We start from the raw sequence: 44060 nt of genomic DNA on the forward strand, positions 1-44060 counted from the left end.
TCCTTGAAGACCTTCGCCAGGGCCTCGTGAGGTGTCTCTGCCTGAATAACTACGCAGGGTAACTTACGGTTCGCTCTTCGCTTTGCTTCTTCGTATGCCTGAAGCCTGTGGTGCCCATCAACGACGAAGTACTTATCATTGAGCGGGTCTTTCCATACTTTGATTGGCTCAAGTTCGTGCTTAGTGTCTGCTTTCAGGTACTCAGTAAGCTCCTCCAGTTGCTGCTCGATCTGCTTCTTCCTTCTGTGCACTTTTCGCAGCTCATTAGCGTAAGGGTTCCTTGCCTGGAATCGGTACTCATCAATGTGTATGTCCTTACGGAGTAAACCAAACCTTCTAGCCACACCATCTCCACTTAGTTCTCGGGTTGTGTCGCTGTTTGTTATGGCGTCTCAGTTGCTTCATTAGACGTTTGAACTGCTGTTTAGCTCTAGCTAGTTCATCTGCCGTTTTTGACATGCATCCTCCTGGAGGAGGTACGCACTCGGCGTACCCCTCGATTGTTGGTCTATTGGTTACGCCAGTCCGTTTGGCTGGTATCGATATCTAGAAACGCGAGAGGCATCTTTTCCATGTAATAATCGAAGAACTTTGGGTTCTCCTTGTCTGCTATGAGCTGGCCGTTCTCGTCAACGACCACGCCAAACACCTCCCTGATGCCATGCTCTAGGCTCTCCCTGAAAAAATCGATGGGGAGTCGATTGGTGACTCCCTCATCTTGTGCCCGGTGGGTCATATAAGCGTAGAGGCGGACAGTGGCTAGCTCGATATTCATGGTCTGTACTTCGCTAGCTGGCGCCTGTTCCAATCGGCGTAATTGCGCAGGATGTCATGCCAGACACTGAGGTCACGAGTGGTGACATACTCCATGATGGTCGATTGGTACTGGGTTTTGCCTTGCCCGTTTACGAATTCCGCAAAGCCCGGGTGATGCTCTTCTGTAAGACCAACTTCGGTCAGATAGTCATAGACTTGGCTTTCCATCGCAGCAATAGACGCTGATGCTGCCTCATAGACCTGCTCAGTGGAAACGCCACTAGATGGGTCGACATACTTCCCAATGTCTTCTAATTGAAGCCCACCCTTGGCGGCATACTCAGCGACTGCAGAAAGCACAGCAGACGATCCCAGGGTCTCATTCAGGCCCTGTATGGTCGACTCTACCTCTTCACCCATGCTCACCACGACACCGCTCTCAGAGCTTTCCTGAGGCTGCCGTTCATTGCTTGCTGGTTGGTTCTGAGGCAATTCAAAATAGGCACCGTTTCCATCCTTGCCGACATACCCCATCTGATGGGCTGCTTGTAGTGTGGTCTGAAAGCCGTCCACCGTAACAAGCGTTTTATCATTCAGCTCCTGCGCACGGCTTCCCCATGATGTCTGAGCTGTGGCAAGAACACCTTTACTTTCATCTTTGGGATTGAATGAGTCGGCCGTGTTATGTGACTGAATGCCCAGTGACTCGCTTTGCCCTGAAGTAACTCGTTGGGTCTCGGGATTTACCTTAACTGCCTCGCTGGGCTGCGGGCTTTCTTCTGCTGATGCTGAACCGAATTGAACACTCGTTGTTTTCCCGGTTGAGTTGATTTGTGGTTCGTCTGACATGATTATTCCTCTTTGTAAATTTTGAATGATTCGCACCGGACGCTTCTAGCTAGTTGGCGCTGGCGCTCTTCTTCCTGTTTAAAGGTGATGATTGCCTTGGCTGTGAAGTCGCCAAGTAGCTCGGATAGATGTGCTCCGATTTCTCTGATGAGTGACGGGGTGGGGGAGTCGTAACGCCCGTTTGCTTTCCGTCTTCTGGGAGCTAGTGACAAAACGGTATTACCGATAGCCATCTCCAGGCCCCTCGGTGAACCTAGTTGTGGATACCTGCCGTTGTCTCTGATGAGGGAAATAGCTAAGACGTTGGAAAGCACCTGGCGCGGCTTAACCTGCTGTACGAAGAGATTCGCCACTAGCTTGTTACCTGGAACGTCGTATCCTTCGCCAGCTTTCATGAGCCACATTTCAATGGATTCTTCCAGCAGTGTTACTGCGGGGTGCTTCCAGTTGCAGCTCAAGAAGTGCTCGGCCTGGTTGAATGCTTCACGGTTGTCTGTGCGTTTGATTGGATGCCCGGTCGGGTCACCATGACGGCTTTGTCTTTTGGTATGACTTGAACAGAACCTGGAGACTCCTCGTCTATATGACGGGCACCCGTTGATGTTGCAAGGTAACCTCTGGTTCTCATCTGCTTTTTGGAGGTGACTAGTCATCCGTCTCATCCTCCTTGGCAGGGCCGAGACTGAACTCTTCGAAGTCTTCAAGTTCGACTTCCTGAAGGGGCTGGAGGCCTCTAATCAGGCCATCTTTACCTCCTGAGGTGTAGATGCCGTTATCCATAAGAAACATCCTGGCTACAGCCATCGTCGCAGCACTTACGGGTTCATTCGTTTTCTGTAGTTCGCTCAAAAGGCGCGCTGTGAGTGTTCTGTGTAGCGCCCACAGCTTCTCCCGAGGTGTTTCGGGTGGTGGGCTTAAAGGTTCTGTGTCTTGTTGCATGTTGAATCCTGTATATGTTGAGAAACACCCCACCTCGCAGACACACGCGAAGAATTCACGCCACGCAGCCGTAAGCCAGCCTGAGATACTGCTGTGGCTAACATTCAGCGGTTTCAGTCAGTTCGGCGCGTAGACAAAAAGAAGTGGCTCCGGCGGTGACCTGGAGGCGGGGCGTCGGACAGTTTGGTTTTTGTCCTAAAGTGAGGGAGCCTTTCTACGAGGTCTCCATAGCAATGAGGGAGCCTCAAGATGTTGAGGGCGTGGGAATGCCCCAGATATGGGAAGAAAGGCATTAAAAACAGATGCCTAACGATATATCCAGCTGTATAAAGCGGTCAACCGTAAGCTAGCATCTCATCTCCACAACAAGGAGATAAATATGCTGATTAAGATTTGGAAGTTTGAAGTTGAGCTAACAAGGACACACTTATATCTTGCTGTGCCGTTTTTGGGCCAGGCCTGCCTGACTACAGATGGAGACCTGACCCTGAACCGGGCTTAGGCTTCGGCTTTGATCCTTTGGACTGTCGAGGGGCTTATCCCAAGCTTCTCGGCAGTCTTGCGGATTGACACTTTCTGAGCCAGTAACTCCATCACTGCATCCCTACTCACGGAGTTTGGTCGTCCTTTGTATTTGCCAGCGACTTTGGCTTTTTGGATACCTTCTCGTTGACGCTCCAGCATCATTGAACGCTCGAACTGATAAACAGCCCCCAAGAGATCCAACATAAGTTTTTGCATTGGGTCGTTCTTGCCAGTGAATGTGAGGTTCTCTTTCATGAATTGGACGCTAACGCCTTTCTGATTGATCTGCTTGATTAGCCCATTGAGGTCGTCCAGGTTCCTGGCCATGCGTGAGATGTCGTGGACATATACTTCATCTCCCTCTCTTACGTAATCCAAAAGCGCAATAAGTTGTGGTCTGTTTGTATTACTACCGGAGCATTTGTCTTCAAATACCTTATCCAGCTCAACACCATCTAGCTGTCTCTCGGTGTTTTGATCTATGGTTGATACCCGTTTGTATCCAACACGTTTCATGAATACCTCCTGTACCGATTTAAGTCTATGATGTTTAGAATGTAACGTAACGATAAATATAAATCAACTTAAATGCATACGATTTGTGTATTCATCTCGCTGTGTGCTTTGAGCATACATCTAGTCACGCTGCGAATATACGCGCGCGTATACCTTTAAGGTACAGATAAACCGCTGATATCAGGGGTTTAGAAAGATTTTAAGGCTTGGTAGAGAGCTAGCTTCAAAAGCCTATAATTTGATTTGACATTGCTGTGATGCAGTCATGGCAACGGGTGCAGAGTCGTAAAGAGAATAAAGTGAGAAGTTATCCACAAAATGTGCACAATTTATGTGCAAGGATTCACTTGCCATCGCTTCAAAAGCACATTATCTTGTGGTTAGATGTTTTCAAGGCCACAACTAGTAGTGGTTTAGTTTTTTTTGATCTTGCGGCCGGTTCTGGAGGTTTGGTGACTGCAAGCAGCGAATCAAGTTGGCAGATACAAAAGAAAAGCCACGAGTGCGCGAACACCCGTGGCCTGTTGGTTAACAAGGCTACACGACGATCCTTGTTACCATCTTGTACTATTAGTTTCACAGCAATAATAGTATCGCTAATAGTACACCCTAAAAAGCAGTCGTCAACTATAATTGACGGAGGTGGCCTATGGCGGGTTTATGTAATTGCCCTGTGCCTGTCCGTGAATATACTCGAGAACGCTTCGGCAGGACTGAGTATGTTTGCGCGCACTGCCGCAGTTTACCTAGCTAGGTAATGATGATGGGAGGCTGCTCTGTTGGCCTCCCATCTTTTCAAGGATGGTCGACGGGGGAACTTAAGGCCTTCCTATATGCAAATGACCTCTCGAAAATCTCTAACCAAAAATCCGTCAGTATCTCTCCAAGTAATACTTGATGAGCTGTTCAACAGCTTGGTCGACCTGCACTCCTTGCTCCATCTTTAAAAGCCACTCTTCTTGTTTACGCAGAGAGACACCTTGTCCGTACATCGGGGCTTTGTGACCGAGGAGTTTGTCGGTAATAAAGCCAGGCATCTCGGATTCTCTAGCGATGTCCTCAAAGCGATGTCGGAAAGAGTGATAGGTGTATTGCTTCAAGTGATCCCCAAACAACTCTCGTTTGAACTTTGAGAACAGCCAAGAGCCTCTTATACCTCGCCCCCTGGCACCATCTGTATTAGGAATTAGCATCCCATCGTTACTGTTCTCTATTAATCTGGCGAGGAGTGGCTTCAGCCGGGGGTGAAGAGCAATCTCTCTAACCGTTGCTTGGTTTTTGCCTCTGGTTATGTTGATTTTGATGATGTTGTCTAGCTCAATGTCATCAAGTGTTAGTTCAGCAATCTCGGAAATCCGTATGCCAGAGAACAGGCCAACTAATGTGTAGGGGATTAATGTCTCCTTAAACTCGTTGTCATCCCTAATTAATGCTTCACAAAGCTCTACCACCTGTGAGTTCTTCCAAGGGTATCTTGTCTTTTCCTTACCTGTGTTACTCTCTGTGATGTCTTTCCTGCGACCAGTCCACGGGTTCGACCTCGTCATTAGATGTCGCTCTCCGTAACTCCATATAGCGTCTAGATCTGAGATGACATCCCTTTTGGATTTCACCTTTAATTTTTTGTCTAGGTTGAGGTCTTGAACGAATTCTGAAGCCTCCTTAGGAGAAACTTCTGTGACTACTTTGTCGGAGCCTAAAAACTTAATTAGCCGTCGAGAGTGTCGTGCCTTTTTCTCTTTTGTCTTAAGTGGAAATCCCTGGTTGGCTTCGATGTATTTGTCGGTTAACGTCCCTATAGTAATGAAGCCCCCGGCTGAGTATAGGGCTTTGCTATACGCTCTCTCTTCCTCATCAGTAAGTCTTGGCTTACCAGCTAGATGGTCTAAGAGGGTGTCATAACCCACATCAATATTTGCTCTGTAAGACTCTGCCTGCTCAAGGTCACCTCGTTTCATTGCTGCATCTGCAAGTTCTCCTTGGAGGGTGACCTCCGTGGCTATATTGGTGAAGAGGCTAGTGGGTGGTCGTTTGCCAGTAGCTTCTGATATGGCCTCTAGGACACCAGATGTATCCGCTAAAATCTCAGCTAAACTGAGTTTGCTACTTGGGGATAGTTCTACATTCGCATCAATGATAATTTTGAAAAGCTGACGACACTTAGCCACCGCTAGGTCTCGCTTCCCCATTGCTTCATCCAGATGGCGAGTTTGTAAAGAACCAGTAATAAACTCTTGTTCTTTTAGGTATAATTCACGAACTCTTTTTGGAACTGGAAGTTGCAGGTGAAAGACCTTACCTCTTTGTTTGAGGTATGCGTTATCTGTTTTTCTCATCTTCCTCATGTCACGGCTCACAAAAGTTAGTACAGTAAAGTTAGTACAAAACAAGCTGTAATCGCAACAATGTAACAGTTTCAGTTAGTTAAGTTCAGTCGAAAACCCGCTGATGCGGGGTTTTTTGTTTCTGTCATATTGAAATGATCAGTAAAAGCGCTGTATCCGCTTAGCCGGAAAATAAAGACGGGTTGAAACAATGAAATTTGTAGACGAGGCGAAAATCAAGGTTCTGGCTGGTGCCGGTGGCAATGGCGCCTTAAGTTTTCGTCGCGAAAAATATATTCCTTTTGGCGGCCCCGATGGCGGGGACGGTGGTGATGGCGGCGACGTCTATCTGGTGGCCGACACCCAGGTCAACACCCTCATCGACTTCCGCTATCAGCGCCAGTTCAAGGCTGAGCGCGGTGAAAACGGTCGAGGCAGTCTTTGCAGCGGCGCGCGTGGTGACGATCTGATTATCAAGGTGCCGGTGGGCACTGAAGCCTGGGATGATGATACCGATGAACTGATCGGTGATCTGACCGAAGCAGGTCGTAAACTGCTGGTGGCCAAGGGCGGCTGGCATGGGCTGGGTAACGCCCGCTACAAATCCAGCGTTAACCGTGCGCCGCGCCAGACTACCAATGGCACGCCCGGTGAAGAACGAAGCCTGCGGCTGGAAATGAAACTGCTGGCCGATGTCGGCTTGCTGGGTCTGCCCAATGCCGGTAAATCCACTTTTATCAGTCAGGTGTCAGCAGCGCAGCCCAAAGTCGCCAATTATCCCTTTACCACGCTCTATCCCAACCTGGGCGTCGTCACACTGAAAGATGTGCGCAGCTTTGTCATTGCCGATGTGCCCGGCCTGGTAGAGGGCGCAGCCGAAGGCGCCGGTCTGGGGATTCAGTTCCTGCGCCATCTGACCCGCACTCGTCTGTTACTGCATTTAGTGGATATGGCACCGCTGGACGTGGATCAGGATCCGGTGGAAAGTGTTGAGACCATTAACCGCGAGCTGGAACAGTACAGTGAAGCCCTGGGTAGTCAGGAGCAATGGCTGGTCCTGAACAAGATGGATCTGGTGCCGGAAGATATCCGCGATGAGCTATGCCAGGAAGTCATTGACAGACTGGGGTGGCAGGGTAAGGTATATCGCATCAGTGGCCAGAGCGGTGAGGGCTGTGATGCATTGTGTGATGATGTCATGACCTACCTGGAACAGCGTATGGAACAAGAACAGGCTGCGAGCGATAACAAGGAATAAAACACGTGATCGAACCTCACCAGCAGCTTATTGATACCAAACGCTGGGTCATCAAGATTGGCAGCGCACTGCTGACCCGTCCGGGTGAAGGGCTGGATATCGAGCGTATTCGCTGGCTCAGTGGTGAAATTGCCGAGCTGCGCCGCCAGGGTAAGGAAGTGGTGCTGGTTACCTCCGGTTCGGTGGCTGCCGGCATGCAACAACTCGGCTGGCAGCGCCGACCCCACGAAATTCATCACTTGCAGGCGGCAGCCAGTGTCGGCCAGATGGGCTTGGTGAATGCCTATGCCACCGAGTGTGGCAAGCATGGTATCCAGACTGCCCAGATCCTGCTGACCCATTCCGACCTCTCCGATCGTGGACGTCACCTTAATGCCCGCAGTGCCCTGCACACGTTGCTGGATCTGGATATCCTGCCGGTGGTCAATGAGAACGACACCATTGCCACCGAAGAGATCCGCTTCGGTGATAACGATACCCTGGCAGCGATGACGGCCAATCTGGTGGAAGCCGATGTGCTGGTGATCCTGACCGATCAGGATGGCTTGTTCGACTCCGATCCCCGCACCAACCCCGATGCCAGAATGATTGCCGCTTCTGCGGCCAGTAATGAAGCACTGGATCAAATGGCCGGTGACAGTAAGGGCGAATTGGGCCGAGGTGGTATGACCACCAAATTACAGGCTGCCCGGCGCGCAGCCCGCTCCGGTGCCTATACCGTGATTTTGTCCGGTAAATACGCGGATAACCTGCGTCATCTGGCGGCCGGCAACGGGGTTGGCACATTGCTCTGGCCTGATAATAAACCGATTACCGCGCGCCAGCAGTGGCTGGTGGGGCATTTGGTGCCCAAAGGTCAACTGGTGCTGGATGAAGGCGCGGTGGCCGTGATCCGTGAGCAGGGCCGTAGTGTGTTACCGGTAGGGGTGAAACATGTGGAAGGCAAGTTTACCCGGGGAGAACTGGTGATTTGCCGTGATCCCAGTGGCAGGGAAGTCGCACGGGGACTGGCGAATTACAATGCGGATGAAGCACAGCGCATCAAAGGTCACGCCAGTAGTGAAATAGAATCTTTGTTGGGCTATGTCGATGAACCGGAATTAATTCACCGCGATAATCTGGTGGTAACGGGCTAAGCCCCAGACGACAGGCATAAAAAAACCGGCAAGCAGCCGGTTTTTTTGTGAGCAATAAATGCTCTGTATTACATTGCGCGAACAGCGTTGTTCAGACGACTTTTGCCGCGGGCAGCAGTATTCTTGTGAATAATACCTTTGCGAGCCATGCGGTCCATCTGCGGAACAGCAGCTTGGAAAGCAGCAACAGCTTTTTCTTTATCACCAGCTGCAATTGCTTTTCTCAGTGCTTTGATGCTGGTACGCATCGCTGAACGTTGGCTGGCGTTGCGCTGACGATGAACTTCCGCTTGACGCGCGCGTTTTCTTGCTTGTGCCGAGTTTGCCAAAGTGCTTCTCCTAAAAAATTCTACTATCAATAATTGATGAACCGGCCATTATCCTGATTTTCATAGCCTTTGTAAATGGTATGATGTGAAAATTTTAAGCTCAGGGAAATTTATGCGCATCATCACCGTCAACGTCAATGGTATTCGCGCCGCAGCACGTAAAGGCTTCTTTGACTGGCTGCTCAAGCAGAATGCCGATGTGGTCTGTATTCAGGAAACCAAGGCCCAGGTCCATCAGCTGGAAGACGCCGTTTTCACGCCGCAAGGATATCACTGTTATTACCACGATGCTGAGAAAAAAGGTTATAGCGGGGTGGCCCTGTATTGCCGCACTGAACCAGACGAAGTGATTGTGGGCATGGACAATCCCGAATTTGACGTTGAGGGCCGTTATATTGAGGCACGTTTCGGCAAATTGAGCGTCATTTCGCTGTATATGCCGTCGGGCTCATCCAAGGAAGAGCGCCAGCAGGTCAAATATCGCTGCATGGATTTCTTCGAAGACAAAATGCAGGCAATGAAAGACTCCGGCCGCGATGTGGTGATCTGCGGTGACTGGAATATCGCCCACAAAAACGAAGATATCCGCAACTGGAAAGGCAACCAGAAAAACTCCGGTTTCCTGCCTGAAGAACGCGCCTGGCTGGATAAGCTGTTTGATGAGATGGGCTTTATCGACGCCTTCCGCGAACTGCCGCAGGAAGAGCATCAATATACCTGGTGGTCGAACCGGGGGCGGGCCTGGGATAACAACGTGGGATGGCGGATCGACTACCATATCCTGTCACCGTCAATGAAAGACACGGTCAAAGCCACCGAGATTTATCAGGCCGAGCGTTTTTCCGATCATGCACCGCTCACCATTGATTATGACTATGAGATTGAATCTCACGCTCAGCATAAGACCCACCTGTCATCCTGAGCAAGAGCCGAAGGATCTCGCTCCAAAGCCTGGGAAAGGTGCCTCCATTGCAGTCGGCATGACACCATTACTGGTCTACGACAAGTCGCTATACAGGGAGGCCCTACTGCAGTGAAGCTTGAACACAGCGGATAATGCCGTAGTAGTATGTTTCATCGAGGGCCTGATGCACCGCCTTCAGGCTCTCGGCTTTTTCTCCCAGAGACTCGATGGTGACGACGATTTCATTGAGTTGCTTGTCTTCCAGCCCCAGCACCTGTTTGACATCCAACAGGCCAGCACTGATGCCGTCTGATAAATGGCTGTAGACCGTGCTTGGTTTCAATTCTCTGTCGGCTGCAATCTGCGCCGGGTTCAGACCCTGCTCATGCATCATGAGCGTCTGATTGACGGTATCGCTCAAACCATTATTGAGCAGTTCAGACAAGGGATGCGCCTCAATCACCTTGAGAAAGGGCCGGCCGTAATGTTCCAGCTTTTGCTTGCCGATCCCGGAAATACGCTGCATGGCTTCCATATCGGCAGGCCGGTACTGGCACATTTCCAGCAGCGTCGAATCATGGAAAATCACATAGGGCGGTACGCCATTGTCCTTGGCGATATCTGAACGCAGCGTTCGCAACGCTTCCCACAGCGCTTCATCCTGAGGGCGCACCGTTGTTTTTTTCTTGCCGGTTTTGGCAGCCGCCTGTTTTTGCTGTTGCTTGCGTAAATGCAACGTCTGTTTGCCATGGAGCAAGGCCCGGCACTTTTCGGTTAAACGCAAAGCCCCGTATCGGTTGATATCAATATCCAGGTATCCGGTTGCCACCAGTTGCCGGAATATGCCCCGCCACTGCGTGGCATTCAGCTCGGTGCCAATAGCAAAGGTGCTGATTTGATCATGCTGATTGTGTTTGATGCGCTCATCCTCATTGCCCAGCAGCACATCAATCAGATAGTTGACGCCAAAACGCTGGCCGGTTCGAAACACACAGGACAAGGCTTTTTGGGCGATTTCGGTGGCATCAAACTGTTCCGGTGGATTGACGCAATTATCGCACTGACCGCATTTTTGCGGGGCATCCTCGTCAAAGTAAGCGAGCAGGGCATGGCGGCGGCAGGTAATCAGTTCGCATAAACCCAGCATCGCTTCCAACTTGTGATGCTCGACGCGTTTAACCATCTCCGGCGCATCGGAGTCCTGCATAAACTGGCGCAAAGTAATCACATCCTGCAGGCCGTAGGCCATCCAGGCGTTGGCGGGCAGACCGTCGCGACCGGCGCGGCCGGTTTCCTGGTAATAAGCCTCGATATTCTTGGGCAAATTCAGATGCGCCACAAAGCGTACATCAGGTTTATCAATGCCCATACCAAAGGCAATAGTGGCCACGATAATCACGCCTTCCTCGCGCAAAAAGCGTTGCTGGGTATGAGCCCGTAACTCTGCCGATAACCCGGCATGATAGGGCAGAGCGGTGCGGCCCTGCTGTTGCAGCCAGTCCGCCGTGGCTTCGACTTTTTTGCGCGACAGGCAATAAACAATACCGGCGTCATTAGCATGCTGGCTCTCGATAAACTGCCATAACTGTTGCCGGGCCTGACGTGCCTCGGCAATTGAGTAGAAAATATTGTCGCGGTCAAAGCTGTTGAGGTAGACCTCAGCCTGCTGCAGATTGAGTTGCTCGATAATCTCGCCGCGGGTGCGTTTATCAGCGGTGGCCGTCAGCGCAATGCGGGGAATAGTGGGGAAACGTTCATGCAGGATGCGCAGTTGCTGATATTCGGGGCGAAAATCATGGCCCCATTGAGATACGCAGTGCGCTTCATCAATGGCAAACAGTGAGATAGTCAGTCGATCCAACAAGCTCAGCATGCGCTGACTCAGCAGCCGCTCCGGTGCCACATACAAGAGATCAATCTTGCCTGCTTCAAGCCGAGCCTCGACCTCATTCATCTCGTTGATCGACAGGCTGGAATTCAGAAACGCCGCCTGAATGCCGAGTTCCTGCAAAGCCACTACCTGATCCTGCATCAGGGCAATCAGGGGAGAGACCACCACGGCGGCGCCGGGGCGAACCAAAGCGGGGATTTGATAGCAAAGCGACTTACCGCCACCGGTGGGCATCAATACCAGCGCATCGCCACCGTTGATCACCTGCTCGACAATGGCGGCCTGATTATGGCGGAATTGGTCGTAACCAAAGACGTTTTGCAGCACTTCCTGTGCAGTTTGTCCTTTAATATCCATAGCAATTCAAAAACTGGCAAAGCGCCATTATGGCAAATTCGAGTTTGTTTATCTTCGATGACCTAGCAGTTTCGCCTTGTGGGCGAGTCAGGGCTTTTGCGCCATGCCCCTAACAAGCAAAGGGCGTGCTACTTGTCAGCATAAACGGGGCATTTTGGCGAAGCGAAATTAAAGTTAGGGTGAAACGCTGCACCTTGATTCTTGCTCTCTTTAAGTCATTGCAAGCAGGCTATGCCTGCGTGGCAATCTAGGCCCAATATTGAGTTTGCTGCCCCCTGTATTGCGTGGATTAATTTCGCCTCGTGGGCGAGTCAGGGAAATGCTTGCCCATTTCCCTAACAACCCTAGGGCACCCGACTATGCTGGCCTATCGGCTTCACTGCGTTGCTCAGCCTGTCTGGCGGTCGACCAAAACTCGCTGTCGCTCAGACACTGCCCGACCTTCTCCCAGACAAGCTTACGCTACTCGTCAGCATAAACGGGGAATTTTGGCGATGTGAAATTAAAGTTAGGGAGAAACTCGATTCAGCCCTTTCTCACAGTTCACAATCGAATATTACGATTGACTCTTCTTCGCTGGAAATGACGGATTCTACCTGCCAGGAAATCAGTCAGGGGCTGCCAAAACCTTGCAAGTAGATATATACAGAGAGGCACTGAGTAGAAAAACCACAGTCCCTGAACAGACTTGACATTATAGATTACGAATTCTAGAGCATCAGCTTTTGTTAGTGGTGATGTTGGATCGGCACTTAAAATTCCAACCAGTCCACCCAGTACCGGAGCGACAGCTTGATAGTACCAACTGATGAGCAGGAAAAAAGGTAATAGTGACAGGTACGGTCTGCTGTATTGATTTGGTAACAAAAAGTGGAGAGTGCTGAATAAGAGCAGCACAGTCATGATCAGCATGCTGGGGGATATCATATACTCCAATGCCCGTCCGCTACTGGTTTCAAAAGTAACGTAAGGCATGACATCAAAGTATTCCATTGAAACCCCATGTAGTACCAGTAAACTCATGCACAAACAAAGTAGTGGTTTGTTGTCACGTTGCCACCAATAAGTCATTCCGAGAGGAATCAGGCTAATCAGAATCAAAAGCGTCGGGTAGTTAAAACGTGAGAGTTCATCTGCCAGTTCTAACATGGGGCCGAGTTCCAATGAGGTGTAGTACAGTGCTATCAAAAACATCAAAGTCACGGGTATTATCAAGTAGATAATGAACAGTCTTAGCAGCACCCCGCAAAGGCGAATGAAAAAAGTCTTATTGAAGCGAAAATCCATTTCCTTTTTATCCTGACTGATAGTTTTTATAAACATACCCTGACTTCTAACGTGAGGGTATAAGAGATTTTCCCTAAGCGTCGGACACTCATCAAAATGGGTCGCTGAAGGCTAAATCTAGCTGTGACTGCAGATCTTCTGATTTTCCTGCATCAAACCCACTCAAACTCAAGCCCACTAACCTGACCGGATTTTTGCCTGCTTCAGTCCGCGCCAACAGCATAGGAATCACTTCACGTAAATCACCGAGTGCGATGCTATGTTCCAGCGTATGCGCCCGGGTGATCTGCTGAAAGTCAGCATATTTCACTTTGACCGTCACGGTTCTTGCATTTAGCTTCTGTTTAGCAAGACTTTCCAACACGATCTCGGCAAGATCCAGTAATTTGGCCGTTAGTTCGGTAACAGAAGTAATATCCTGTGCAAAGGTGGTTTCCTTGCCCAAAGATTTACGGGTGCGGGTACTGCGTACCGGCCGTTCATCAATGGCGCGGGCGATATTGAAATAATACTGGCCGGCTTTGCCGAAACGGTCGGTGAGTTGTGCCAGTGTTTTATTGCGTAAATCCAGGCCGGTTTCTATGCCCAGTTGTTTCATCTTGGTTTCCGTAGCCGGACCGATACCGTGAAACTTGCCGACGGGTAGGGTTTCCACAAACTTTTCGCCCTGTTCAGGGCGAATCACATAGAGGCCGTTGGGTTTATCCATATCGGAAGCAATCTTGGCCAGAAACTTGTTATAGGAAACGCCGGCCGAGGCAGTGAGACGGGTTTCTTTCAGGATATCGCGCTTGATTGCCTTGGCGATGAGTGTTGCCGAACCATTGAAATCGGCGGTATAGCTGACATCGAGATAGGCTTCGTCCAGCGACAGCGGCTCGACTTCACTGGCATAGCGCCAGAAAATCTCGCGGATTTGGCCGGAGACTTCACGGTAGGCTTCAAAACGCGGTCGCACAAAAATGGCTTGCGGACATAAACGGTAGGCCCGGGCGCAGGGCATGGCCGAGTGAATGCCAAACTGTCTGGCTTCATAACTGCAGGCCGCGACCACACCACGGCTGTCGGGCTGACCTCCGACGATCAGCGGTTTGCCCTGATACTCGGGATGGTCGCGTTGTTCTACGGAAGCGAAAAAAGCATCCATATCAACGTGAATAATTTTCCGTTGTCGACTCATGTTGGTTGGCAGTGGGATTGGTATTCTCTATATTTTCTCATCATTTGACCGCGCTGACATCTGTTGTTGTGACAGCCAAAGTGGATTGCCTGATGCGTCAATGATACTTTAGCTGCTTAACCCGATCAGAGAGTCCGGCTTGATAGCACATCTACGTTCATGGCAGCAGAGTTTGCAGGCATTTTCCCATCCGCGGGTGGTGACGATGCTGTTCTACGGGATTGCTGCCGGACTGCCGCTACTACTGATTTTTTCCTCGCTCAGTCTATGGCTGCGTGAAGCCGGGGTGGAACGCGCCGCGGTGACTTATTTCAGCTGGGCTGCGCTGGGCTATTCCTTTAAATTTATCTGGGCGCCGCTGGTCGATGTGATTCCCATACCGCTGCTGACTAGGACGCTGGGGCGGCGTCGTGCCTGGTTATTGCTGTCACAACTGATGATTGTACTGGCGATTGTGTTGATGGCCATGATTGATCCGGCCAGTCAGGGGCTAACGCTGATGGCGTTGGCGGCCGTATTGCTGGGCTTTTCCGCGGCGACCCAGGATGTGGTGATCGATGCCTACCGGATTGAATCAGCCGGTCCGGATTTGCAGGCCATGATGTCAGCCAGTTATATCGCCGGATATCGTATCGGCATGCTGCTGGCAGGGGCCGGCGCGCTGTATCTGGCCAGTTTGTTCGGTTCAACAGCGGACGACTATAGTTATGACGCCTGGCAACTGACCTATATCGCCATGGCTGGGCTGATGCTGATTGGCATTATCACCACCCTGGTGATTAAAGAGCCTGAAGTGAACCGTGGCGAGACTTCACAAAGAGCCGCTGACTACCTGGGGCTGTTTTTTACTTTTGTGGTCGGCGTCAGTGGCTTTATCGGCTTTTTTGCGGCCAGTGGCGATTTGGTCATCCAGCTTAAAACGATATTGACCGGTTGGGTGTATAACCCAGCTTTGGCTTCGGTGCTGATTGAAATGCTGCGTTTTATCCTGGCAACACTGGTAGCAGTGTTGCTGGCCAAGTTATGCCTGGGCTTTGACTGGGTCAACCGGGATTTGCTGGCCCGAAGTTACGTCGAACCGGTACAGGATTTCTTCCGCCGTTATGGCTGGTCGCTGGCGTGGTTACTGCTGGCTTTGGTGGGCTTGTATCGCATTTCCGATATCGTGCTCGGTGTGATTGCCAATGTGTTTTATCAGGACATGGGCTTCACCAAGCCACAAATTGCCACGGTGGTGAAAACCTTTGGCTTGTTGATGACGCTGGTAGGGGGATTCCTGGGCGGCATCCTGTCGATGCGCTTTGGCGTGATGCGGATTTTGCTGCTGGGTGCGATCCTGTCCTCGGCTACCAACCTGTTGTTTATGATGCTGGCCGGCATGGGCAATGAAGTGTGGATGCTGTATGTGGTGATTTCAGCCGATAATCTGTCTGCCGGCCTCGCAACAGCGGCGTTTGTGGCTTTCCTGTCGAGTCTGACCAATATCTCGTTTACTGCCGTGCAGTATGCGATTTTCTCTTCGCTGATGACCCTGTTGCCTAAGGTGCTGGGCGGCTACTCGGGATCAATGGTGGAAAGCATTGGCTACCAGGGCTTCTTTTTATCCACTGCGCTGATGGGCTTGCCGGTATTGTTGCTGGTGATACTGGCAGCGAAACGCTTTAATCTGGAAAAGTCATGACTGGCCGCAATCTGTTATTCCTGATCCTGATTGCGGTGTTTGTCTGGCAGTGCCGGGCAGCCGAAACTGTCAGTCTGGGGCCGGGGGTGAAAGTGGAGCAACCACCCCGGCAAACGCCGATAGACAATGGCGAAGATTTTGCGCATTCGCAGTATCTGATTACCCCACTGGCCGATATTGAGATGAAAGCCAAGGTTTTGTCTCGTGAGGATTATATGCTGGATCGTGAGAGTGAATTGGCACCTACCGATCTGGCTTTAGGCTGGCAGCAGATGTCGGATGAGAGCGTGCTGGCCCAGATTGGTATCAGCCAGTCCGGCCGTTGGTATCGTTGGCGGGTTGATGAGTTTCCGATTCCTCGGCGGGCGATTGAAACCCAGAGCGCCAATATGCATATGGTGCCGGCCAATGAGCAAGTGGCAGCGATGCTGGATAACGTCCGCAGCGGGCAGATTATCAGTCTGCAGGGCCAGTTAATCCGGGCCCAGGCCAGCGATGGCTGGCGCTGGCAAAGTTCGCTGACACGCGAAGATACCGGTGACAATGCCTGCGAACTGGTCTATGTGACCGCGTTAGAGATTGTATCGCCCTAGGCTGATTTTTTCGCCAGTTGATAACAGGGCCGGTAGGCTTTCTTATCCTGTCCCAGTTTCATCCTTTGTTCGCTGACAAACACCTGCAGCAGATGATCGATAGCCTGCAAAATGGCCGGATCACCATCAATGATATATGGCCCGTGTTTGGCCACTTCTCGAATGCCGAAGGCTTTGACGTTGCCCGCCACAATGCCGGAAAAAGCAGAGCGGATCTGGCTGGCAAGCTCATGTTTTGGCAGGGCCGGGTCCAGTTTCAGATTGGCCATATTGGCATGGGTGGGCACAAACGGAAACTGCAGTTCGGGATCAATATTGAGCTGCCAGTTGAAATAAAAGGCATCCTGACTGGAATAACGATCGCGATGAACCTGTTCTACGGATTCGCGCACGATAGCGCCGACTTTATCGGGTTCACCAATGACGATCTGATACAGCTCACTGACCTCATCGCCCAGGCACTGACGTAAAAAATTATCCAGCGTTTCAAAATAATCACGACAGCATTCCGGCCCGGCAAACACCAGCGGAATCCCCTGCTGATTATCCGGGTGCAGCAAGATGCTGAGCAGATACATGATTTCTTCAACCGTGCCCACGCCACCCGGAAAGACCACGATGGTATGGCCCAGGCGGACAAAGGCTTCCAGCCGTTTTTCGATATCGGGCATGATCACCAGTTCATTGACGATAGCATTGGGTGACTCCGAGGCGATGATGCCCGGTTCACTGATACCGATGTAACGACCGTTTTTAATCTGCTGTTTGGCGTGGCCGACCGCCGCGCCTTTCATCGGTCCTTTCATGGCACCAATGCCGCAGCCGGTGATGATATCCAGACCGCGCAGCCCGAACTCATAGCCAACCTGCTTGGCATAATCGTATTCATCACGCGGAATGGAGTGGCCGCCCCAGCACACCACCAGGTTGGGTGAAACGGCTGGTTTCACCACGCCGGCATTACGCAGAATGCGGAATACCTTATCGGTGATCTTGGCCGGATCATTGGCTTCTTCGGCCAGGATCTTGAAGTCGGTATAAACAATATCGCGTAATACCGAAGACAGATGTTCCTGAATACCGCGGATGATTTTACCGTCAACAAAAGACTGGGCCGGTGCATTGAGAATTTCCAGCATTATGCCGCGTGGCTGCGGTTTCAGCCGGATATCAAAGTCAGCAAAGGTGTTGAAGATTTCCTCGGCGTCATCCTGTTCACTGTCGGTGTTGAGGATGGCCAGCGCACAGTCGCGAAACAGCTTGTGCAGAGAAGCGCTGGGATTACTCAGTTTGAAAATTTCATCCTGGGATAACAGGTTCAGGCTGCGAACCGGGCGGATGGTAGTGTGAGCCACTTTATTCATGCGTGTGCCTTTATCGTTGTTATAGCTTGATGCTCCCACTGTTCGGGGTGCTGATCAATCCCTGTCATTAAAATTTCATCAATTTGCCCGCATGTCATGGCGCAGGGCAAAAAAAAGCCCCTGAGGCAGGGGCTTTTTCATGCTTTGTTCTCGGTGATCGCTAGAACGGAATATCGTCATCGTAATAGTCAGAATCACCACCGTAATCCGGACCGGCAGAGCTGGAAGCCGGTTGCGGTGCATTGTAGCCGCCGGATTGTTGCTGTTGCTGCGGACGCTGGTCGAAGGAGGTGTCGCCACCACCGCCGCCACTGCCACCGCGGCTGTCGAGCATCGTCATTTCATTGCCGACGATCTCGGTGGTGTAGCGATCCTGGCCATCCTGACCCTGCCATTTACGGGTCTGAATGCGACCTTCAATGTAGACCTGCGAGCCCTTATGCAGATATTGCTGGGCGACTTCACCGAGGCGGTTGCGCAGTACTACGCGGTGCCACTCGGTGCGTTCCTGGCGCTCACCGGTCTGGCGGTCTTTCCAGGTTTCCGAGGTGGCAATACGCAGATTGCAGACTGAGCCACCGTTAGGAAAGGCGCGGCTTTCAGGCTCTGTGCCCAGGCGGCCGATGAGGATGACCTTGTTGACTGACATGGCTTATTCCTTGGTTAAAAATTAATTGGTCTATTCTACGATGCTATGACTGGAAAGCAAAAGACTCGAGTTCGGAAACATCGGTTTCTTCCGGCGAGAACTTCACATAAGCGACCTGCTCTTCAGGCACCACCACAGTTTCTTTCACACCTTTAATGGCATTGAGCCGGTTAATGAACTGCTCAATATCGGTCATCGCCAGCTCATTCAAATGAATAATGCGGCTGCTGTAATGTCGTGGCGCCTGCATGGGTAATACCAGCAGCAGCCAGACCACAATCAGCAGGCTGCTGGCCAAGAAAATACCCTGCAGCCCGAATTGCTGATATAACACCCCGCCCATGGCGCCGCCGATAAAGGCCCCGATAAACTGGGCGCTGGAGTAGATTCCCATTGCCGTGCCTTTATTCTCCAGCGGACTCAGCTTGGACATCATTGACGGCAGGCTGGCTTCAAGAATATTGAACGCGGTGAAAAACAGCCACAGACAAAACAGGATCAGGGCCAGCGATGTCGGGAATATGGCCCAACCCAACTGCGCGATGCCCAACACCGCGATGGCGCCCAGAAAGACCGGTTTCATTTTGCGCTTTTTTTCGGCAATGATGATAAACGGCACCATCGCCACAAAAGCCAGTAACAGGATCGGCAGATAGGCCATCACATGCTGGCTTTTGTCGAGACCGGCACTGTCTTGCAGCGCCAATGGCAGGGCAAAGAAGCTGGTGGTCAAAAGCAGGTGCAGAACCATAATACTGAACACCAGCCGCATGATCTGGGGATTACGCAGCACTTTGCCGAACTGTCTGGGAACCGGCTCAATATCGCGGTGACTAACCCGTCGATGCGGTGTCGGCACCCATAAATGTAATACCGCTACGCCCAGTATGGCCATTAAAGCGGTGGCCCAGAAAATACCGGACAGGCCAATCCAGTTTTCCAGCGCGGCGCCGGTCGCCAAAGCGATGGAAAAAGACATGCCGATGCTGATACCGATGCTGGCCATGGCTTTGGTGCGCTGTTCATCGCGGGTCAGATCGGCGGTCAATGCCATGACGGCGGCAGCGACGGCGCCACTGCCCTGCAACAGACGGCCGATAATAACCATTTCAATACTTTCGGCGAGCGCAGCAACGACACTGCCGGCGGCGAACAGCAACAGACCGAGGGTGATGATTTGTTTGCGGCCGAAGCGATCGGAGAGCATGCCAAACGGGATCTGCAGCAGCGCCTGGGTCAGACCGTATGCGCCGATTGCCAGACCGATCAGCATCGGCGTGCTGCCGCTGTATTGATGCGCCGATATTGAAAACACCGGCAGGATCATAAACAGGCCCAGCATTCTTAAGGCAAAAATAAGGGAGAGACCGGAGATGCTGCGTTTTTCCAAGGCAGTCATCGCGGTCGTGGCAGTTTGTCTTTGCGTCATGATAGTTGGACAGAGTATATTGATCCGTTTGATTTTACTACGGAATCCTGATGAAAAATATAAGCGTTCCCGGGATGAAAAACATCACTATCCGCGGGGCCCGAACCCACAATCTGAAGAACATCGACCTGGATTTGCCCAGGGATGCGCTGATCGTGATTACCGGCCTGTCCGGCTCGGGCAAGTCATCGCTGGCGTTTGACACATTATACGCAGAAGGCCAGCGGCGCTATGTTGAGTCTTTGTCCGCTTATGCGCGTCAGTTCCTGTCGATGATGGAAAAGCCTGATGTCGATCACATCGAGGGGCTGTCGCCGGCCATTTCGATTGAGCAGAAATCGACCTCGCACAACCCGCGCTCGACCGTCGGCACCATCACCGAAATCTATGACTACCTGCGTTTGTTGTTCGCGCGCGCCGGTGAGCCGCGTTGCCCTACCCACCATCAGCCGCTGGCAGCGCAAACCGTCAGTCAGATGGTCGATGCCGTGCTGGAAATGCCGGAAGGCAAAAAGCTGATGCTGCTGGCACCGGTTATCACCGACCGTAAAGGCGAACACCGCGATGTGCTGGAAGAGTTACGCATCAAAGGTTTTGTCCGCGCCCGGGTCAATGGCAAGGTCATTGAGCTGGATAATCCACCGGAACTGGAGCTGCGCCGAAAACATACCATTGAAGCAGTTGTGGATCGCTTCAAAGTCCGTGATGATCTGCAACAAAGACTGGCCGAGTCGTTTGAAACTGCGCTCAATATGGCCGATGGCGTCGCCAAAGTGGTGGCGATGGATGATGAGACCGATGAAACCCTGTTTTCGGCGCGTTTTGCCTGCCCTGAATGTGGTTACTCCATTTCTGAGCTGGAACCACGCATGTTCTCGTTCAATAACCCGGCCGGTGCCTGTAGTACCTGTGACGGGCTGGGCGTCAAACAGTTTGTTGATCCGGCGCGGGTGGTTGGTCATCCGGAAATGAGCCTGACGGCTGGTGCCATTCGCGGCTGGGATCGTCGTAATGCCTACTATCACCAAATGATTCAGTCGCTGGCCAAGCATTACCAGTTCGATCCGGATACCCCGTTTGAAGCATTGCCTGAAGAAGTTCGCCAGGTGATTCTGTATGGCAGTGGCAGCACCAAGATCGAATTCACCTACATGGGCGACCGCGGCAAGCAGGTGAACCGCAAACATCCATTCGAGGGTGTGATTCCCAATATGCAGCGGCGCTATCATGAAACTGAATCCAATAGCGTGCGTGAAGAACTGGCCCGCTTTCATGCGGTTCGGGCCTGTCCTGATTGTCATGGGGCGCGACTGACCCAGGCGGCACGCCATGTGTTTATCAATGAAACGACTTTGCCCGAAGTCACGGAAATGCCTATCGGCGAAGTGAGTACTTTCTTCAGCGAGCTCAGCCTGCCCGGCAAGCGTGGCGAAATTGCGGCTAAAATTATCACTGAAATAGCGGCGCGGCTCAGTTTCCTGGTCAACGTCGGGCTGGATTATCTGAATCTGGCGCGCAGTGCCGACACCCTGTCTGGCGGTGAAGCCCAGCGGATCCGACTGGCCAGCCAGATCGGCGCTGGTCTGGTCGGGGTCATGTATATCCTTGATGAACCCTCAATCGGCCTGCATCAGCGTGATAATGATCGCTTGCTGGCAACACTGACCCGACTGCGCGATCTGGGCAATACCGTGATTGTGGTGGAACATGATGAAGATGCCATTCGCACCGCCGATTTTGTGCTGGATATCGGTCCCGGTGCCGGCGTGCATGGCGGTGATATTGTGGCCCAGGGCGCACCCGCAGAAATCATGGAAAGTGAAGAGTCACTTACCGGCCAGTACCTTTCGGGCAGACGCATGATCAATGTGCCGGCTGAGCGTGAGACCTTCCACGCCGGGCGTGTGATCGGTCTGCGCGGTGCCTGTGGCAACAACCTGCAGAATGTCGATATTGATATTCCGGTGGGCCTGATGACCTGCGTGACCGGTGTCTCCGGCTCCGGTAAATCCACCCTGATCAATGAAACCCTGCTCAAGCTGACCGCGCGGACTTTGAACGGGTCATCGGATGAGCCGGCCGCCCATCAGGACATCCTGGGGCTGGATCAGCTGGATAAAGTCGTGGCTATCAACCAGAGTCCGATTGGCCGAACACCGCGCTCTAACCCTGCGACCTATACCGGCCTGTTCACGCCGATTCGGGAATTGTTCGCGGGCACACCGGAAGCCCGTTCACGCGGTTATGGCCCCGGCCGTTTCAGTTTCAATGTTAAGGGCGGGCGTTGTGAAGCCTGCCAGGGTGACGGTCTGATCAAGGTGGAAATGCACTTTCTGCCCGATATTTTTGTGCCCTGTGATGTCTGTAAAGGCGCCCGCTACAACCGTGAAACGCTGGATATCCGTTACAAGGGCAAGACCATCACCGAAGTACTGGATATGACCATTGAAGAAGCCTGTGTGTTCTTTGAAAACATCCCGGTGGTGGCCAAGAAGCTACAGACCCTGATGGATGTGGGCCTGACCTATATCAAGCTGGGACAGAATGCGACCACCCTGTCCGGCGGTGAAGCGCAGCGGGTCAAGCTGGCCAAGGAACTCTCCAAGCGCGATACCGGTAAAACCCTTTATGTGCTGGATGAACCGACCACCGGTTTGCATTTCTTTGATATTGAGCAGTTGCTCAAAGTCCTGCATAGCCTGCGTGACCGCGGCAACACCATTATCGTTATCGAGCATAATCTGGATGTCATTAAAACCGCGGACTGGATTATTGATATGGGGCCGGAAGGCGGTGCCGGCGGCGGTAAGGTCGTCACTACCGGCACGCCGGAACAGGTGGCCGAGCACCCGACTTCCTACACTGGCCATTACTTGAAACCGTTGTTGAAACCATGAGCCTGGAACAGGAAATCAAAATGCTCGTCAGCCAGCAGGAAGAACTGGACCTGCTGGCTTTGCCCTGGCTCGGTGACTTGCTGGAAGCTGACACCGATCGCATTCACCTGCTCAGCACTTATTTCGACACACCCGACAAGGCGCTGCAGCAGTTCGGTGTGGGCCTGCGCCTGCGTCAGATTGGCGAGCAGTGGCTGCAGACGGTGAAATGCAGCGGTGAGGCAAAAAATGGCCTGCATCAACGTAAAGAGTGGGAACATGAGCTGAATGGCCCCGAATTTGATCTGGCTCTGTTAGCCGACACTGATCTGGCACCGCTGATCAAACAGCAATCTGTCTGGTCGGCGATCGCACCGGTGTTCACCACCGAGTTTGAGCGTCAGCTTTTGCCACTGCGTTTGCAGGACGGCACCCGGGTGGAAATGGCCTATGATCGGGGAGAAGTCCGCGCCGGTAAGAAACGCGCTGTCATCCATGAAATTGAACTGGAATTGAAGCAGGGCGATGTGAAAAAAATGCAGAATCTGGCTGAATCGCTGAAGGCCGCACTGCCACTGCAATACAGTGATATCAGCAAAGCGGCGCAGGGCTATAAACTTTCTCAAGGCGCTGATAAATAAGGAAAATGTCCCGGTTTAATTTCTGAGAGGAAAGCGCACAAATCCCCTTTTTCTTTGCTATAGTCGAATCATCACTTCTTTCGATCCAACCACACGCGGCATGGTTTATCCGCTTGCTGTGTTGCGTGGCTTGTCCCAACCAAGCGAGAAGGAGTATTGACTATGAAGAAAAAATGGATCGTCGTTGCCGAGAGCAATCGCGCCAGAATCTATTCGGTAGAAAGCCGCTTTTCCCCGCTCAGAGAAATCGATGAAATCGTCCATCATGTGAGCCATGCAGAACCCGCCAACGGCCAGCTGGAAGGCAATGGTCAGGGCGGACGTCATCCGATGGAAACCCGGATTGAACCTAAAAAACTGGAAACCGTCCATTTCGCCCATGATGTGGGTGAGCGGCTGGAAAATGCGCGCCGAGTCGGAGATTACAACGACCTGGTCCTGATTTCGTCACCCAGCTTCCTGGGCATGCTCAAGCAGAACCTGGGCACGGTGACGCAGAGACATATCAGCCAAACCATTAACAAAAACCTGATCCATAAAAGCGAATCAGAAATTCGCGACTACCTGTTCCAGTAACGGCAAGATCAACCAGGCCGGCGCTAACAGCGCCGGCCGTTTTCATCGGGTCGACAGGCCCTGTCCGGTTTCAAATTTCCAGGTACGGATAATGGTCAGCATATCGTTATCTTTCAGCACATTATCGGGTATCGCCGCATAGGGGGCGCCCAGGCGCACAATTTTGACGGCCGCATCATCCAGCACCGCATGACCGGACGAACGCGATACCACGATGCCGCCGGCCGGCACACTGCCATCGGGATTGATATCCACCGATAACATCAGACTGCCATTGAGTTGCTTTTGCCGGGCTTCCTGCGGGTAATTCATATTGCCGATGCGCTCGACTTTCATTTCCCAGGCTTTCATGTAGGCGGCCGCTGCAAACTCCTTGGTGGACGCCGAAATACGGCGTTTTTTAGGCCGTTTGCTCAGCGCCATGGTGCTTTGATCCAATTTATCCTGCAGATCCTGAATCTCATTTCTTGCCTGCAGCATCAGATCGCGTGCCGACGGTTTGGGCGGAGGCTCAGGTGTCGCTTCTGCCTCCGGTTCGGCTTCGGTCTCGGGTTTTTCGACCTTTTCTACCTGACGCTCGGCCGGTTTTTCCTGGGTCAGTTTTTCCACTGGCTTTTCGACTTGAGGCTCGACCGGTTCGGGAGGCGTCGGTGTGGGTTCTGGGTCGGCAGGTTCTGGCTGAACCGGCTCGGGCGCAGGCGGTTCTGGTGCGGGCTCGGGTTCAGTCACCGGCATCGGATCCGGCGTGATTTCTGCCGCCGCTACCGGCGGCACCGGATCAGAAGTCGGTTCTTCCATCACTTCGGGAACCGGCATTTCCGGGGTGGGTTCCGGGCTTGGCGTTTCTGTTTCACCACCGCCCTCATTATCGGCCTGGGCCAGGAAGTCGGCTTCTTCGGGTTTGATTTTATCCTGCTGTTTTACCAGCGTGATATCGAGATTGTTAACCGGTGAGTTGGTGGGCTTGGAGAACACGTCAAAACTGATCCCCATGACGATGATCAAATGAATGATAATCGAGATCAGTAGCGTGAAGACCAGTCTGTCATTGGCAGTCGTTTTTGCCATAGCCCTGAGTTATTGAGTTGGTAGCTGACGAATCAGCGGTTCCTGCTTCGGGTCGCTGAGTCTGACCTGCTCGGTCATCGCGGGCGTCATTTCAATCTGCCCGTCAGCACGCATCAGCATAACATGATCAATGCCCAGCGATACGGCTATCTGCGGCCAGTCCTTGCCGGCGACGACCAGTGCTGTGGCGGCAGCATCAGCGCGGGCAGCTTGGGGGTGAATCACCGTCACCGAGATATTATCCCTGGCCGGATAACCGTTACGGGGATCGAGGATATGCGGGTAGCGTTCTCCCTCGTAGGTAAAATAGCGCTCGTAATCCCCCGAGGTAAAGACGCTCTCATCATCCTCAATGGCGACCGAAGCCAGCATGCCGCCCTCTTTGCGCGGGTGGCGAATGCCTATACGCCAGGGGCGGTCACCATGACGGCCAATGGCGCGCAGATCGCCACCGATATTGATAATCGCATTGCTGATGCCCTGTTGTTTCAAAGCGGCAATAGCGGTGTCTACGGCGGTGCCTTTGGCAAAGCCACCAAAGCCCAGTTTGACCTGCTTATTGTCACTGCGCAGTGTTCCGTCCTGGATACTGATGTCATCCATGCTGGGCGCGGCAGCAAGCCAGGCATCAATTTCTTCTTGTGCGGGCGGTGGCCGTGATTCGAACCAGTTGTCCTGATGGTAGCCCCATAACTCAAACAATTTTCCGGCTGCCGGGTTAAACAGGTGCTGACTGTCATCAGCGTAGACCGTGGCTTCCTGGATCACCGCTGCGACCTGCGGTTGGATAGCTATGCTTTCGCCCTTGGCAATCGCTTCGTTGATACGGGTCAGGGTGCTGGGCTGCCAGGCATGCCAGGTATCGTTAACATTGTTGAAAGCCTGTTCCAGTGCATCGACGGTATTCGCTGCTGTGTCAGCATCTACGCCGTAGAGGCTGACATCAATCTCGGTGCCGAACGCATAAAACTTGGCCTGACGGGCGCGTTCACTGTCACCACAGCCGCTGACCAGCAGGCTGAGCAGAAGAATAATTGGGATTAGTTTCATGGCAGTCTTTTTTCTATCGCGGTCATCAAGTCGCCGCCGATATCCAGATTAAATTCGCGATCCAGCTCGCGGATGCAGGTTGGACTGGTGACATTGATTTCGGTGAGATAGTCACCAATCACGTCCAAACCAACGAAGATAAGCCCTTTTTCACGTAATTTGTCGCCAACCTGTTGGCAAATCCATCGATCGCGTTCGCTCAATGGCCGGCCTTCGGCACGGCCGCCAGCCGCCAAATTACCGCGAGTTTCACCCTGTGCCGGGATTCGTGCCAGGGCATAAAGCACGGGTTCACCATCAATCAACAGAATGCGTTTATCGCCTTCGCTGATCGCGGGCAGGTATTTCTGCGCCATCACCGATTTGCTGCCGTGTTCACTGAGGGTTTCCACGATCACTGAAAAGTTGGGATCGCCCTGGTTGATACGAAAGATGGAGGCGCCGCCCATGCCGTCGAGCGGCTTGAGGATAATATCGCCATGCTCCTGCTGGAATTCACGGATCAAATGTTTATGGCGGGTGACCAGCGTTGGCGGACAGCATTGCGGAAACCAGGCGGTGAACAGCTTTTCATTGGCATCACGCAGGCTCTGCGGATCGTTGACAATCAAAACACCGGCGGCCTGGGCCTGTTCCAGCAGGTAAGTGCTGTAGACATATTCCATATCAAAGGGCGGATCCTTGCGCATCAGGATCACTTCAACATCGGTGATGGGCCGGGTTTCGGCTTCCCCCAGCTCATACCACTTGTCGGCATTGTCGAATACCTCAAGCGGCCGCATTTCGGCGTAAACCTTGCCATCACGCCAGTACAAATCCTGCTGTTCCATGTAGAGAACGTCCCAGCCCTTGGCCTGGACAGCCAGCAGCATCGCAAAACTGCTGTCTTTTTTGATATTGACCCGGGATACCGGATCCATAACGATGCCGACGGTGCGTTGCATGAAATCACTCTGAGTAGTCAGACAAGAGCGCTTATTGTACCTGAAGCATGGGTTTGGCCACAGGTTTTGCTTACTGCGACGCGCTCGTAGTTAGCGAGCAATTCATCGCCTTTCGCACAACAGGTCTCTAACAAGCGGGCGCTGGATTCGCTATAATCGCAGGGGTTTTGACTTTGAATAATGAAAGCGAGCTAATGAATAACAAAACGGTGATGAAGGCAGAGACGCCGAGAACCTTTCAGGAACTGATTCTGAGGCTGCAGCAATACTGGGCTGAGCAGGGCTGTGTTTTGCTGCAACCCTTTGATATGGAGGTCGGTGCCGGCACCTTCCATCCGGCTACTTTTCTGCGCGCTATTGGCCCTGAACCCTGGAGCGCGGCCTATGTGCAACCCTCCCGTCGTCCTACCGACGGCCGTTACGGTGATAACCCAAACCGCCTGCAGCACTACTATCAGTTCCAGGTGGTGCTGAAACCGTCACCGATTAATATTCAGGAACTCTATCTGGGCTCGCTGGAAATGCTGGGCATCGATACCTCGGTGCATGATGTGCGTTTTGTAGAGGATAACTGGGAGTCACCAACGCTGGGTGCCTGGGGTCTGGGCTGGGAAGTCTGGCTCAACGGTATGGAGGTGACGCAGTTCACTTACTTCCAGCAAGTCGGCGGCCTGGAATGCCGCCCGGTCACCGGCGAAATTACCTACGGTCTGGAACGCATTGCGATGTACCTGCAGGGCGTCGACAGTGTCTATGATCTTATCTGGTCAGACGGCCCGATGGGTACTGTCACCTACGGCGATGTGTTCCACCAGAACGAAGTGGAAATGTCCGCCTACAACTTCGAGCAGGCTGATGTCGACAGCCTGTTCACCACCTTTGATACCTGTGAACGCGAGAGTCAACGAATGATAGAAGCCGGCCTGCCACTGCCTGCTTACGAGCTGGTGCTGAAAGCCTCCCATACTTTTAATATGCTCGATGCCCGTAAAGCGATTTCAGTGACTGAACGCCAACGTTTTATTCTGCGGGTCAGAACGCTGGCCCGTGCTGTAGCACAGGCCTACTATGACCGCCGTGAGGCACTGGGCTTCCCGATGGCAGCGCAAGCGGCTTCGGAGGCACAGGCATGAAGGAATTCGAAGATTTTCTGGTCGAACTGGGCACCGAAGAACTGCCACCCAAAGCGCTGGCAAAACTGAGCCGGGCATTTCAGCAGAGTGTTGAGCAGGGCCTCAAAAAAGCCGAACTGAGTTTTGAGGAAATCCGGCCTTATGCTTCTCCACGGCGTCTGGCACTGGTGGTGACCAAGCTGCAGACCCGCCAGGCTGATCGGGTGGTAGAGCGCCGTGGTCCGGCGGTCACCGCCGCTTTTGATGATGACGGCAATGCCACCAAGGCGTTGCAGGGCTTCGCGCGATCCTGTGGTGTGGATGTGGACCAGCTCGACACCATGAAAACCGACAAAGGTGCCTGGCTGGTATTCAAACAGGAACAGCAGGGCGCGGAAGCCGCCAGCCTGTTGCCTGACATTATCCAGCAGGCATTGAATGAACTGCCGATCCCCAAACGCATGCGTTGGGGGGATTTGCCGGGTGAATTTGTGAGACCGGTGCACTGGCTGGTTCTGCTCTTAGGTGACGAAGTGGTGCCGATGGAACTGCTGGGGGTGAGCTCCGATCGTTTCAGTCGTGGTCACCGCTTCCATAACCCGCAGCCGATCAATATCAGTTCGCCCATGACCTATGCACCGCAACTGGAAGCCGAGGGTCGGGTGCTGGTGGATTTTGATGCCCGTCGGGAGACCATCGAGGCACAGGTTAAAGAGCTGGCTGACACGCTGAAAGGGGAAGCCATCATTAACCCCGAGCTGCTGGAAGAAGTGACCGGCCTGGTCGAATGGCCGGTGGCACTGGCCGGGAATTTTGACCAGCGTTTCCTGGCATTACCACCGGAAGCGCTGATTTCGTCGATGGAAGGCCATCAGAAGTACTTTGCCGTTGAAGCTAAAGACGGCAAGCTGTTACCCCACTTTATTACCGTCAGCAATATCGCCAGTCAGGACCCGGCGCAGGTGATTGCCGGTAACGAGCGGGTGATCCTGCCACGGCTGAGTGATGCCGCCTTTTTCTGGGATACCGACCGTAAAAAAGCACTGGCTGACAGCCAGGAGCAACTCAAAACCATCGTGTTTCAGAACAAGCTGGGTACGGTCTACGACAAATCAGCGCGGGTTGCTTCACTGGCGGCCGATATTGCCGAGCAGATTGACGGGCAGCCGGCACTGGCCGAACGTGCCGCCAGACTGGCTAAATGCGATTTGGTCACAGAAATGGTCGGCGAGTTTCCTGAACTGCAGGGAATTATGGGCCGTTATTATGCACGGCTTGATGGTGAGGATACCGAGGTGGCGGAAGCGCTGGATGAACAGTATCTGCCACGCTTTGCCGGTGACAAACTGCCTGCCACCCGCAGTGGTCAGGCCGTCAGTCTGGCTGAGAAAATTGATACTTTGACCGGTCTGTTCGGCATTGGTCAGCCGCCGTCGGGTGTTAAGGATCCATTCGCTTTGCGTCGAGCGGCTCTGGGCGTTTTGCGCATTATCATTGAAAACGGGCTGGACCTGGATCTGGCAGACCTGCTGCAACGTTCTCAGCAAACCTTTGATGGCAAGTTGAACGAACAGGATGTCACCTCTCAGGTCATGCAGTACTTCTATGACCGTCTGCGAGGTTATGTGCTGGAGCAGGGCTTTAAAGCCGATGAATTCGAAGCCGTGCTGGCGGTGAAACCGACCCGGCCGTTGGATTTTGTCCAGCGTTTGAAAGCTGTAGCAGCATTCAGACAACTGGAGCAGGCGGACTCGCTGGCTGCCGGTAATAAACGCATCGGCAATATCCTGCGTAAAAATGAAGCAGAAACGGCCGATCCTCAAGTCGATGACAGCCTGTTACAGGAACCTGCTGAAAAAGCCCTGGCCGAGAAGGTTAATGATGCCCGTCAAGCATTGGCGCCACTATCTGCCAGTGCCGATTACACCGGCGTGCTCAATTACCTGGCCGGTATGCGCGAGACGGTCGATAGCTTCTTTGACGCTGTGATGGTAATGGCGGATGATGAGGCGGTGAGAAGAAACCGTCTGGCCCTGCTCAACCAGACCCGGGCGCTGTTCCTGGGCGTGGCCGATATTTCCTGCCTGCAGGAGTAAGGAGACCACCTGATGTCGCTGATTATTCTGGACCGTGATGGCGTTATTAACCACGACTCGGATGAATTTATCAAAACCCCGGCCGAGTGGGAGCCTATCGACGGCAGTCTGGAAGCGATTGCGCGACTCAATTATGCCGGTTACCGGGTGGTGGTCATTACCAATCAGTCGGGCATTGCCCGGGGGCTGCTGGATGTCGAGACGCTGAATCGTATTCACAGCAAAATGCGGCGAATGCTGGCGCAGATGGGCGGTCGAATTGAAGCGATCATGTACTGTCCGCACGGCCCGGAAGACGGCTGCAGTTGCCGTAAACCGCATAACGGATCTTTTGCCGATCTGGCTCACCGACTGAGAGTGAACCTGGACAATGTACCTGCTATCGGTGATTCGATGCGCGATATCCAGGCGGCAATGGCATCCGGTGCCAGACCGATTCTGGTGAAAACCGGTAAAGGTGAACGCACTCTGTCCAAGGGACTGCCCGACGAGGTTGAAGTGTTTGATGATCTGGCCGCGGTGGTCGATGCTTTACTGGAGCCACAGCTTCAATGATCAGACTGCGTTCGCTGCTTTTTTTCATTATTTATGCCCTGTCCGCCGTTATTTTTTCCTGTCTCGGCGTTTTATTGTGGCCGCTTCCGTTCAAATGGCGTTACGCTGTGGTAAGCCAGTGGGCCAAGAGCAATATCTGGCTGCTGGGCAAAATTTGTGATGTGCATCTCGAAGTCGAGGGCAAAGAGCACATCGGTGATGAGCCCGCTGTTATTATCTGCAAACATCAGTCTGCCTGGGAGACGCTGGCACTGCAGGCGGTGTTTCCGCCCCAGGTCTGGGTGTTGAAGCGGGAGTTATTATGGATCCCGTTTTTTGGCTGGGGGCTGGCATCTTTGAACCCGATTGCGATAGATCGCAAGGCGGGTCGTAAGGCCCTGAGCCAGGTGATTGAACAAGGTCTGGATCGTTTATCATCCGGCGCCTGGGTTGTGGTGTTTCCGGAAGGCACCCGGGTGGCACCGGGCTATATGCGCAAGTTTGGCATCGGTGGTGCCAGGCTGGCGGTGGATACCGGCTACCCGGTGATTCCGGTGGCTCATGATGCCGGTAAGTGCTGGCCCAAAAGAGGTTTTTTGAAAACACCGGGCACGATCAAGATGGTGATTGGTAAAAAAATCGACAGCCAGGGACAGGACGCGGCAGCCTTGAATCAGCACCTGTTTGACTGGATGGAACAGACAATGACTGTGCTGGAAGGTGAAAAACCGCGGCAACAGGACAGGAAATAAGAGAGTCGAGATGATGGCTAGAGCAGAAGGCATTTTACGCTTACTGATCGTGGATGATTCGCTGACCGACGCGGACGCCATTATCAATACCCTCCGCAGTGCTGGTCATGCCGTCCGCGCAGCGCGGGAAGACAGTCCGGCAGCGATTGAGCAGTTGTTATTGAAACAGACCTGGGATTTGTTGATCTGCCGCGATAAGGTGGCTAACCTTTCCCCCGCCGAAATCGTTTCCTTGCTGCAGCGACTGGGTAAAGACCTGCCTTGTATTATCCTGATAAACGACAAAGCCGATGAGCAGGCATTCTTTAATAGCGGCGCCCAGGATGTGGTGTTGTTCGGTGACAGCCAGCGCCTGCAGTTTGCCGCCGGCCGGGAATTACACAATCTGTTCGGCAGACGGCTGGCACGGCGTAATGAACAGGCACTGCGCGAGAGTGAAAAGCGCTCGAGGTCATTACTGGAAAGCTCGCGCGATGCGGTGGCGTATATGCATGAAGGCATGCATATCTATGTCAATCAGGCTTATCTTCGCCTGTTCGGCTATGAAGAAGCGGAAGATATCGACGGCCTGCCCATCCTCGATTTAATCAGTAGTGAAGATCACAGCAAGTTCAAAGCAGTGTTCCGCGACTTTTCTGAACAGGGCGAGTCAGCGCCGGTCACCGTGGTGGCCAACTGCGTGCGTGCCGACGGTACCGGCTTCAATGCCCAAATCGAATTCAGTCATGCCCGGGTCGAGGGGGAAGACTGCAGCCAGGTCGTCATTCGTGATGATGCCAGCGGCAAAGTCGACGATGAGCAGCTTAAACTGCTGCGTGATCATGATGTGCTGACCGGCCTTTACAATCGCAAACGCTTTATAGATGAATTGCAACAATGTGCTTATCAGGCGGTGGAAGGTAATGGTGACGCCGAACTGATGTACCTGGTGCTGGATGACTTCCAATCGATTAAGGAACAGGTAGGGCTGGGCACCAGTGACGTTATCATCAAAAGTGTGGCCGATTTATTGCGCAAGAATTTGCAAAGCGGAGAAGTGCTGGGCCGTTACGGTGATCAGATCTTCACTATTATTGTTCCCAGCCATGATGATCATCTGGTTGATGAACGCGCTGCTGCCTATCTCAAAACCATTGATGATTATGTTTCGCATGCCAATGGCAAGACCATTGATCTGCACTGCAGCATCGGTATTTCCCGCATCAGTGAAAACCAGTCGGTCGCGGAAACCGTGCTGGAAAATGCGGCACAAGCCTGCGCCCGGGCGCAGCATGCTGGCGGCAACCAGATTCAGCGTCATCAGCAGGATCATGTGGAAGAGGCTGAGGGCGAATCGGCGGATAAATGGCAGCAGCGGCTGGAAAAAGGCCTTAATGATGATAAGTTTGAATTGCACTACCAGCCTATCGTCAGCCTGCATGGTGAGTCGCAGGAGCTCTACGAAGTACTGCTCAGATTATCACTGATCGAAGGCCGGCAATCCCGCGCCGGTGAGTTTATCGAGCACGCGGCCACCCTCAAGATGATGGCCGATATTGATAAATGGGTGATTCGCACCGCCTTTGAAAACCTCATAGAACATCGTCATCAGTTTCCGCGTACCCGTTTTTTCATCAAGTTATCGGAGCAGACCCTGCAGGATACGGCTTTTGTTGACTGGCTGGATGCCACCCTGGATGCGCATAAGCTCAATGCCAATGCGGTGATCTTTGAAATCAGCGAAACCATTGCTGTTGATAACCTGGAACAGGTACGGACCGTGGTCAGCCGCCTCAAGCAACTGGGCTGTGAGTTTGCCCTGGAGCACTTCGGCTCTGGTGTCGACTTCTCCAACAGCCTGGATAACCTGGAAGTTGACTACGTTAAAATCAACGGCACCTTTGTCGAAAACATGGCACATGACAGCGAGAATCAGGCTGCCGTTAAAGCGATTATTGAAATGACCAAGCAGGCTGGGAAAAACTGTATCGCGGAGTTTGTCTCCGATGCTAACAGCCTGGCCTTATTGTGGCGGCTGGGCGTTGATTATGCGCAGGGCTATTATATTCATGAGCCTTCCGAAAAACTCGACTACAACTTTGAAGATGATGACTTCTGAGCCATAGCTCAGTGGCATAAAAAAGCCGGGCTCAGCCCGGCTTTTTTGTCTTAGCGCTGACCACGCAGTGCGTTAATGCGCTCTTCCAATGGCGGGTGGGTCATAAACAGCGCGCTCAGTCCGCCGCGTCCACCGGAAATACCCATCGCATGTAGTTGGTCGGGCAGCGGTTCACTGGCGGTGCCGGCCAGTCGCTGCAAGGCGGCAATCATCTTTGGGGCACCGACCAGGCTGGCAGCACCGGCATCGGCCCGGTATTCGCGCTGGCGGCTAAACCACATCACGATAATGCTGGCCAGAATACCCAGCACAATTTCCGCAATAATCGAGGTGATCCAGAAGGCCGGACCGTGGCCACGTTCGACCTTGAATACCATGCGGTCAACCAAATGACCAATGACGCGTGACAACACGATCACGAAGGTATTCACCACACCCTGGATCAGGGCCATGGTGACCATATCGCCATTCGCCACGTGACTGACCTCATGGGCCAGTACCGCTTCTACTTCGTCCTGGGTCATCGACTGCATCAGACCGGTACTGACCGCGACCAGGGCTTTGTTCTTATTGGCACCGGTAGCAAAGGCGTTGGGCTGCGGCGAGTTATAGACAGCCACTTCAGGCATGCCGATGTTGGCCTGTTTAGCCAGACGACTGACGGTATTGACCAGCCAACGCTCAGTTTCATTCGAGGCTTGTTCAATCACCTTGGCACCGGTCAGCCGTTTGGCCGTCCACTTGGAGATCAGTAGTGAAATGAATGAGCCACTAAAGCCGATCACCGCGGCATAAATCAGCAGTGCATTCATATCGAGGCCGACACCCTGCTCATCGAGCAGACTCTCGATGCCCAGCAGACGCATGGTAATGCTCAGAACGGCCAGCACCGCGATATTGGTGCCGAGGAAAAGCAAAATTCGTTTCATCTCTGAATCCTGTGTGATTATTCAGGCTTAAATATGGGTGAGCATAATGACATTTTCAAGCGTGCGGCAAGCAATTTTCTAATGCTGTTTTTTTGATTTGTTGTAAACGCTGTTCAGCGGCTTGTAGCGTGCTTGCCTCAGCAACAAGCGTGCAGATTGGTAGACCGGTCTCAATCACCTTCCCGGCGGCGGGTAAGTCATGGCATTGCCGCGGCCAGGCAGGATGCTGAGTGATTTGTTGGTTTTCTTCGGCAAACAGGTATTCCAGTATTCGCACCTTGTCTGTTTCAGTTGAGGGTAATGCGGGCAGTCGGCCGGCGCAGGCATCCAGGTGCCACTGCATCCACTGCGGCTGATTGAGCAGCTCCAGCGAGGCGCTGATGCGAGGATTGATTTCCAGTAAATACCAGCGGCCCTGTTGATCAACAATAAAATCCAGACTATTGAAGCCTTTGAGTTCGCTGGCCTTTACCAGTGAATCGAGCGTCGCAGTCAGCGCCTGTCTGATGGCAGGAGGTGGCATCTCGGGCTGGCGGATTTTTGCCAGAAGGTACTGTCCTTTACGGTTGATTTGGCGGTTCCAGGCGAAAACCAAAGCCTGCTGCCCGTCGGCGAGAAAAGTCATGGAAAAGGACTCACCGTCAATAATACGCTGATAATACTGGCCTGCTGACAGGGTATGGTCAGTGTTTTTATTTATCTGCCCACCGGCTGTGTGCAAATCTTTAAGCAGGCTGCTGGCCGGGGCTGGTGGATGCAGATAGCTTTTTGGGTAAGGCAGCGTTAACTGATCCAGTAAGGCAAAAAACGCTTCGGGCTCACGCAGTTGTGCGATGGTGTCGACACTGTTGCCGATCAGGCTGATATGGGCGGGGAGTGACGTTAAAAACGGATAAAAAGCTTCCACGCCGGTGCCGCAGATAAGCTGACAAGGTTGGCCAGCGCTTAGCTTTTTTAATACGGCATGAAATTGCTGTCGTGTCAGTTCGGCGATGGCAGGCAGAGGCAGCCATTGATCAGCAGCTTCGAGGGTATCGGTATCTCCAAAGCAATCAGCCACCCGAACCGTGTAACCGGCGCGGGTGGCTGACTGGGTAATGAAGCGGCCGCTTTGCGCAACTATCAGCAAAAGGGGCTGTGTCGGCATCAGCGGCGGGCAGGATTAGGCGAGTTTACGCGCACCTTCAAAGGCATTGCGGAAGTCGAGATAGACTGGCTTCTCACTTTCCAGGGTTTCACGTAACAGCGCCTGTTGCAGCTTGTATTTAACGTCACCCACTGCCAGAGCCCCGATGCCGACAGCATCCGGCGCATTTTTGGCATGAACCAGTGGTGCGCCTGAGTCCATCAGCTTGATGCCTTCAATACCCAGTGGCGCAACGGCATTGACGTCACCGGCCACTTTCAGATGTTTGGCATCTTCAAGCACGGAGGCATTGAGCACCTGGATACCGGCTTTGGCAGTACAGAAGACCACATCAGCATCGGCCAGCAGGCGGGCTTTGTCGGCATCCGAAGCAGCAGTGGTGCCACGCAGTTCAACGCCGTAGCGACGTTTAGCTTCATCGGCAAATTCCAGTGCCGCGTCCAGCGAGAAGTGATCGACGATGGTGGTCTGAGCACCCTGCAATGCAGCAATCACAGCGGTAGCAATGCCCACCGGGCCGGTACCGCCGAAGACGACCGCTTTACTGCCTTCATAAGTCCGGTCGAATTTATTTTTCAGTTCACGTTCGACACTGGCGACCAATGCAGCAGCGGTGGTAAAAGCACCACTGGGATCAGCAAAGACTGAGATTTCGAACGGCGGTACCATGGCTTTTTTGGCTGCATCCAGCATATCCATGGCCAGGCCGATATCACGACCGCCGATAAACATGCCGGTCTTTTTGACCCCCGATGGGCCACGGGAAAAGATGGCATCCTGGGTCAGGCCGGCGACTTCATCCAGTTCGACGTGGGTATAAGGCATGAGAACTTCGTAACCGGCATCCAGCGCCATATTGATATCAAACGGGCTGTTATGCTTCATCGGGTTGATCATGTGAATAATTGAACGTTTGGACATGTGTGTTCCTTAAACTAGAGACTGAAAGCGTTGCTGAGGCCAATCATAGCCAGTCTTAACTGACGGTTTCAATGATCGCACCCCGATTGTCTGGCTGAGCTGAGATAAACTGCGGTATTGCCGCTGATGGATGGTCAGACTCAATAAAATCAGAAAGTTGTCCAATCAGCTTTTGCGCTTGCTGCGCTGAACTGACGAAAACGCAGCCGGTAGGCCCCCAGGAGCTCTGGGCAATGCCTTTGTGACCCAATTGCTGAGCCTGCCGCAAACAGGCGGCGATCCGTGGACTGGTGTAGCGACCGCCCTGGGCTTCGGCAAAATGGTCGCCAATCAGCGCCTGAATATCGGTGATGGCAGCGCCGAACTGTTCGATGTCCTGTTCAGCCAATGCTGGCAGCAATTGCATCAGGGTTTTATGGCAAATCGCCTGCGCATGGGATAGCGGAAAAACCGGCAAGTCACGGAAAGCCTGTTTTTCGTGCTGGCCATGAATGCCCTGGTGATGTTGGTCCATGATCATGACAACACGCCAGTCTGCTGGAAAGGCCTGATGCATCAGCAGCGGAGGCACCGTTTGTTGTGGCTTGAGGCCGCCATCGACGATGAAGCCTCCCTGATCAAAGGTGGCAATACCAATGCCGGAACGCTGGCCGCGGCCCAGTTGCTGTGCCAGAGACGTGGTACTGATATCAAGCTGGTGCAGTCTGGCCAGTGCCGTGCCCAGCGTCAGTGCTAATTGTGTGCCACTGCCCAGCCCGGCATGGGCCGGGATCAGATCATCAATGCGAACTGCCGCCCGTGATGTGGAGGCCAGCTGACGGCCGGGTCCCTGATAAAAACGCTCGCTGATTTTGAGCAAGCGCGCATGGGTGTCGTCTGACAGCTTGCCACCACTGATACTGACTTGTTCAGCACAGCTGACAGTAAGCCGGGTGTAATGGCTATCAACAGCCAGCCCAAGGCTACCGAAACGGCGGCCGATGCTGGCGTTGAGATCCAGAAATCCGAGATGGAGTCGGGCTGGTGCCTGGACGGTGACTGATTGCAGCGTGTCCGGGCTGTCAGCGTGTTTGGGCTTCACTGTGCGTTATCAATTTTGCAGGCAATGTCGTAAATGGTGGTTTCGTCCAGAAACAGATCGTTGCTCTCAAACAGGGAGGCGACGGCGCCGCGGTGCACTTTCATTTTGAGGCCGCCAATGGCGATAGCACCATAATGTTTGATGCCGTTTTTTTCCTCGCCGTTATCCATGACTTCGATACCGGCAACACCCAGTGGCGGCACCGCGTTGACATCGGCAATGACTTCCAGCGATTGATTGCCTGCCAGCGCTGATTCCGGGATCACGCAGACACCGGCAGGGCCGGCAGCGATGGCGACATGGGCATCGGCCAGCAGGTTTTTAACCGCTTCGTCACTGCGGGTTTCACCCGGCGTGACATCCACATCATAATCCTGTTTCATCTGGTCGGTAATCGCCTTACTGCGATCCAGGCTGCGTGAGGTCATGGTCACTTTAGCCGCGCCTTCTTTGAGCAGATACAAAGCGCTGCGTTGACCGACCGGACCCGAGCCCAGGATGACCACGTTTTTGCCGGTCACATCAAAATCGGTCAGCACTTTGCGCACAATCGCTGCAGCAGTGGTATTTGACCCGTTGGGGTCGAGCATGACAGAAACCCGAACCGGACCGAAAAAGGCTTTTTTGACTGCTTCACCCACCAGATCGCTGGCAGGCACATTGGAGCCACCGATGAAAATTGCACTGTTTTTCAGGTTTTTACCGCCGCGGGTGAAAATCATACCGTGAACGTGTGGCGTCACGTTGTCACGGGTGGCACCGCCGTGGGCGATAATGTTGTCTACACCGGAGTCGTAGGCCACGGCTTGATCAAAAGTGCTGGCAACCGGATCGGTATCCAGGTGCAGTAACAGTTTTTTCATCTGGGTCTCCTCAGGAGGCGGTTATTCTATTACTAAGTAAACCGCTGATTTTACCTGATGTTGGCAGCCTAAGAAACTAAGCACTTGTTTATGCATGATATCCATCAAGCAAGATCGGGAATATTTCATGTAGTATGAGGACTTTGTCAGGCTGACAATAGAGAAGAACAGGAACTTAGCATAACGGGGGCGGGTCACAGCTGAGTCGCCATATAATGACTAAATCAGGAGAGATAAATGAAGAAAGCTGGAATCACTATGTTTGCCGCAGGTCTGGTGGCACTGTTGCCTAGCATCGCAATGTCCAACGACTTTTCCACTGCCACACGAGTGCATTATGTGTTGGATTGCATGGCTGCCAATGAAGATATGAATGTTTATGAAGGTACGCACAAATGCTCATGCGTAGTCGATAAACTGGCAGAAGTCTTCACTGAAAGAGAATTCGAAGACATTAGTGTCGGTTTCCGTTACAAAAACCTGCCTGCTGATCGCGGTGCCACTTTCCGTGATGATAAGCAGATTCGCAGCGGTCTTAAACTGTTTGAAGAGACCCATGCTAAAGCTTACAAAGAGTGTCGCATCCACTAAGCATAAAATCGGATGACGATCAAAAAAGGCCGCAATTGCGGCCTTTTTTATTGCTGAAAGAAAAGGATACTCAGATGTCTTTTTCCATACTGAATTCCTGTTCCTTGCTGTCATGAATGACCGCTTTCAGCTTACCGTGCTCTGCTGGCGTGAAAGTAAAGCGAACACTGGGATCTTCACTCAGAGAAATGCCGGATTCGACTTTGATTAAGGTTTTGTCGTTGTAGCTGATATCAATATCGTCGACAAAATGGGCCGGGATATACTTACGGTTTTTCTGATCGTATTGCAGGCCACTGTAGTTGGGGTGGCTGACAATCACCTGGGCCTGAACCGGCTCACCCACAGTGGGCTGACGCATGCGGATCTGCATTTTACCCAGTCGAGCCAGCGCCGCAGCAGCATCTTTACCGGCAGGGGCACTACAACCGCCTGAGGCTTTCACAAAGCGTGACACCATATGCAGGCTGCCGTCATTCATTTCAGCAATAGCCCGTACATAAGTGTATTCGTCAATTCGCATACGGGTCGAAATATCCACGGTGCCCAGTTCTGGTGACAACCGGAAGTTGGCTGAGTAGGGCATCGGGTTATTGTCGATCACCACGTGGATATTTTTAATGAATTTGTCCGCGCTCTGAGGCACCAGCGATTTTATGGTAATGGGGACAATTGCAGCGTCTTCAGCACGTTTGGGCGCTTCCAGAACCAGCAGGTCATCAGCATTTTCGCGAATTTCCTTGTCACCGAAATGTGCGGTTTTCAAAGATGGCCAGATAGGTTCTTTGTCTGCTGCAGCTTGTACCGTTACTGCCGAGAACAACATCAGCGTGAACAGGCTGATCAGCACTGTTTTGAAGGGGCGGGTCACCATGATCTCTCTCCTGCTTACTTGTTTTTTATTTAGTGTACAAGATTTGAGCAGGAAGGAAATGAAAAGTTCCCAGTTAAACTAGGGAGTTATAGCCGCTTTTTTTGATCAAATTTCTGCTCCTTGCTATCTGTGGCCTGTACGCGGAGCACACCCGGCTGTTCAGGACTAAAAACAAAGCGCAAGCTGGGATCTTCGCTGATGGATATGCCGGCCTCCATTTTGATCAGCGGCGCGTCGTTGTAGCTGATCGCCAGGGTTTTGACATAATGCGCCGGAATGTAGCCGCGGCTGACCTGATCCATTTGCAGACCGCTGTTATTGGGGTGGCTGACAATCACCTGAACCGGCATCGCTTTGCCCAGCGTCGCCTCACGCATGCGAATTTGCATTTTTCCCAGTCTGGCGAGCGCGGCGGAGTGATCTTTGCCTGCCGGTGCACTGCAGCCGCCCGACGCTTTGACAAAGGTTTTTATCATATGCAAAGTGCCATCATTCATCTCTGCGACCACCCGCATATGGGTATAGCTGTCAACCCGTACACGAGTCGATAGATCGACCTGTTTCAGCGAAGGAGCCAGGTAGAAAGTGGCGGCATGCGGCATCGGGTTGTTATCGATAAACAGATGCAATGCGCTGATATGTCGGGCAGTGGTTTGCTTGAGTGGTGACTTGATGGTGACCGGCACAATCGCTGCATCCTCGGCGCGTTTGGGCGCTTCAATTGTCAGCAAGTCGTCGGCTTCAACCCGGATCTGTCGGTCTCCAAAATAAGTCTGCTTGAGGGCGGGCCAGATTGCTTCAGTGTTATCTGATGCCGAAGCCGGACTGAGCAGGCCTGTTATCAGAAATAACAGCGGCAACCTCAGCCAGCTTAACGACAGGCTATTTTTATTCCCATTCCAGTTCAACAAAGGCAGCAGTGACATTTCGACGGTGATAATCCTCAAATAAGATCCAATTATCTTTCTGAGTTAAGCCTACCGAAGCGGTCGCCTGGTCTATAGTGCCAAAGTCATAAATAATGGCCCGGATTTGTTCCCGAATCAGGGTGAGATAGGCCAGCTGTTTTTGCCAACCTTGTTGCCACTGATCTTTGCCGGCGGGGCCATGACCGGGAACCACATAGCTGACATCCATTTGCTGCAGTTTTTTACTGTTTTCTATCCAGCCATTGATACTGCCATCAAGCGCAGGGATCCGATCAATAAATAGAAGGTCACCGGTCCACAGGGTCCGGGTGTTTTTATCCATCACCGTCAGATCATGATCGGTGTGGGCTGTGCTGTAGGCGGTGAGTACGATTTCACGTTGTCCCAGATCCAGGGTCAGCGGTTCGCCGATGGCAACCGTCTGGTCAGGTGAGATAAATTCAGCCCCCTGGTAGGCTTCACCCAGCGTCTCAGCAAAGTTTTTCTCAAAAAAGTCTTTGCGCGCCATTAAAGCCGCCGGCAGTTTTTCATGACCAACAAAGCTGGGCTCGGCTTGTTTGAAGGCGGCATTACCCAGTAGATGATCCGGGTGAACATGGGTGTTGATGACATAACAGACCGGCTTATCAGTGGTTTGTTTTACAGCCTTTGCCAGTAGTTCGCCTTCCTTGTAACTGCCGCCGCTGTCAATAACGGCCACACAGTCATCGCCGACAATAAAGCCGACATTGGCAATGGCGCCGAAATTTTCTTTACTGGCATCCTCATGCACACCCTGATGATAATAAATACCGTCAGTGACCTGTTCTATCGGATAGGCCTGATCCTGAGCACAGGCAACTTGCATCAACAGCAGGCCCGGAAAGCACCACAGAGACAGATTTCGGATAAACATGCTCACCTCTATATATATAGTGTCAGGCTGGTACAATAACGCACCTTTGTTAAGACCATCCAGTTGAGAGCTTGTTACATGACTATTCGTACCCGTTTTGCGCCCAGTCCAACCGGTTATTTGCATGTCGGCGGTGCCCGCACAGCACTGTTTTCCTGGCTGTATGCCCGTAAACACGGTGGCCAGTTCGTGTTGCGCATTGAAGACACTGACCTTGAGCGCTCCACGCCGGAGTCGGTCAACGCGATTCTTGAGGGCATGACCTGGCTGGGGCTTGAGTACGATGAAGGGCCTTTCTACCAGACCCAGCGCTTTGATCGTTACAAAGAAGTGGTCGATCAATTGATGCAGCAGGGTCATGCCTATTACTGCTACTGCTCCAGGGAAGAACTGGATGAGATGCGCGAGCAGCAGCGGGCTAACAAGGAAAAGCCGCGTTACGACGGTCGCTGCCGTCATCGCACTGAAGCCAGGCCCGGCGTAGAGCCGGTGATTCGTTTCAAAAACCCGACTGAAGGCAGTGTGGTGGTGAAAGACGTGATCCGCGGCGATGTCGAGTTCAGCAACAGTGAGCTGGATGATCTGGTTATTGCCCGTCCCGATGGCACACCGACTTATAACCTGACCGTGGTGGTCGATGATATGGATATGCAGCTGACCCATGTCATTCGCGGTGATGATCACCTGAATAACTCACCGCGCCAGATCAACCTTTACCGCGCACTGGGTGCCGAACCGCCGGTATTCGCTCATGTGCCGATGATCCTGGGTGACGACGGTGCCCGCCTGTCCAAGCGTCATGGTGCCGTCAGTGTGATGAGTTACCGCGATCAGGGTTTCCTGCCAGAGGCCTTGCTCAACTATCTGGTTAGACTGGGCTGGTCTCATGGTGACCAGGAAGTCTTTTCGTTGGATGAAATGACGCAGCTGTTTGATATCCAGGATGTTAATAAAGCGGCGTCCAGTTTTAATAATGAAAAGCTATTGTGGCTCAACCAGCAATACATTAAGACCAGCAGCCCTGAGCATATTGCCCATCATCTGTGCTGGCATCTGGGACAACGGGATATTGACCCGGCCGCAGGCCCAGAACTGACACGCGTGGTTGAAACCCAGCAGGAAAGAGCGAAAACGCTGGTGGAAATGGCTGACAATATTGTTTTCTTTTACCGGGATGTCAAAGAATACGATGAAAAGGCCTCGCGTAAATTTCTTAACGAGAAAAGCCTGCCCTTGCTGGAAAACATGCTGCAGCGGCTGACTGCGGTCGAGGACTGGCAGGATGAAAAGCTACATGATGAAGTCAAAGCCTGCGCCGAAGCCAATGAGCTGGGGATGGGGAAAGTCGCACAACCTATCCGTGTTGCTTTAACCGGAAATACCGTTTCACCGTCATTGGGAATTACCCTGGAATTGATGGGACGTGAGCGCACTTTGTCCGCAATTGAAAAAGCGATTGACTGGATCAAGGATCATGCCTGAAAATAAATTTAAAGCTGTTTTTGTATAAAAATCAGCAGTTTAATTGGTCGGGAAAAACTTCCCGAAAAAAATATGGAAAATATCACAAAAAAGATCAGGAAGATGCTTGACTAACGTTTTCAGCACGATTAAGGTTTGCTCTACGCATGAGGTTCAGCAATGAGCATTTCGTGTCGTTAATACTAAAAAGCAATATAGAGGAAAACTTTATGAAGCTGAAAACATTGTCTCTGGCTATGATGTCACTGGCTGTACCGGGTCTGGTAGCAGCTGATGAACTGGCCACAATGCAAGAAAACGAAAATAACTGGGTTATGCCTGCTGGTGACTACAAAAACCAGCGTTATTCAGAACTGACACAAATCAATAAAGATAACGTCAAAGATCTGAACATGGCTTGGTCTTTCTCAACGGGTGTATTGCGTGGTCACGAAGGTAACGCGCTGGTAATGGACGGCACCATGTATGTCCACACACCATTCCCTAACATCGTGTTCGCGCTGGACCTGAACAACGACGGTGCTATCAAGTGGAAGTACGAGCCTAAGCAAAACTACGACGAAACTGTGCCAGTCATGTGCTGTGACACCGTTAACCGTGGTCTGTCTTATGCTGACGGCAAAATCTTCCTGAA

40 protein-coding genes and 1 pseudogene (1 of these 41 cut by a window edge) are annotated in these 44060 nt (G+C 52.5%); 16 read left to right on the forward strand and 25 right to left on the reverse strand.

Translation table 11 applies throughout. The annotated features are described in order from the left end of the window. The 7 genes from Q0X64_RS05770 to Q0X64_RS05800 form a co-directional block, all read right to left on the reverse strand. On the reverse strand, positions 1-344 hold the 5' end (the start) of the coding sequence (locus tag Q0X64_RS05770) for a ParB/RepB/Spo0J family partition protein (protein ID WP_297809742.1). The gene continues 454 nt to the left of window position 1, outside the view; 344 of the gene's 798 nt are visible here — the first part of the coding sequence; it begins with the start codon at positions 342-344; the stop codon falls past the left edge of the window. Between the two features lie 164 nt (positions 345-508). Then, positions 509-775, reverse strand: coding sequence for a hypothetical protein (locus Q0X64_RS05775; protein ID WP_297809745.1), 267 nt, complete (start codon positions 773-775; stop codon positions 509-511). Continuing rightward, on the reverse strand, positions 772-1605 hold the full coding sequence (locus tag Q0X64_RS05780) for a hypothetical protein (RefSeq protein ID WP_297809747.1): 834 nt from the start codon (positions 1603-1605) through the stop codon (positions 772-774). The genes Q0X64_RS05775 and Q0X64_RS05780 overlap by 4 nt, the downstream gene beginning before the upstream one ends. 2 nt (positions 1606-1607) lie before the next feature. Beyond that, positions 1608-2258, reverse strand: a complete 651-nt coding sequence (locus Q0X64_RS05785) for a hypothetical protein (RefSeq protein WP_297809749.1) — start codon at positions 2256-2258, stop codon at positions 1608-1610. Further along, positions 2251-2544, reverse strand: a complete 294-nt coding sequence (locus Q0X64_RS05790) for a hypothetical protein (protein ID WP_297809752.1) — start codon at positions 2542-2544, stop codon at positions 2251-2253. The genes Q0X64_RS05785 and Q0X64_RS05790 overlap by 8 nt, the downstream gene beginning before the upstream one ends. 498 nt (positions 2545-3042) lie before the next feature. Further along, positions 3043-3585: a recombinase family protein gene (locus Q0X64_RS05795; RefSeq protein WP_297809755.1), complete on the reverse strand. Its 543-nt coding sequence runs from the start codon at positions 3583-3585 to the stop codon at positions 3043-3045. A gap of 872 nt (positions 3586-4457) precedes the next feature. Beyond that, positions 4458-5921, reverse strand: a complete 1464-nt coding sequence (locus Q0X64_RS05800; RefSeq protein WP_297809758.1) for a tyrosine-type recombinase/integrase — start codon at positions 5919-5921, stop codon at positions 4458-4460. A gap of 199 nt (positions 5922-6120) precedes the next feature. On the opposite strand from Q0X64_RS05800, the gene cgtA reads away from it, so the two are divergent. Together cgtA and proB are read left to right on the forward strand one after the other, a co-directional pair. Further along, a complete protein-coding gene (gene cgtA / locus Q0X64_RS05805) occupies positions 6121-7167 on the forward strand; it encodes an Obg family GTPase CgtA (RefSeq protein WP_297809761.1) in 1047 nt (348 codons plus the stop codon). A gap of 5 nt (positions 7168-7172) precedes the next feature. Next, the gene (gene proB / locus Q0X64_RS05810; protein WP_297809764.1) at positions 7173-8303 is read left to right on the forward strand and encodes a glutamate 5-kinase; all 1131 of its coding nucleotides are present in this window, start codon (positions 7173-7175) and stop codon (positions 8301-8303) included. 68 nt (positions 8304-8371) lie between these two features. Here proB and rpsT read toward each other — a convergent pair whose 3' ends face one another. Next, positions 8372-8632: a 30S ribosomal protein S20 gene (rpsT, locus tag Q0X64_RS05815; RefSeq protein ID WP_297809767.1), complete on the reverse strand. Its 261-nt coding sequence runs from the start codon at positions 8630-8632 to the stop codon at positions 8372-8374. Between the two features lie 112 nt (positions 8633-8744). On the opposite strand from rpsT, the gene Q0X64_RS05820 reads away from it, so the two are divergent. Further along, positions 8745-9554: an exodeoxyribonuclease III gene (locus Q0X64_RS05820; RefSeq protein WP_297809770.1), complete on the forward strand. Its 810-nt coding sequence runs from the start codon at positions 8745-8747 to the stop codon at positions 9552-9554. A gap of 103 nt (positions 9555-9657) precedes the next feature. Here the strand turns inward: Q0X64_RS05820 and recQ are convergent, their stop codons facing one another. The 3 genes from recQ to dinB form a co-directional block, all read right to left on the reverse strand. Next, positions 9658-11784 (reverse strand): DNA helicase RecQ, encoded by a 2127-nt coding sequence (gene recQ, locus Q0X64_RS05825; protein ID WP_297809773.1) that lies wholly within the window; start codon positions 11782-11784, stop codon positions 9658-9660. 543 nt (positions 11785-12327) lie between these two features. Beyond that, positions 12328-13071 (reverse strand): hypothetical protein, encoded by a 744-nt coding sequence (locus Q0X64_RS05830; protein ID WP_297809776.1) that lies wholly within the window; start codon positions 13069-13071, stop codon positions 12328-12330. Between the two features lie 91 nt (positions 13072-13162). Further along, positions 13163-14251, reverse strand: coding sequence for a DNA polymerase IV (dinB, locus tag Q0X64_RS05835; RefSeq protein WP_297809779.1), 1089 nt, complete (start codon positions 14249-14251; stop codon positions 13163-13165). A gap of 139 nt (positions 14252-14390) precedes the next feature. Between dinB and Q0X64_RS05840 the strand changes: the two genes are divergently transcribed. Together Q0X64_RS05840 and Q0X64_RS05845 are read left to right on the forward strand one after the other, a co-directional pair. Beyond that, positions 14391-15932 carry an MFS transporter gene (locus tag Q0X64_RS05840; RefSeq protein ID WP_297809782.1) on the forward strand — a complete coding sequence of 514 codons (1542 nt, stop codon included), beginning with the start codon at positions 14391-14393 and terminating at the stop codon, positions 15930-15932. Next, entirely contained in the window at positions 15929-16525 is a 597-nt protein-coding gene (locus Q0X64_RS05845; protein WP_297809785.1) for a hypothetical protein, read from the forward strand. The genes Q0X64_RS05840 and Q0X64_RS05845 overlap by 4 nt, the downstream gene beginning before the upstream one ends. On the opposite strand, the gene ppnN is transcribed toward Q0X64_RS05845, so the two are convergent. From ppnN to Q0X64_RS05860, 3 genes are all read right to left on the reverse strand, one after another. After that, the gene (gene ppnN, locus Q0X64_RS05850) at positions 16522-17889 is read right to left on the reverse strand and encodes a nucleotide 5'-monophosphate nucleosidase PpnN (protein ID WP_297809787.1); all 1368 of its coding nucleotides are present in this window, start codon (positions 17887-17889) and stop codon (positions 16522-16524) included. The two genes, Q0X64_RS05845 and ppnN, sit on opposite strands and share 4 nt — an antisense overlap. Before the next feature lie 160 nt (positions 17890-18049). Next, positions 18050-18538, reverse strand: a complete 489-nt coding sequence (gene ssb / locus Q0X64_RS05855; protein WP_297809790.1) for a single-stranded DNA-binding protein — start codon at positions 18536-18538, stop codon at positions 18050-18052. Positions 18539-18581: 43 nt separating this feature from the next. Then, on the reverse strand, positions 18582-19967 hold the full coding sequence (locus tag Q0X64_RS05860) for an MFS transporter (RefSeq protein ID WP_297809793.1): 1386 nt from the start codon (positions 19965-19967) through the stop codon (positions 18582-18584). 74 nt (positions 19968-20041) lie between these two features. Between Q0X64_RS05860 and uvrA the strand changes: the two genes are divergently transcribed. From uvrA to Q0X64_RS05875, 3 genes are all read left to right on the forward strand, one after another. Next, entirely contained in the window at positions 20042-22864 is a 2823-nt protein-coding gene (uvrA, locus tag Q0X64_RS05865) for an excinuclease ABC subunit UvrA (protein ID WP_297809894.1), read from the forward strand. After that, positions 22861-23484, forward strand: a complete 624-nt coding sequence (locus Q0X64_RS05870) for a CYTH domain-containing protein (RefSeq protein WP_297809796.1) — start codon at positions 22861-22863, stop codon at positions 23482-23484. Before uvrA ends, Q0X64_RS05870 begins: the two co-directional genes overlap by 4 nt. A gap of 162 nt (positions 23485-23646) precedes the next feature. Continuing rightward, positions 23647-24060, forward strand: a complete 414-nt coding sequence (locus Q0X64_RS05875; protein ID WP_297809799.1) for a host attachment protein — start codon at positions 23647-23649, stop codon at positions 24058-24060. 42 nt (positions 24061-24102) lie between these two features. Here Q0X64_RS05875 and Q0X64_RS05880 read toward each other — a convergent pair whose 3' ends face one another. The 3 genes from Q0X64_RS05880 to gshB are packed head-to-tail and all read right to left on the reverse strand — an operon-like array spanning position 24103 to position 27122. Further along, positions 24103-25128, reverse strand: a complete 1026-nt coding sequence (locus Q0X64_RS05880; RefSeq protein WP_297809801.1) for an energy transducer TonB — start codon at positions 25126-25128, stop codon at positions 24103-24105. 9 nt (positions 25129-25137) lie between these two features. Next, a complete protein-coding gene (locus Q0X64_RS05885) occupies positions 25138-26178 on the reverse strand; it encodes an FAD:protein FMN transferase (protein ID WP_297809804.1) in 1041 nt (346 codons plus the stop codon). Then, positions 26175-27122, reverse strand: coding sequence for a glutathione synthase (gene gshB / locus Q0X64_RS05890; RefSeq protein WP_297809807.1), 948 nt, complete (start codon positions 27120-27122; stop codon positions 26175-26177). The genes Q0X64_RS05885 and gshB overlap by 4 nt, the downstream gene beginning before the upstream one ends. A 194-nt stretch (positions 27123-27316) precedes the next feature. On the opposite strand from gshB, the gene glyQ reads away from it, so the two are divergent. The 5 genes from glyQ to Q0X64_RS05915 are packed head-to-tail and all read left to right on the forward strand — an operon-like array spanning position 27317 to position 33714. Continuing rightward, positions 27317-28255: a glycine--tRNA ligase subunit alpha gene (glyQ, locus tag Q0X64_RS05895; RefSeq protein WP_297809810.1), complete on the forward strand. Its 939-nt coding sequence runs from the start codon at positions 27317-27319 to the stop codon at positions 28253-28255. Beyond that, entirely contained in the window at positions 28252-30330 is a 2079-nt protein-coding gene (gene glyS / locus Q0X64_RS05900; protein WP_297809813.1) for a glycine--tRNA ligase subunit beta, read from the forward strand. The genes glyQ and glyS overlap by 4 nt, the downstream gene beginning before the upstream one ends. 12 nt (positions 30331-30342) lie before the next feature. Further along, a complete protein-coding gene (gene gmhB, locus Q0X64_RS05905; RefSeq protein ID WP_297809816.1) occupies positions 30343-30885 on the forward strand; it encodes a D-glycero-beta-D-manno-heptose 1,7-bisphosphate 7-phosphatase in 543 nt (180 codons plus the stop codon). Continuing rightward, positions 30882-31616, forward strand: coding sequence for a lysophospholipid acyltransferase family protein (locus tag Q0X64_RS05910; protein ID WP_297809819.1), 735 nt, complete (start codon positions 30882-30884; stop codon positions 31614-31616). Before gmhB ends, Q0X64_RS05910 begins: the two co-directional genes overlap by 4 nt. A 10-nt stretch (positions 31617-31626) precedes the next feature. Further along, entirely contained in the window at positions 31627-33714 is a 2088-nt protein-coding gene (locus tag Q0X64_RS05915) for an EAL domain-containing protein (RefSeq protein WP_297809822.1), read from the forward strand. 50 nt (positions 33715-33764) lie between these two features. On the opposite strand, the gene htpX is transcribed toward Q0X64_RS05915, so the two are convergent. The 5 genes from htpX to Q0X64_RS05940 are packed head-to-tail and all read right to left on the reverse strand — an operon-like array spanning position 33765 to position 38655. Further along, positions 33765-34643, reverse strand: a complete 879-nt coding sequence (gene htpX / locus Q0X64_RS05920; protein ID WP_297809825.1) for a protease HtpX — start codon at positions 34641-34643, stop codon at positions 33765-33767. A 55-nt stretch (positions 34644-34698) separates the two neighbouring features. Next, positions 34699-35790 (reverse strand): ATP-grasp domain-containing protein, encoded by a 1092-nt coding sequence (locus tag Q0X64_RS05925; protein ID WP_297809828.1) that lies wholly within the window; start codon positions 35788-35790, stop codon positions 34699-34701. A 15-nt stretch (positions 35791-35805) separates the two neighbouring features. Beyond that, a complete protein-coding gene (locus Q0X64_RS05930; protein WP_297809831.1) occupies positions 35806-36711 on the reverse strand; it encodes an NAD(P)-dependent methylenetetrahydromethanopterin dehydrogenase in 906 nt (301 codons plus the stop codon). Positions 36712-36766: 55 nt separating this feature from the next. After that, positions 36767-37792: a beta-ribofuranosylaminobenzene 5'-phosphate synthase family protein gene (locus Q0X64_RS05935; protein ID WP_297809833.1), complete on the reverse strand. Its 1026-nt coding sequence runs from the start codon at positions 37790-37792 to the stop codon at positions 36767-36769. Then, complete coding sequence (locus Q0X64_RS05940; protein WP_297809836.1) at positions 37789-38655, reverse strand: NAD(P)-dependent methylenetetrahydromethanopterin dehydrogenase; 867 nt, start codon at positions 38653-38655, stop codon at positions 37789-37791. The genes Q0X64_RS05935 and Q0X64_RS05940 overlap by 4 nt, the downstream gene beginning before the upstream one ends. 237 nt (positions 38656-38892) lie before the next feature. On the opposite strand from Q0X64_RS05940, the gene Q0X64_RS05945 reads away from it, so the two are divergent. Further along, positions 38893-39246, forward strand: coding sequence for a hypothetical protein (locus tag Q0X64_RS05945; RefSeq protein WP_297809839.1), 354 nt, complete (start codon positions 38893-38895; stop codon positions 39244-39246). A gap of 70 nt (positions 39247-39316) precedes the next feature. Here Q0X64_RS05945 and Q0X64_RS05950 read toward each other — a convergent pair whose 3' ends face one another. From Q0X64_RS05950 to Q0X64_RS05960, 3 genes are all read right to left on the reverse strand, one after another. Further along, complete coding sequence (locus tag Q0X64_RS05950; RefSeq protein WP_297809842.1) at positions 39317-40120, reverse strand: quinoprotein dehydrogenase-associated SoxYZ-like carrier; 804 nt, start codon at positions 40118-40120, stop codon at positions 39317-39319. Between the two features lie 86 nt (positions 40121-40206). Then, entirely contained in the window at positions 40207-41046 is an 840-nt protein-coding gene (locus Q0X64_RS05955; protein ID WP_297809845.1) for a quinoprotein dehydrogenase-associated SoxYZ-like carrier, read from the reverse strand. Continuing rightward, on the reverse strand, positions 41009-41944 hold the full coding sequence (locus Q0X64_RS05960; RefSeq protein WP_297809847.1) for a quinoprotein relay system zinc metallohydrolase 2: 936 nt from the start codon (positions 41942-41944) through the stop codon (positions 41009-41011). Before Q0X64_RS05960 ends, Q0X64_RS05955 begins: the two co-directional genes overlap by 38 nt. A 78-nt stretch (positions 41945-42022) precedes the next feature. On the opposite strand from Q0X64_RS05960, the gene gltX reads away from it, so the two are divergent. Both gltX and Q0X64_RS05970 read left to right on the forward strand, forming a co-directional pair. Then, the gene (gltX, locus tag Q0X64_RS05965) at positions 42023-43426 is read left to right on the forward strand and encodes a glutamate--tRNA ligase (RefSeq protein ID WP_297809850.1); all 1404 of its coding nucleotides are present in this window, start codon (positions 42023-42025) and stop codon (positions 43424-43426) included. 209 nt (positions 43427-43635) lie between these two features. Further along, positions 43636-44060 (forward strand): annotated as a pseudogene (locus tag Q0X64_RS05970) (PQQ-dependent dehydrogenase, methanol/ethanol family); the annotation flags it as partial.

The sequence above is a fragment of the uncultured Methylophaga sp. genome, assembly GCF_947259025.1.
Classification (GTDB): Bacteria; Pseudomonadota; Gammaproteobacteria; order Nitrosococcales; family Methylophagaceae; genus Methylophaga.

Bases quoted from the DNA above. Each gene is read 5' to 3' on its own strand.
- glyQ (WP_297809810.1), top strand. From the start codon at position 27,317: ATGAATAACAAAACGGTGATGAAGGCAGAGACGCCGAGAACCTTTCAG.
- glyS (WP_297809813.1), top strand. From the start codon at position 28,252: ATGAAGGAATTCGAAGATTTTCTGGTCGAACTGGGCACCGAAGAACTG.
- Q0X64_RS05820 (WP_297809770.1), top strand. From the start codon at position 8,745: ATGCGCATCATCACCGTCAACGTCAATGGTATTCGCGCCGCAGCACGT.
- dinB (WP_297809779.1), bottom strand. From the start codon at position 14,251: ATGAGTCGACAACGGAAAATTATTCACGTTGATATGGATGCTTTTTTC.
- ssb (WP_297809790.1), bottom strand. From the start codon at position 18,538: ATGTCAGTCAACAAGGTCATCCTCATCGGCCGCCTGGGCACAGAGCCT.
- uvrA (WP_297809894.1), top strand. From the start codon at position 20,042: ATGAAAAACATCACTATCCGCGGGGCCCGAACCCACAATCTGAAGAAC.
- Q0X64_RS05870 (WP_297809796.1), top strand. From the start codon at position 22,861: ATGAGCCTGGAACAGGAAATCAAAATGCTCGTCAGCCAGCAGGAAGAA.
- Q0X64_RS05950 (WP_297809842.1), bottom strand. From the start codon at position 40,120: ATGGTGACCCGCCCCTTCAAAACAGTGCTGATCAGCCTGTTCACGCTG.
- Q0X64_RS05930 (WP_297809831.1), bottom strand. From the start codon at position 36,711: ATGTCCAAACGTTCAATTATTCACATGATCAACCCGATGAAGCATAAC.
- Q0X64_RS05885 (WP_297809804.1), bottom strand. From the start codon at position 26,178: ATGAAACTAATCCCAATTATTCTTCTGCTCAGCCTGCTGGTCAGCGGC.
- Q0X64_RS05800 (WP_297809758.1), bottom strand. From the start codon at position 5,921: ATGAGAAAAACAGATAACGCATACCTCAAACAAAGAGGTAAGGTCTTT.
- Q0X64_RS05915 (WP_297809822.1), top strand. From the start codon at position 31,627: ATGATGGCTAGAGCAGAAGGCATTTTACGCTTACTGATCGTGGATGAT.
- Q0X64_RS05830 (WP_297809776.1), bottom strand. From the start codon at position 13,071: ATGGATTTTCGCTTCAATAAGACTTTTTTCATTCGCCTTTGCGGGGTG.
- Q0X64_RS05790 (WP_297809752.1), bottom strand. From the start codon at position 2,544: ATGCAACAAGACACAGAACCTTTAAGCCCACCACCCGAAACACCTCGG.
- Q0X64_RS05875 (WP_297809799.1), top strand. From the start codon at position 23,647: ATGAAGAAAAAATGGATCGTCGTTGCCGAGAGCAATCGCGCCAGAATC.
- Q0X64_RS05880 (WP_297809801.1), bottom strand. From the start codon at position 25,128: ATGGCAAAAACGACTGCCAATGACAGACTGGTCTTCACGCTACTGATC.
- gmhB (WP_297809816.1), top strand. From the start codon at position 30,343: ATGTCGCTGATTATTCTGGACCGTGATGGCGTTATTAACCACGACTCG.
- Q0X64_RS05780 (WP_297809747.1), bottom strand. From the start codon at position 1,605: ATGTCAGACGAACCACAAATCAACTCAACCGGGAAAACAACGAGTGTT.
- gshB (WP_297809807.1), bottom strand. From the start codon at position 27,122: ATGCAACGCACCGTCGGCATCGTTATGGATCCGGTATCCCGGGTCAAT.
- htpX (WP_297809825.1), bottom strand. From the start codon at position 34,643: ATGAAACGAATTTTGCTTTTCCTCGGCACCAATATCGCGGTGCTGGCC.
- gltX (WP_297809850.1), top strand. From the start codon at position 42,023: ATGACTATTCGTACCCGTTTTGCGCCCAGTCCAACCGGTTATTTGCAT.
- Q0X64_RS05910 (WP_297809819.1), top strand. From the start codon at position 30,882: ATGATCAGACTGCGTTCGCTGCTTTTTTTCATTATTTATGCCCTGTCC.
- Q0X64_RS05960 (WP_297809847.1), bottom strand. From the start codon at position 41,944: ATGTTTATCCGAAATCTGTCTCTGTGGTGCTTTCCGGGCCTGCTGTTG.
- recQ (WP_297809773.1), bottom strand. From the start codon at position 11,784: ATGGATATTAAAGGACAAACTGCACAGGAAGTGCTGCAAAACGTCTTT.
- Q0X64_RS05845 (WP_297809785.1), top strand. From the start codon at position 15,929: ATGACTGGCCGCAATCTGTTATTCCTGATCCTGATTGCGGTGTTTGTC.
- Q0X64_RS05860 (WP_297809793.1), bottom strand. From the start codon at position 19,967: ATGACGCAAAGACAAACTGCCACGACCGCGATGACTGCCTTGGAAAAA.
- Q0X64_RS05955 (WP_297809845.1), bottom strand. From the start codon at position 41,046: ATGTCACTGCTGCCTTTGTTGAACTGGAATGGGAATAAAAATAGCCTG.
- Q0X64_RS05945 (WP_297809839.1), top strand. From the start codon at position 38,893: ATGAAGAAAGCTGGAATCACTATGTTTGCCGCAGGTCTGGTGGCACTG.
- ppnN (WP_297809787.1), bottom strand. From the start codon at position 17,889: ATGAATAAAGTGGCTCACACTACCATCCGCCCGGTTCGCAGCCTGAAC.
- Q0X64_RS05795 (WP_297809755.1), bottom strand. From the start codon at position 3,585: ATGAAACGTGTTGGATACAAACGGGTATCAACCATAGATCAAAACACC.
- Q0X64_RS05775 (WP_297809745.1), bottom strand. From the start codon at position 775: ATGAATATCGAGCTAGCCACTGTCCGCCTCTACGCTTATATGACCCAC.
- Q0X64_RS05785 (WP_297809749.1), bottom strand. From the start codon at position 2,258: ATGACTAGTCACCTCCAAAAAGCAGATGAGAACCAGAGGTTACCTTGC.
- Q0X64_RS05925 (WP_297809828.1), bottom strand. From the start codon at position 35,790: ATGCCGACACAGCCCCTTTTGCTGATAGTTGCGCAAAGCGGCCGCTTC.
- cgtA (WP_297809761.1), top strand. From the start codon at position 6,121: ATGAAATTTGTAGACGAGGCGAAAATCAAGGTTCTGGCTGGTGCCGGT.
- Q0X64_RS05940 (WP_297809836.1), bottom strand. From the start codon at position 38,655: ATGAAAAAACTGTTACTGCACCTGGATACCGATCCGGTTGCCAGCACT.